This window comes from Nostoc sp., assembly GCF_036919815.1.
Taxonomy (GTDB): domain Bacteria; phylum Cyanobacteriota; class Cyanobacteriia; order Cyanobacteriales; family Nostocaceae; genus Nostoc.
The window spans coordinates 57672-105721 of the sequence record NZ_JBALCE010000065.1; the positions used below are offsets into that span (position 1 = coordinate 57672).

General features: G+C 41.8%; 41 protein-coding genes and 1 pseudogene (1 of these 42 only partly in view). 12 read left to right on the plus strand and 30 right to left on the minus strand.

Annotated elements, in window-relative coordinates; all coding sequences use genetic code 11:
- Positions 1-178, plus strand: the 3' portion of a protein-coding gene (locus V7K15_RS15835; RefSeq protein ID WP_334906490.1) for a chlororespiratory reduction protein 7. The gene continues 83 nt to the left of window position 1, outside the view; the window shows 178 of its 261 coding nt (coding positions 84-261); the start codon falls outside the window, past its left edge; it ends in the stop codon at positions 176-178.
- 105 nt (positions 179-283) lie between these two features.
- On the opposite strand, the gene V7K15_RS15840 is transcribed toward V7K15_RS15835, so the two are convergent.
- Positions 284-904, minus strand: coding sequence for a hypothetical protein (locus V7K15_RS15840; RefSeq protein WP_334906491.1), 621 nt, complete (start codon positions 902-904; stop codon positions 284-286).
- A 104-nt stretch (positions 905-1008) separates the two neighbouring features.
- Positions 1009-1578 carry a DUF2854 domain-containing protein gene (locus tag V7K15_RS15845; protein ID WP_334906493.1) on the minus strand — a complete coding sequence of 190 codons (570 nt, stop codon included), beginning with the start codon at positions 1576-1578 and terminating at the stop codon, positions 1009-1011.
- A gap of 261 nt (positions 1579-1839) precedes the next feature.
- Here V7K15_RS15845 and V7K15_RS15850 point away from each other — a divergent pair, with 261 nt between their 5' ends.
- A complete protein-coding gene (locus tag V7K15_RS15850; RefSeq protein ID WP_229463280.1) occupies positions 1840-2013 on the plus strand; it encodes a hypothetical protein in 174 nt (57 codons plus the stop codon).
- 130 nt (positions 2014-2143) lie between these two features.
- On the opposite strand, the gene V7K15_RS15855 is transcribed toward V7K15_RS15850, so the two are convergent.
- Together V7K15_RS15855 and ppk1 are read right to left on the minus strand one after the other, a co-directional pair.
- Complete coding sequence (locus V7K15_RS15855) at positions 2144-2560, minus strand: response regulator (protein WP_334906495.1); 417 nt, start codon at positions 2558-2560, stop codon at positions 2144-2146.
- A gap of 131 nt (positions 2561-2691) precedes the next feature.
- Positions 2692-4872 carry a polyphosphate kinase 1 gene (gene ppk1, locus V7K15_RS15860; RefSeq protein WP_334906497.1) on the minus strand — a complete coding sequence of 727 codons (2181 nt, stop codon included), beginning with the start codon at positions 4870-4872 and terminating at the stop codon, positions 2692-2694.
- Positions 4873-5730: 858 nt separating this feature from the next.
- On the opposite strand from ppk1, the gene V7K15_RS15865 reads away from it, so the two are divergent.
- The 6 genes from V7K15_RS15865 to V7K15_RS15890 all read left to right on the plus strand — a co-directional run bounded on the left by V7K15_RS15865 (position 5731) and on the right by V7K15_RS15890 (position 13845).
- Positions 5731-6246 carry a Csu type fimbrial protein gene (locus V7K15_RS15865; protein WP_334906499.1) on the plus strand — a complete coding sequence of 172 codons (516 nt, stop codon included), beginning with the start codon at positions 5731-5733 and terminating at the stop codon, positions 6244-6246.
- Positions 6247-7211: 965 nt separating this feature from the next.
- Positions 7212-7985 (plus strand): fimbrial biogenesis chaperone, encoded by a 774-nt coding sequence (locus tag V7K15_RS15870; RefSeq protein WP_334906501.1) that lies wholly within the window; start codon positions 7212-7214, stop codon positions 7983-7985.
- A 387-nt stretch (positions 7986-8372) separates the two neighbouring features.
- Positions 8373-10703, plus strand: a complete 2331-nt coding sequence (locus V7K15_RS15875; RefSeq protein WP_334906503.1) for a fimbria/pilus outer membrane usher protein — start codon at positions 8373-8375, stop codon at positions 10701-10703.
- A gap of 34 nt (positions 10704-10737) precedes the next feature.
- Positions 10738-11157 (plus strand): Csu type fimbrial protein, encoded by a 420-nt coding sequence (locus tag V7K15_RS15880; protein WP_334906505.1) that lies wholly within the window; start codon positions 10738-10740, stop codon positions 11155-11157.
- Positions 11158-11341: 184 nt separating this feature from the next.
- Positions 11342-12769: a sensor histidine kinase gene (locus V7K15_RS15885; protein ID WP_334906507.1), complete on the plus strand. Its 1428-nt coding sequence runs from the start codon at positions 11342-11344 to the stop codon at positions 12767-12769.
- 365 nt (positions 12770-13134) lie between these two features.
- Complete coding sequence (locus V7K15_RS15890; RefSeq protein WP_334906509.1) at positions 13135-13845, plus strand: hypothetical protein; 711 nt, start codon at positions 13135-13137, stop codon at positions 13843-13845.
- A gap of 269 nt (positions 13846-14114) precedes the next feature.
- Here V7K15_RS15890 and V7K15_RS15895 read toward each other — a convergent pair whose 3' ends face one another.
- Positions 14115-15197 (minus strand): tetratricopeptide repeat protein, encoded by a 1083-nt coding sequence (locus V7K15_RS15895; protein WP_334906511.1) that lies wholly within the window; start codon positions 15195-15197, stop codon positions 14115-14117.
- A gap of 98 nt (positions 15198-15295) precedes the next feature.
- Positions 15296-15925 (minus strand): sigma-70 family RNA polymerase sigma factor, encoded by a 630-nt coding sequence (locus V7K15_RS15900; protein ID WP_334906513.1) that lies wholly within the window; start codon positions 15923-15925, stop codon positions 15296-15298.
- 196 nt (positions 15926-16121) lie between these two features.
- Between V7K15_RS15900 and V7K15_RS15905 the strand changes: the two genes are divergently transcribed.
- Both V7K15_RS15905 and V7K15_RS15910 read left to right on the plus strand, forming a co-directional pair.
- Positions 16122-16718, plus strand: coding sequence for a glyoxalase-like domain protein (locus tag V7K15_RS15905; RefSeq protein ID WP_334906515.1), 597 nt, complete (start codon positions 16122-16124; stop codon positions 16716-16718).
- Between the two features lie 213 nt (positions 16719-16931).
- Complete coding sequence (locus V7K15_RS15910) at positions 16932-17387, plus strand: DUF29 domain-containing protein (RefSeq protein ID WP_334906569.1); 456 nt, start codon at positions 16932-16934, stop codon at positions 17385-17387.
- 27 nt (positions 17388-17414) lie between these two features.
- On the opposite strand, the gene V7K15_RS15915 is transcribed toward V7K15_RS15910, so the two are convergent.
- The 14 genes from V7K15_RS15915 to V7K15_RS15980 form a co-directional block, all read right to left on the minus strand.
- Positions 17415-18101, minus strand: a complete 687-nt coding sequence (locus V7K15_RS15915; protein WP_334906517.1) for a CHAT domain-containing protein — start codon at positions 18099-18101, stop codon at positions 17415-17417.
- An 18-nt stretch (positions 18102-18119) separates the two neighbouring features.
- Positions 18120-20534: a tetratricopeptide repeat protein gene (locus V7K15_RS15920; protein ID WP_334906519.1), complete on the minus strand. Its 2415-nt coding sequence runs from the start codon at positions 20532-20534 to the stop codon at positions 18120-18122.
- Positions 20535-20565: 31 nt separating this feature from the next.
- On the minus strand, positions 20566-20835 hold the full coding sequence (locus V7K15_RS15925; RefSeq protein WP_334906521.1) for a hypothetical protein: 270 nt from the start codon (positions 20833-20835) through the stop codon (positions 20566-20568).
- Between the two features lie 18 nt (positions 20836-20853).
- Positions 20854-21033: a hypothetical protein gene (locus V7K15_RS15930; RefSeq protein WP_334906523.1), complete on the minus strand. Its 180-nt coding sequence runs from the start codon at positions 21031-21033 to the stop codon at positions 20854-20856.
- 55 nt (positions 21034-21088) lie between these two features.
- Positions 21089-21796, minus strand: coding sequence for a helix-turn-helix domain-containing protein (locus V7K15_RS15935; RefSeq protein WP_334906525.1), 708 nt, complete (start codon positions 21794-21796; stop codon positions 21089-21091).
- Positions 21793-22197: a type II toxin-antitoxin system RelE/ParE family toxin gene (locus tag V7K15_RS15940; RefSeq protein ID WP_334906527.1), complete on the minus strand. Its 405-nt coding sequence runs from the start codon at positions 22195-22197 to the stop codon at positions 21793-21795. Before V7K15_RS15940 ends, V7K15_RS15935 begins: the two co-directional genes overlap by 4 nt.
- A gap of 158 nt (positions 22198-22355) precedes the next feature.
- A complete protein-coding gene (gene lysS / locus V7K15_RS15945; RefSeq protein WP_334906529.1) occupies positions 22356-24041 on the minus strand; it encodes a lysine--tRNA ligase in 1686 nt (561 codons plus the stop codon).
- Positions 24042-24426: 385 nt separating this feature from the next.
- The gene (locus tag V7K15_RS15950) at positions 24427-24624 is read right to left on the minus strand and encodes a hypothetical protein (RefSeq protein ID WP_334906531.1); all 198 of its coding nucleotides are present in this window, start codon (positions 24622-24624) and stop codon (positions 24427-24429) included.
- Between the two features lie 151 nt (positions 24625-24775).
- A complete protein-coding gene (locus tag V7K15_RS15955; RefSeq protein WP_334906534.1) occupies positions 24776-25396 on the minus strand; it encodes a low-complexity tail membrane protein in 621 nt (206 codons plus the stop codon).
- 105 nt (positions 25397-25501) lie between these two features.
- Entirely contained in the window at positions 25502-28678 is a 3177-nt protein-coding gene (gene infB, locus V7K15_RS15960; RefSeq protein WP_334906536.1) for a translation initiation factor IF-2, read from the minus strand.
- A 478-nt stretch (positions 28679-29156) separates the two neighbouring features.
- Positions 29157-29426 carry a YlxR family protein gene (locus V7K15_RS15965; RefSeq protein WP_334906538.1) on the minus strand — a complete coding sequence of 90 codons (270 nt, stop codon included), beginning with the start codon at positions 29424-29426 and terminating at the stop codon, positions 29157-29159.
- 148 nt (positions 29427-29574) lie between these two features.
- Entirely contained in the window at positions 29575-30852 is a 1278-nt protein-coding gene (gene nusA / locus V7K15_RS15970; RefSeq protein ID WP_334906540.1) for a transcription termination factor NusA, read from the minus strand.
- A gap of 188 nt (positions 30853-31040) precedes the next feature.
- Positions 31041-31502, minus strand: coding sequence for a ribosome maturation factor RimP (gene rimP, locus V7K15_RS15975; protein ID WP_334906542.1), 462 nt, complete (start codon positions 31500-31502; stop codon positions 31041-31043).
- A gap of 158 nt (positions 31503-31660) precedes the next feature.
- Positions 31661-33109 carry a hypothetical protein gene (locus tag V7K15_RS15980; RefSeq protein WP_334906544.1) on the minus strand — a complete coding sequence of 483 codons (1449 nt, stop codon included), beginning with the start codon at positions 33107-33109 and terminating at the stop codon, positions 31661-31663.
- A gap of 522 nt (positions 33110-33631) precedes the next feature.
- Between V7K15_RS15980 and V7K15_RS15985 the strand changes: the two genes are divergently transcribed.
- A complete protein-coding gene (locus tag V7K15_RS15985) occupies positions 33632-34357 on the plus strand; it encodes a peptidoglycan-binding protein (protein ID WP_334906546.1) in 726 nt (241 codons plus the stop codon).
- A gap of 31 nt (positions 34358-34388) precedes the next feature.
- Here the strand turns inward: V7K15_RS15985 and V7K15_RS15990 are convergent, their stop codons facing one another.
- Entirely contained in the window at positions 34389-35282 is an 894-nt protein-coding gene (locus tag V7K15_RS15990) for an SDH family Clp fold serine proteinase (protein WP_334906548.1), read from the minus strand.
- A 123-nt stretch (positions 35283-35405) separates the two neighbouring features.
- Positions 35406-37295, minus strand: a complete 1890-nt coding sequence (locus V7K15_RS15995) for a serine/threonine-protein kinase (protein ID WP_334906551.1) — start codon at positions 37293-37295, stop codon at positions 35406-35408.
- A gap of 291 nt (positions 37296-37586) precedes the next feature.
- On the opposite strand from V7K15_RS15995, the gene V7K15_RS16000 reads away from it, so the two are divergent.
- Positions 37587-38495, plus strand: a complete 909-nt coding sequence (locus V7K15_RS16000; RefSeq protein ID WP_334906553.1) for a c-type heme family protein — start codon at positions 37587-37589, stop codon at positions 38493-38495.
- Positions 38496-38667: 172 nt separating this feature from the next.
- On the opposite strand, the gene V7K15_RS16005 is transcribed toward V7K15_RS16000, so the two are convergent.
- From V7K15_RS16005 to V7K15_RS16040, 8 genes and pseudogenes are all read right to left on the minus strand, one after another.
- On the minus strand, positions 38668-39918 hold the full coding sequence (locus V7K15_RS16005; RefSeq protein WP_334906555.1) for a serine/threonine-protein kinase: 1251 nt from the start codon (positions 39916-39918) through the stop codon (positions 38668-38670).
- Positions 39919-40650: 732 nt separating this feature from the next.
- A complete protein-coding gene (locus V7K15_RS16010) occupies positions 40651-41505 on the minus strand; it encodes a Uma2 family endonuclease (protein WP_334906571.1) in 855 nt (284 codons plus the stop codon).
- A 377-nt stretch (positions 41506-41882) separates the two neighbouring features.
- Positions 41883-42584: a J domain-containing protein gene (locus V7K15_RS16015; RefSeq protein ID WP_334906557.1), complete on the minus strand. Its 702-nt coding sequence runs from the start codon at positions 42582-42584 to the stop codon at positions 41883-41885.
- A gap of 15 nt (positions 42585-42599) precedes the next feature.
- Positions 42600-43562, minus strand: coding sequence for a cysteine synthase A (cysK, locus tag V7K15_RS16020; protein WP_334906559.1), 963 nt, complete (start codon positions 43560-43562; stop codon positions 42600-42602).
- A 71-nt stretch (positions 43563-43633) separates the two neighbouring features.
- The gene (locus V7K15_RS16025; RefSeq protein ID WP_334906561.1) at positions 43634-44071 is read right to left on the minus strand and encodes an RrF2 family transcriptional regulator; all 438 of its coding nucleotides are present in this window, start codon (positions 44069-44071) and stop codon (positions 43634-43636) included.
- A gap of 432 nt (positions 44072-44503) precedes the next feature.
- Positions 44504-46237 carry an iron uptake porin gene (locus tag V7K15_RS16030; protein WP_334906563.1) on the minus strand — a complete coding sequence of 578 codons (1734 nt, stop codon included), beginning with the start codon at positions 46235-46237 and terminating at the stop codon, positions 44504-44506.
- A 626-nt stretch (positions 46238-46863) separates the two neighbouring features.
- Entirely contained in the window at positions 46864-47145 is a 282-nt protein-coding gene (locus V7K15_RS16035) for a 4a-hydroxytetrahydrobiopterin dehydratase (protein ID WP_334906565.1), read from the minus strand.
- A 782-nt stretch (positions 47146-47927) separates the two neighbouring features.
- A pseudogene (locus V7K15_RS16040) lies at positions 47928-48050 on the minus strand (photosystem II D2 protein (photosystem q(a) protein)); the annotation flags it as partial.

The window sequence follows — 48050 nt, forward strand, 5'->3', positions numbered from 1 at the left end:
GTTATTAGAAAAGCTTAAAACAACTCTCCAAAAACTCATAATTCAAGATTTACCGCCGGACTTGCAAAAGTTTGATACAGTGGAAGCGCAAGCACAATATTTAATCGACACCAGTTGCGAATTAGATATTGCTCCTGGGCAATATTTGCAGTGGTATGCAGTTCGTTTGGAAAAGTAAGTTTTTGGGAAGTGATTAATAAGAAAATGTGTTAATTCGACGATTCCTTAAAAGTCTGTTACACAACTTATAGCAATGCGTAGTTTACCACCGTAGGCGTCGTCTCTAACTCTCAGATGAAAGGATGCCTACAAGCACTCGTACCAAATCTTCTAAACCTTCTGGAACACGGTAAAGTTTAATATCTTCTGCAACCCGCTTATCTTCTCTATGAAGAGTACCAAATTTCCAGTCATCTCCATTGGTAACTGCTCCATATAAAATAGATTTTTCATGATCTAGCGACTGATCAAGAGCGATTAATTCTACTGCTAGCTGTGTAAACCCTCTTCTGATATCTGATTGTTTTGCTTCAATCACCAATAGGGAGTTAGATTTATGTAAGTAATAATCCAAAGTGCCTTTGAGTTTTTCATTGACATTAATCGGATACTCACTATATAGTTGAGCCTTTGTCTGAGCGCATATTTCAGCAAGAATAGGTGCAATTAAAAATTCCCGTATTGATATCTCAGCGATTGGGTTAAAAAGCTTTATATTGCGTTGCAAATAATTTTGTAAAAATTCTAAATAGCTCAGTTCAGCAAAGTATCTTGGTAATTCTAGCTCTGTGCGATCGTAGCTGTAGTCAAACTCAGCCACTATGTCTATTGTTGGGTTGGGCAACAAAAAGTATTGACTAAAAGTATAACTTTGCTCAGGTTTTAAAATTCTATATTTGCTCATAATTTTTTATCGCCTACGAACCACATCGGAGATATTATGACCTCTATAGGACAAGGGGGAAAAAGAAAAAACCCCTTTTCCACACAGTTTCAGAGCTAATGATGTTATTGACTATTGACTATTAACTCTTTTTGAGTATTAATCAGTGCTAGTTCAATTGTATTTTCAGATGGCTGCGTTATTTCAATCTCCAATCCAGGCCCAAAATAGTTGGTCATTTTTTCCTGCTTTTTTTGCCATACATCAATTGGGATTAGCGGTGAATCAAATTCTAAAATTAGGGTATAGCTTCCATTAACTTCTGTTTCTCGCAACGCTGTGACTGTTGGCCGTTCCTGGTCTGTGGGACTCAAACCCAGAAAAGAAAGTGTTGTATCTAAATGAGCATCTTGACCGTAGCGATATCGGGTGATGTCTTTGCGAATTTTATTTTGAGTATCAGTTGCTTGCTGCTGGCGCAGTATCAATGCTGACGGTGACGTAGTTTCGCTAAATGGTACTGGCTTAAGTTCATTGGCTTTCAGCGCCAGCCCTCCCAACAATAGAGGAATCCCGTAAAAAAATCCGACGAGATTGAGTGTAGCATTATTAGCAGCATAGGCGACGAAACCAATGATGGTTAATATGCCGCCGATAGTTAAACCGAGTGTTCCCAAAGAGATTTGGCGTAGCATGAGCTTAAATTAGTATAAATTATTAATACCTCAGTTTTATTATCATCGGCTATGAATAACAAATTAGGGAAGAGTATTAACTTAAGTCAGTAAGTATATGGTATAAATATACAAAGTACTTAGACCTCCGACTTCTTTAAGAAGTCGGGATTTATCTCCTGAGCGTTTGATGTTTAATTAGGTTGAGCTACTTAGTGCCCCAGAATGTGGGATTTTGAGTTAACTTTAAATTTAAAGGTAGTTAAAGATGGGAAAAAAATAATGGATATACAGACTATAAAAGAACGAATTGTCGCAGTTCAAAGTAAACGTGAGTACTTGTTAAGCCTACTGGAGCAACCAAATCTGGGAACTTTGAGAGTTGACGTAAATCAGGCTTTGGAAGAACTGGATGAATTAATTGATGAATTTAGACGCACCATTCCGGTAGAGTAGAAATTATCAAAAACTGCGTCGGTCTAACCGTCAACTTCAGGCTATACCGACGCTCCTCATTACTATCATCTCCTCTGATGCCCAGAATTTAACTAAGCCGGAGTTGGCGATCGCAACATAGCTATATTAATTATCCTGCAACTGAAGCATTTCCTGCACGCTGACCTAACTGCCTAACTAAGGCAATAAGTTCGCTTGTAGGTATATCTTTCTTGCAAACGTCATCAAAGCTAGACATTGCCTTTGTCCCCGGAAAATTTACGTCTTCCACTGAGGAGTAAGCAAGGATTTGGGTGTTCGGAGATATAGCTTTAATGTGATTAGACGCACTCCAGCCATCCATGACTGGCATTTGTAAATCTAGAACAATTACGTCAGGATGGCAACGTTTAACCATTTCTATAGCTTCTTCACCATTACTCGCTAAACCTACTACTTGCATATTTTCCTGGCAAGAAAAAATCAATTGTAAGGTTAAACGAGTCAGTTCGTGGTCATCAACTACTAGAACACGCAGGGTAGAAAGCTCACAGGATAACATTAACATTGAGCGCAAAGACGAAATTATTCAGAATAACCTCTCTAGTTTATGGGAACAAGTGCCAGCACTGACTCTATCCTCTGGTTGAATAAGTTGTGTAAACCCATGACAAATAACTTAGATAACTTCTGAAAAAATTAATCAATCAGGTTTGAGGCTACACCAGTTGAACGTAATGCCATATTCATGAGAATTTTTTGTGAATTAGCTTCGGGAGAATCATCATAGGGATGCCGTTGAATGTAAGTGCCATCGGCTTGTAATTCCCAAGCTTGGCGATTATCTGCGAGCATAATTCCCATAATTTCTTGCAAGTCTTTTGCAATATCAGGGTCTTTCACTGGGGTAATTACTTCCACTCGGCGATCTAGGTTGCGGCGCATCCAGTCGGCACTGCCAATATAGATTTCCTCCTGTGTGTTGTTATGAAAATAAAAAATGCGAGAGTGTTCTAAAAAGCGACCGATAATGCTGATGATGTGAATGTTTTCACTAATGTCTTTGAGTCCTGGACGCAAACAACAAACGCCCCTGATAATTAAGTCGATTTGTACTCCGGCGCGGGAAGCTTCATATAAAGTGGCGATAATTTCTGGATCGACTAGGGCATTCATTTTGGCAACAATGCGTCCAGAAAACCCATTTTGAACATTTTCGATTTCGCGGTGAATTAGTGCCAAAAAGCGATCGCGCATATTCACCGGTGCAACTAGCAATTCTCGATAAGACTTTTGCAGGGAGTATCCGGTTAAAAAATTAAATAAATCTGTGATGTCAGCACCTAATTCTTCACGGCAACTGAACAATCCCAAATCTGTATACAGCCGTGCCGTTTTAGGGTTATAATTCCCAGTGCCAATATGCACGTAACGACGTATCCGGTCTTTTTCCCGCCGTACTACCATGACGGTTTTACTGTGGGTTTTCAGTCCCACTAAACCATAGACAACATGAACTCCAACTCTTTCTAGTCGTTTTGCCCAGTAAATATTATTTTCCTCGTCAAATCGCGCTTTTAATTCCACCAGTACAGATACTTGCTTGCCATTTTCGGCGGCAGCAATTAAGGCGTTGACGATGGGTGAGTCGCCAGAAGTCCGGTAAAGGGTCATCTTGATGGCTAACACATTCGGATCATAGGCAGCATGGGTAATAAAGCGCACCACTGTAGCCGAAAAGGATTGATAGGGATGGTGTACTAGCAAATCCTTTTCCCGAATCACAGCAAAAAAGTCTTTTCCTTCGTCCGTCTCCAGGATATCTGGATCTAAACTCGGTTCCCTGAGTCTTTGCAGACGTAATGGTACAACAGATTGGCGTGGTGGATCTTTGAGTTCTGGCAATGGCAAGGACATAAAATACATCAAATCCCGCAAGCCCAAAAGACCGTCTACTTCGTAAAGATCACCTTCTGTTAATTCCAAATCTTGCAATAATCGCGATCGCACTATTTCAGGAGTCTGGGACTGAATTTCTAGCCGGACTGGACTCCCACCCAGCCGCCGTTTTCGCAGTTCTTGTTCGATCGCTAATAACAAATCATCTGCTTCATCTTCTTCTAAGACCAAATCAGCGTCACGGGTAATGCGGAATGGATGATATTCTTGAATGTTCATCCCTGGAAATAGAGATTCTAAGTTATGAGCGATCGCTTGTTCTAAAGGTACTCCAGTCCAGTGGGCAGGTTTGTCGTTGTCCACAGTTCGCAACTCAGGCGGTATTGGTAAAAATCGTGGTAGAACACTGGGTACTTTAACTCTGGCAAAGAATTCTTCTTCGGTGTCTGGGTTCTTGACGACAACTGCCAGATTCAGACTGAGATTGGAAATGAAAGGGAAGGGATGACTGGGATCAACAGCCAGGGGAGTCAAAACTGGAAAGACTTGTTCTTCAAAATAACTATTGAGATGAGTCCGCTGTTTTTGATTCAAATCTATGTAATCAAGGATATGGATGCCGTGATTTGTTAATAACGGTCGAAGTATTTGCTCAAAATGTTGGTGCTGTTTCTTTACATGAGGACTGAGGGTAGACCTAATATCGTCTAACTGTTGTTGTGGCGTGCGACCATCGGGAGTTAACAGGGTGACTTTCGCCTCTACTTGTTGCTTTAAACCAGCAACGCGCACCATGAAAAACTCATCCAAATTAGAGTTGAAGATTGCCAAAAACTTGAGACGTTCCAGAAGGGGCGTGCGATCGTCACAGGCTTCATGTAACACCCTGCCATTAAATTCTAACCAGCTTAACTCTCGGTTAAGATAATATTGTGGATCGCTGAGATTGATGGGAGTAGCGCTTTTCTTAGATTTTGCCATAATGACCTAAGGGCAGGGAGATGTAGCCCATTGAGCTGGGGGACAATAAACATATTAAGTTAAATGGTGCATAGAGGCGGAGCAGCTTTTCGGGGAGTAGGAAAAGGCAACTTCATTCGTCTTTAGTTTCCTTATTAATTTCTTTAATTTCAGTGCGTTTCAAGGCACTTGAGCTATTAGCCCGCAATTTATTGTAGGGCGGGAAATAAACGTAAAACCGAGGTTTATAGGGGTGGGAGGTTTAACCCATCGTGAATTGACCCCAAGAGTTGCAATCCCAAAGCGAAGCGAAAGCTTCATTCCGCCTCTCTACGAGACGCTACCGCGTAGCTTGCTTTTACAAAGGAGTACGCTTCATTCGTAATGACGTTGTGTAATTAATTCTGCCCGATTACTTATTTGTGATCCCATATTGAGGTGGAATTCGCAAAATCTACTTACCAACCGGAACTGCATATAGACGATAAAGACCAAATTCGTTACTTGCAGATGCAGAAATCTTTTACCCTCAGTATTGATGAGTTCTACTTCTATTTCTGGTATTGACTTACCTACGACATCCGTAATTCGTCCTGCTAAATTATATTATAAGTTTCAGAACTATTACTGAAGTCACACCCCAGTTAAAAAGGTATATTTGATACATAAGTGCAGAGAAATGATAAGTACGATTCTTACTTAATGCCGTGTCAGATAGGTTTAGTTTCTTGCCACTCTACCTGGTAAAAGACACTCTTTGTCTTACTTAAAATAAGTTCTAAAGAGTTAGGGTTGGATGTTATCAATTTCACGGACACGGTATTAAGGATAGATGCCAATTTTTCAGCAACCACATCAACAATTTGGAGAATTAAGTATATGATGTTACGTCGTTTTGCTTTAGCTTCTGTTTTACTAATTGCTAGTTCAGCTGCTCCCGCAATGGCAGGTACAGCAACTGATAACCTTGGGGTTTCAGGTTCAGTTGATGCGAATTGCACTATCGTTGCCACTCCCGTCGCTTTTGCTCCCTATGACCCAGTAACTGCTAATGCAACAGGTATTCCTTTAAATGCAACTGGAAAAGTAGCAACAGTTTGTACAACGGGTGCTAGTGCTGTAATTACTTTAGGTCAGGGTATCAATCATGGCACTGGCTCTGATGCGGTTCCTGCACGTCAGATGATCGGTGGAACAGGAACAGACAACTTAAGCTACTCACTATTCAGTGATGCAGGACTTACAACTGTTTGGGGAAACACAGTAGCAACAGGAGTTCCAATTACAGGAACAGGTACGAGTGTAGATACCGCTATTTATGGTTCAATCCCTGGTGGTCAAAACGTACCTGCGGGTACTTACAATGATACCGTTGTAGCTACCGTCACCTTCTAACACCAAATTCTTTGAGATGTTCTAGTACCACCACTCTAGAAAGAAAACGTGATTTTTTCTCTCATAGTGGTGTTTACCCAGAACAGGTTCTGTAACTTTAATCCAGGTAAAAATCAAAAACCCTGATTAGATAAGTCTTGATAAATTTAAGCCTAAATTGGGGAGCCATCACAGTGAATGGCTTCCTGAAATCAAGACAAGTTACATTTACAGATGTTGTTTTTCAACTAAACCACATTTTGTCTTTCCTGTCAATGCGTAAGTCCTAATATTAGCCCTTTCAAGGTGACTCGTAAAATCTCTTGTTTTTTCTCAGCGCTCTTTGCGCCTCTGCGGTTTAAAAGTAATTTATTTAACCACAGAGGCGCAGAAGACACAGAGTAAAGAGCTTAAAGAGGAATTTATTAACCAAAATTTTTACCCACCTTGAAATAGCTAGTCCTAATATTTACCTGAAAATAGGAGCGTTCGCGTAGCATCTTGTAGAGTTGCAATCGCTTGCACAAACAAAAACCTTACCCTGTCCTATCAGACATCCCTCTCCTTAATAAGGAGAGGGACAGGTTTTGCATAGCAAAACCAGGGTGAGGTATCTCATGGCCTGCGCGATAAATCTTAAATAGCCCCACCAAAAACTTGTGTGTACACCCTAACCCTATAAGGGAAGGGGGGTTAGGTTTTGTGTGGGCTTTTCCATAGAACCTGAATTGTCAAAGATCCTGGCCGCCTGAGTTTCGCTAAAAATATTTCAACGATTGATTAATTCTTTACAAAAACTTGAATTCATAAAGTGTTTTTATTGATTTTTCAGTATTACTACTAATGTCAATTCAGCATATAGTTGGTTAAATTGCAGACTTGGATGAGGTAAAATCTCAGGGTTTTATCCCTGGCGAGGAAGCAAATGGGAGTATCCCAAATTGCTACAGATCCGTAGTCTTAAATAAAATTGGGAATCAATTATTATGTTTTTATTTAACAAAAAAAAATCAATAATTTTGAGTTTGATGCTGAGTCTGGGGCTAGTTGTAATAGAGAAAGCTGACGCGAGTACCTTCAGAGTCACTCCGATTAAAGTCTCGTTTTCTTCCAAGGTATCGAGTCAAGTTCTCACTGTAAGCAATGACAGTACTGAAACTTTACGCTTTCAACTTCACACCTATATTTGGAAGCAAAATCCTAAAGGTGAGATGCAGCTTGATACTACAGAAGACATAGTAGCTTTTCCTGGCTTATTTTCGTTAAAACCTGGACAAAAGCGCCTCGTGCGGGTTGGGACATTAATCCCTGTCAGTTCCATCGAAAAAACCTACCGCATTTTTATTGAAGAACTTCCTCCAGAAGCAAAAGCTAATCAACAGACGAATGCAATCCGTGTCTTAACAAAAGTAGGAATTCCTATATTTATTCAACCTAGTAGCCAAGTTGTAGAAGGAGGTGTGGAAAATATTGTTTTTAGCAAAAATCAGATAAATTTTCAGGTCAAAAATAGAGGTAACGTTCACTTTATTGCTCAGAAAATCCGGGTTAAAGCTCTAGGTGAAGCAGACAAAAGTATTTTTGACCGCCAACAAAATGGTTGGTATATTCTTGCTGGTTCATCTCAAACCTATGACATGAAAATCTCTCAACAGGAGTGTAGCAAAACTCGAACTTTAGTAATTGAGGTCAAAACAGATAATAAAGTTTTTACAGAAAAGCGTGAAATGCCCAAGGATGCTTGTAGTGCCGGAAATTAAGTGTGAAGTTAAACACTTTTAAAATCCAGAGATTAACACAGTAGATATAGGAGTGAAAATCACGTAGGCACAATTCATGAATTGTGCCTATTAATTAGACCTCTTGCAAAAGTCCCAAACACCCCAGCCTTAATCCCCTCTCGAAGAGCGGGGAGGAAAGACAAAGCACAGTTTTGGCGGGGTGGGGTTCTTATTTCTGATTTATGCAAGAAGTCTATTGTTTCAAGCAACGCATTATTAATTTCTAGAGATGTCTAGTACAGCCTGCCCTAATAGGCTTGGGTTAGCGCCAAAACCTTAAACTGCTGTGTGCAAGATGAACCGGGATTTCTAATCGCTCGGTATATTTGCTTTTAAAACATCCTGTTAAGGAAAGTTATTTAGTTAATGAGAAATTGGCATTCTCTACAATTTCTTGGTAGCCTCACTTTTTGTTTAGGTTCTAGCCTTGTAATATGCCATAAAGTTGCAGCACAAGACCAAAAAGCTATCTTAGAACTGACCGTTAACCAGGTTTCCCAAGGAGAAGTTTTTGTTATATTACGGCAGAGCGATATTCTCGTTCACCCATCAGACTTACAAAAAGCCCGATTGCAAGGTTTCTCTGGTATTCAGGAAACCATAAACAATGAAACTTATGTTTCTCTTGCTTCACTAGCTCCCAATGTTAGCTATAAATATGATGAGAATAGCCTAACTTTGAGCATAACAGCCCAACCTGAATTACTAGGTTCAACCTCAGTAAACTTAGAAAATGAGCCACCAAAAAATCTTGTCTATAGCAAAGACACAAGTGCTTTTTTAAACTATGCCTTCAACGTGCCGTTTAATCGGCAAGCATTTAATAACTATACCTTCTCTGGAGAGTTTGGGCTAACTTTGAAAGGCAACCTGCTCTTTAGCAGCTTTTCTCGCCAAGGAGACGGCTCTTTTCTGCGAGGATTAACAAATTTTACTATAGATGATCCCAAAAAATTGAATCGCTGGGTAGTTGGGGATAGCTTTGCTAATACTGGGAATTTAGGGGGCGGAGTGTTTTTTGGAGGTATTAGCTTATCACGAGAATTTGGACTTAATCCTTATTTCATTCGCCAACCAACCTTTGCAGTATCTGGTGCTGTTCTCAACCCTTCTACAGTAGAGGTTTTTGTGAATGGCCAACGAGTTAGTCAGCAACAATTGCCCCCCGGTCAGTTTCAACTAAATAATCTATTACTACCTGTGGGTAATGGTTATACAAAACTTGTTATCCGCGATTCTTTTGGTCGAGAACAGGTAATTACCTCACCATTCTATTTGTCTACAGGGCTTCTCAAGCCAGGGCTATCTAGCTACAGTTTTAACCTCGGCTTGCGTCGGCAGAATTTGAACTCTGATAGTTTGAATTATGGATCTCCCGTTTTCCTGGGTCAATATACCCAAGGTATAAGTAAATCCCTAACATTAGGAGGGCGTTTAGAAGTATCGAGTAATTTAATCAGTGCGGGTTCTACTATCACAACTGCACTGCCTTTTGGTGCGCTAGAACTATCTTTAGCCGGCAGTAGTGAATCAGGAGTTCCAGGTGCGGCTGCATCAATAGCTTATAATTACCCTGGTCGAACTATAGGTTTCGGTAGTTCCCTGCGCCTATTCAGTGATAAATATGCCAACTTAAGCTTAAGTGCGTTAGACGATAGACCAAGGTTAGAAACTAATGCCTTTATATCTGCAACGCTAAATCGTAGTTATAGCTTAAGTTTACAGTATGCCTTATCTGATTTTCGCGATCGCGGACAGAGCAATCGAATTTCTCTATCTAATGCTATTCGACTGAGCGATAAATCAAACTTATCTATAAATCTTAGCCATTCTTCTCAAGCTACAGAGTCTCCAAGAAATGAGATATTTATTGGGTTTAATTATTCTCTGGGTAACGGCACTAATGCCAACCTAAATGAGAGCATTAGTGATAAAAAAGCTGTAACTACCTTATCTTTGCAACAATCTCCTCCTGTTGGGCAAGGCTTTGGCTACCGCTTGCAGTTGAGTCCCAGCGAAGAACAACTGCCAGGTAACGGTACTTTAAGGTATCAAGCTCCCTTTGGTATTTATGAGTTAAATTATGATCACAACCCCAACGGCGAAAATGTAACTACTCTCGCCTCCGGTAGCATTGTAGCAATAGGAAACAATATCTTTTTTACCCGTCCCGTCACAGGAAGCTATGCACTCATTCAAGTGCCAACAGTTAGTGGAGTACGGGGTTATATGAGTAATCAGGAAATTGGGCGAACTGATTCTAGGGGCAACCTTTTAATACCAAACCTACTACCATACTATGGCAATAATATCAGAATTCAAGATGAAGATATTCCACTAAACTACAGAGTTGATGCTAACGAAAAAACAATTGCGCCTAGTTTTCGAGGTGGAGCAATTGTTCGCTTTCCTGTACAACGTATTCAGAGTATAATCGGCAATATTTCTGTAGATGCATCAGGAAAAACTATAATTCCTGTTTATGGACTGTTAACTGTAAATGTAAATGGCAATCAAGTAGATTCACCTATTGGTAATCAGGGAGAGTTCTATTTAGAAAATATTACTCTTGGTCGCTATGTAGCTAATGTGGAATATGCACAAGGTGTGTGTACTTTTGATTTAAATATTCCCCAGTCTGACCAAAAAATAGTTAATTTAGGAAGCTTAAAGTGCATACAGAATTCTGGAAAATAAGTAGGAAAAGATGATACGTAAAAAATTTATATTAATGTTAGGAATTATTTTAAACTGCACTACTGCCTTACCTGCGTTATCCCAATGCACTATAAGCGCTAGTCCTGTGAGTTTTGGTAACTACGATGTTTTTGCCAATACTACCACAACGTCTACTGGCAGTATAACTTATGATTGTTCTTCGGCAACTCTACCTTTTATTATTCACCTCAGCAAAGGTAATAGTCTATCTTACACTCCCCGAACATTGAAATCTGGAAGTGATTCTCTTAATTATAATCTTTATCTAGACGCAGCAGGATCGCAGATTTGGGGCGATGGAACAAATAGCAGCACTCAATATAGCAGTTCTAACCTAACGGGTACTGTAACTATTTATGGCATCATTCCATCTCGGCAAAATGTCAAAGTTGGAAGTTATACAGATTCCATTACAGCTACAATCAATTTTTAACATCACCACTGAAGTAGTAATTGGTAAAACTTGCGCCGTCCCTCTCCCACTCGAAGCTAAGTCTAAGTCCCTGGCTGTCCATCAGTGACAGGTTAAGCTAATTGCAGAAAATAATTTACAATACCATATCTCTTTTCTTATTTGCTAACTCGCTTACCCAAAGTATTTTTCGCGGCATTGCAATATGTTTCAAGCGACTCGCCGCCGTCTGGCAATTTGGTATACTGCCGTCACTGCCGTATTACTACTACTGTTTGCCAGTGGCGTTTATTTATATGTCCGTAGCACCCTAATTGAGCGGATTGATGATACCCTTAACCATGTAGTGGAAATAGTCGAGCGATCTTTGGTGATTGAGCCAATCAACAACCATGCTGATCGATTCCGCATTAATGTAGAAGCTAGTTTTCGTGACAATACTGGCACTGTAGAAGATGACCACATTGACCTAGAGTGGTTTAGTCCGACTGGTAAGTTACTTTGGTCAACTTTATCCGAACCTTTAAATATTCCCATTCATGGCGATCGCACTGGTGAAACTGTGCGCGTAATCAAGGCAGAGAGTGAAAATTCAAAATTCAAAATTCAAAATTCCCCACTGTTATTACGCCAAGTCACACAACGGGTAGAAGTGGGTCGGCAAGTATTAGGATATCTGCGTGTTAGTCATCCCTGGTTTGAAGTCACTAAACCCAGTCGCCAGTTAATTTTTGATTTGGCGCTAGGTATTGGGTTAATGGTGCTTTCTGTCGGCGCAAGTGGCTGGTTTCTTTCGGGTAAAGCGATGAAACCTGTAGATGAATCTTATCAACGCCTCAAACAATTTACTGCTGATGCTTCTCACGAACTTAGAAGTCCCATTACTTTGATTCAAACAAATGTGCAGGTTGCCCTTGCTGACTTGGATTTAACAGAGGCAGAGGCGATTACTTCTTTGCAATATCGGCAACAATTAAAGGTGGTGGAACGATTAACGCAGCGTTTGGGTAAGTTAGTCAATGACTTACTGTTTTTAGCACGGCAGGATAGTGGTATTAGCAAAGATACTTTTTCACCATGTCCGTTGGATGCTTTGCTGATGGAGGTGGTTGGAGAACAACAATTGTTAGTCCCTGAAAAAAAAATCGCCCTTTCTCTAGATTTAGTTGATCCTCCTGCCTCGGAAACTAGCCCGGAATTACTGGAAAATTGGTTTACCCTTGTGGGCAATTGGGATCAACTGGTGCGGCTGTTCACAAATTTAATTGCTAACGCTTTGCATTACAGTCCAGCAGGTGGACGGGTAAAAGTGGAATTGGCACGGATAGAGGGAGTAAGTCGCGTTTCTGGACTACGTTACACCAGCGCCCAATTGCAAATTAAAGTGAGTGATACCGGGGTTGGAATTCCAGAGTCAGCACTACCACGCTTGTTTGACCGCTTTTATCGGGTAGATCCGGCGCGTACTCATACAACTGGGAATACAGCTACAGCGATCGCTACTGGTTCAGGATTGGGATTAGCGATCGCTCAAGCTATTGTTGAATATCATCAGGGTCATATTCAAGTTGAAAGTATCCAAGGCTTTGGCACCACATTTACTGTCATTTTACCAATAACTCTTGAGTCTTAATTCGGCAAGAAATATTTGTTTCCTTTGATAGATGTAAGATTTCAGTCCACTCAAGCAAACTTTAACTATTAGGCAGGAAATTTATTTTATAGCGATATCTTATTCAACAAGACAATTTGACTGTTACAAAAATGTAGTTAATGACAATGATTAAAGTCTGTGGTCTTATTTGATGATTGAGCTTTTCAGTCTTGAGAATGAAATATATTTATTTTTTTAGATCATTTTCGCGTCCTTAGCTAGAGACTAAAAATCGAATTGTTTGTTAAAATTTATATTTAATCACAGATTGAACACCATAATTTAATTTAGTGCTTTAAAAAATCTTTAAGAAATAAAAATTGAAATTTTTATAGGAGTCAACAATGAATATGAAATTTCCAAAAATTCGCAAGTACACTGAATTATTTGGCGCTATTTGTGGGGGATTACTGATTAGTCTGCCAGCCATTTCTCAAGCAGTAGCACAAGAATCTACTCCCAAAATTAACCCTTGTCCGAAGATTTTCTACGAAGAACCACATAATAATCAGGTTGTAGTACCACAGGGATGTCCTCCCAATGCACTAACACAAAGACGATCTGCTCAAGGGGTTCTTCCCGTCCCTGCTACCCCATCACAAGACCAAAGAAAATTTGGTGTCGGCGGTGAAACTCCAGAACCAGGTGTCAGACTACCACGCCCAGCCTCTGGAGATCAAACTCAAACTCAACAGCCGATACCACAAGGGGGTTCCACTAACGAACCACCACAAACCCCGATCGCGACGATCGCACTGGCTAATGGTAAAGTTACTATCAGGTTTGTGAATGACACTGCGGCGAATATAACTTATCAAGTTATCGGCGATACGGCACCGCGATCGCTAGAAGGTAAGTCAGATGTAATATTGCAAGATTTAAACGTACCGGTAACGGTGACATTTCAACGGCCAGATGGCGGACAGTTGATAGTGACTCCACAACCCTCTTCAGAGCCAGGAAGCTTGGAAGTTAAATTTAACGAAGCCACCGATGCAGCACAGGGTAGAAGTGCTTTGAGAATTGAACGAAACGGTTCGGTGTTTTTGAATTAATTAAATAGTTAGGAATTAGGAGTTAGGAGTTACGAGTTAATATTAAGCAACTCTTCAGTCCTAACTTAACTCCTGTTCAGATTAATTTTTAGGTTATGGGGGCGCGAAAAAAGTAGGGGCAATTCATGTAGCTTTAGCTGACCGCAGGGTATTGCCCCTACTTTTTCTTTTTGCGTAAGTCCTGATAGGGAAAAAGAGCATAACGCTGAGTGCGTTATTGATATACCCTAACTCTTAACTCCTAACTCCTAACTTTTAACTCCTAACTCTTACTTTCGCCGAAGCATTTTACTTAGCTGATCGAGCAATTGGGTTTCTTGTTTGCTGTCTTTTAATGTCCGCGCCAGTATAATTGCCCTTTCGTAAAAATTGCGGGCAGTTAGGTAATTACCTTGCTGCTGGTATAATTGAGCATAGGACTGAAAAGATTTTAATTCTTCTGGTAAACTTTGCAATTCTTCAGCAAGTGTTAAACGTTGTTCTAGTAAATCAGAAGCCCGTTCGTAACGTTTTACAGCACTGTGAGCTGTAACTAAACCGTCAATTGCTCGTAATTCATTAGTGCGATCGCGGTTAGTTTTAGCTGTCTGCATGGCTAAACTATAAGTGCCAATGGTATCTTGATAATTTCTAGATGCTAAATAAGCATCACCTAAATTATTCAGGGTATTTGCTTCACCGATGGCATTACCAGTCTGACGGCGGAATCTTAAAGCATTTTCATACAATTTAATCGCCTTGTTATAATCTCCCAACCTAGCTGCTACCAAACCCAAATTACTCAAAGATAGTCCTTCACCTTCAATATTTTTGACATTGTGAGCAATTGTGAGTGCATCATCAACTGTTTTACCAGCAGCAGCAAATTCGCCTTGTTGCAGCAGAAATGTACCGAGATTATTCAGCACAAAAATCTGAGATTGTAAGTCTTGAGTATCACGAGCGATCGCTAATCCTCGTCGTAAAGAATCTTCTACCTCTTTGATACTACCTAGCTGGACATAAGCTTTTGCAAGCAAATTGTAAGTCATACCTTGTGCTTTCAGATCGCCAATTGAATGATATAGTTCTAGTGCCCGTAAGCAAGACGTAATTGTTTTATCGGCATATCCTGAGGCGTATTGTTGTTCACCGATACCCAGCAAACTGTCTGCTTGATCTCTTGATTGTCGCCCAACGAAACTATTTAAAGGGCGGTGGAGTTGTTGGGTAATATCAACCGCACCCGCCGCAATCGGACTCAGCAAAAAAGTAAACAGTAAAATGCTGTGTAAAAGTATCTGGGGAGGAGAAATCGCACCTACACAAATTAAGCCTACCTTTTGCCTGGGAAATACAAGCCGTTGTTTCATAAAAATTACCCGTAAAGTTGCGGGTTTAACTAGAAAGTCTAAGAAGAAGTTTTAATTTTTTAAATTGAAGACAACGAATATACGCGTTTATACTTAAATCATGCTTGAGCAAAATCTTCCCCGAAGTATATAGCGCGAATATCTGTGGGTAATTTGTCCTCTAGCATACGATAGCCTTCCTGGAGAGAATTGGCTACTTCACTTGGAGCGATCGCTTCTCCTTCAGCTTGCAAATAGGCAGCGATTCTAGTTTCGCTCCAGTGGAAAGTTTGAGCCATTAACACCATCAATCGCAAAACTGGTGGTAGTTGGTCTAATGCCTGTTCTACATAGCACCATAGCGGCGGCGAAGTCGCTTGGAGAGAATAATGAATTGCTTCTGTAGGTGGTAGTTTAATCTCGTTAATACAGAAAGCTGTCATATTAATTAACCAATTTTGCATGGTTAAGGCTTCCTCACCTGATTGAGAGTCTGTTAAATTTAGTCCACCGAGTTCATAGTAGATATGCCGCCAGGTGAGGGCAAACAGATAATCTGCCTGCACAGGCGATCGCGCCGAATGCCGAATTAAGGTATAGACTATGGGACTATAGCGGCAAAAAATCACCGTAAAATACTTCCCTGCATCAGGATAGCGCTGAAACAGAGTTAGTAGTTCATCGTCACTGTGATGAAACAGCGACTTCACCAGGGGGTGATTAGATTCGGGAAAATGAGGAATTTGCACAAGCCTTTGAGTTAATAGTTGTTAAAATAGTTTTGGGAATTGAACTCCGGTAGTTAATCGCATAATATCTTGGTGTTGCCCAGTTTGTTGATGAGACTCAGACTAATTGAGTATTGATAAACTAGAAACAAAGACTTAATTTTAGTCTTAATCGACAATCATAAAATCGGCTCCCTTATAGAATCCTTATTTGTTCATGGTTATAGCAGTTAGTGTGATGTCGTTCCTGCTCAGTCCCCTTACCTTAGGCTCCTTTCTGCCTTCCCTGCCCTTAGATAGCCTGTTCTCCACCCAAGGCATTATGGTAATGCTGCTAGCAGCTTACGCTGGTGCCATGTGGATGTTCCTCACCAGCGCCCCAAAAGTACACACTGTAATGGTGTCAGATATGGAGATAGCCCGACAGTTGTATGAAGGGCTGCTAGATTTGCCAGCCGCTGAGGTGCCATTGCACTATTACTACAACTACGAACAAACTATCGGCGCAACTGGCATTGATCCACTATATATGTCTACTGGGCCGAGCTTGTCTAGCAAAATGCTGAATAATGCCAATGATGGGCTGTGGTATCAATTGAAGAAAAACACCCAGCTACACGTCATTACTGGCGCGAGTTTAGGTAGCAAAAATCAGCAACGCCACGTTTGTTTTGACCATGACTGCCTGGAAATGATTTTAATGCGAGTCGAAACGCGCGGTTTGAAATTCAAGATTCGTAACCAAAAGCCCCTGAATTTTTTGGTTAAGGACTATGAAGGGCGCGTTATTGAGGTGGCTGAGGTAGCGAATTAATTATTAGATTCTAGATGATTTTATATTGTGTGGTGCGTAGCTTGCCGTCGTAGGCATCGCCACACAATATTTTTTTAAGTAGTTAGGCGTAAATAAATTAAAGTTTGTAGTAAGGACTAAAGTCCTGATAAACCTTGCTATGAGCGATGAATCGCTCACTACGAACAGTCATTATAGGGTTTTGCTAGGTAGAAACTTATGACTGTTGAAAAGATGTACACATCTCATCTGTATGAAACAGATTTCTATACTTGGACTCAACAACAGGTTAGCTTGCTCAAAACTCAACAGTGGGATCAATTAGATACGGTTAACCTGATTGAAGAAATTGAAACTTTGGGTAGAAGAGAACGGCAAGAATTGCGAAATCGGCTAGGAGTCTTGTTAGGACATCTACTGAAATGGCAATTTCAACCAGAAAAACGTAGCAATAGCTGGTTGGGTACAATTCGAGAGCAACGTGTTCAAATTAAGCTGCTTCTGCAAGATAGCCCTAGTTTGAAACCCTATCTCGATGAAGTTTTCTTGACTATTTATGAACTAGGCGTGGCTTTAGCGATTCGAGAAACTGAGTTGGGTGAGCAGGTTTTTCCAGAAATATGCCCTTACACTTTAGACCAAACTCTGGATCCTGAATTCTTACCAAATCTAAATCAGGTTGATGAGTAAGCGAGTAATCGTCCCAATATTGTTTTCTCACCGTAAACCGTGGCAAATAAAAGCAGCCCAGTAACGAGGATCTGAAAAGGGAAATTGTTGAGTAGATTTTTCAATTTCTATAATTCGTTTGTTCAATTTGGCATACATATTATATTCATGCTTCCATTGTTCATATTCGATAGAATCTGAAGGATATTGTTTTCTATTTCGTATCAGTTCTTTCTCCCTTACTTCTACTTCATGAAATATTTTATTTAAGTCTAATTTTGTAAATTCTCGTAGCTGAATTTGGGCTTGCTGTAATGCTTCAGGACGGTTTTTACCTTGTTGTCGCTGCTGGTAGTAGAAGATAGAAAATAGTGCTGTCGCTAAATCATTGACTGACCATAGAGTACTAACTACACTTTTAGCACCAGCACACAAAAAGCCTGTAGAGAGAGTAAGAATATCATCAGTTAGAGAAGGAATACCCAAATTAGTTTCGCAGCAAGAGAGAAACACCTCTATAAGTTGAGGTAAACGCCAGCTTGGTGTCATCAATTGCCCTAAGGTGATGCTGCTACCATGCGCTAATTTTAACTGTGATTCTAAAGGATTATCGAGACGAGATTGGGCATGGTGGCAGGAATGAAGTACTTGAACTTGTTGTGCTAGCTGTCGATAGTTTTTAGAGGTGGCTTGACTGCTACCAATTAATCTATTTTCTGGTGGAATGTTATACATTTGGGCGAGTTTTTCGCCTTAAAATCTGGCACAGGGAAGGTTATCTTCGGCATCTTCTACAGTTCCATATTGTAGAGATGTTCCATTAAATGTCCCTACACTATCGCGTTGTTTACAAAATTCTAAAATTTGGCAGCTTGGGGTGTAACGAATTAGAAATTTATCTCCTAAATATTCCTGATATTCTCCTGTAGGCAAAGCAGCGAAAGGAATCTGATGCAGTAACAGGTGAGGTACTAAAATTAATTCTTCTATTCCTTGAAGATATTGAGATATGAGTTCGGATATTTGCAGCCGTTCAGCTAATTCACGGAGAATACTGTTAATTTGAGTTTCCCATTTTTTGTAATCATTCATATAAGGCAATAACCAATTCTGGTTAATCCAGCCTTGCAACTTCTCTAGTCCTTGTCCTGTGCAGGTGTGGAGAGTAATTTGGTTTTTCTGCGCGACAAAAATATGGGTGTCGCTGTTGGTTGTGTAGAAACTGAGGATAGCTGTATTAGGTTGGTCAATTAGCTTTTGAATTTCTGACAAGCTGAGGGGGTTAACTTGAATTTCGCTAGCTAATACGGGATCTTCGCGTCTGAGATTTTCCCAAACTTGTTGTTTTTGGGTTTCTAAAGATGCGATCGCTTCATTGTAAGCTTGGAATGCAGCGCGTGTTTCACTGCGATTATTGTCAGATTTATGGCTTTGACGTTCTTGATCAATTTGCCGTTGCAGTTCTTCATACTGCTGCAATAATTCTTGAGCTTGTAGGGGGATTTCTTCGCCTTGAGAGAGGTTGTAGCTTGCCATTAAGTCTACCAGACGCTTGGAGCGCGATCGCTCTGAATATTCAAAGGCTTTTTCTATTTCTCCAGCGTTGATGCAAGCTTGCACCATACTTTCGTAAATGCCAATAAAATCTTCAAGTGTCTTTTGGCGATTAAATTCTGACTTTTCCCAATTACGTTTTTGCTCAAGGGCATCAATTGCTATACAATAGCCATCCATAGCTACTGGCCAAAGTCCAGCACTAGAAGCAGCATTACCTAAATGTCGCCCAGCAGCTAAACAATAAAAGGGGAAAGAAGTGGGTGTATATATCTCTAGCAGTAAAAGCGAAGATTTGATTACTTCTTGTATTAGACCTTTTTCGTAGTATATATTACATAAATTAATTTGGGTCATTGCCCATTTTTCAGGAAAGCTTTGACGAGTAAAAATCTGTAAAGCTTTTTCGTAGCAAATTATAGCATTTTCACAATTATTGTTTTCATTTCCATCAATATATTCTGCATAGACTATCCCCAAATTATTATTAACTAAAGCCCAATATTCAGGAGAAGTTTCTGGGGTTAAAATTCGTAAAGCATTTTTATAGCACTTTATAGCAATTTCCTGACTCTTGCTACGATTATCATCTTCTTTTTTGAGATAGGCATTTCCTAAATTCATTTGAGTTCTAGCCCAATATTCAGGAAAAGCCTGACGAGTAAAAACTTGCATAGCTTTTTTTGAGCAAGTTATAGAATATTGAATATTATCATCCTGATTACCATAAACACGTTGAGAGTAAACTGTTGCTAAATTATGCTGCGCCCAAGCCCATTGTTCAGGATTTTCTGTAATATTAAAAACCTCTAAAGCGTTTTTAAGGTGAATAATAGAAACTTCTAGATTTTCGGCTTTATCGTCACGTATGCGATCTCGATAGGCAAGTCCTAGAATATTTTGTACTTCTGCCCAGTTTTGTGGATCAGTTTCATAACTACGAATTTTTAAAGCTTCCTGACATAAATTAATAGAATTTTCTAGATTTTGCGCTCTATCTTCTTCTATACGTTCCCAGTAAAGATATGCCAGTATAGTTTGTGCTAATCCCCATATTTCGGAGTAAGTGGTTGAAGTAAATACAGCTTGTCCTACCTGACAACACACAAGGGCGATTTCTACATTGTCAGATTTATTACCTAATGGAAACTCTCTAAGACACTTACTAAAGTCAATAATTGCTGCTGCTGTCCCTGCTGCTTCATCAAATGCTAATTTAGGTAAAATAGATATTTTCCAATTTTCCAATAAAATAATAAGTTTTTTATCTAGCTTATCCAAATTTGCTTCTAAAAGTGGATAAATTGCTTTAAGGTTGCCCGTGCTATTCAAAGTTGCTTGTAATGCTGTATTTAAGAATTTCCTGGAAATCTCAATAGATACTTTTTCAGCCACTTCAGATAAATAAGCAGCCTTTTCGTTATCTCCTTCTTCTAAAAGAAGATTAGCACATTTGTTAAGTACATTTAGAAATTGATCATTGATGATCAATTCCTGATTAGCCATCAAAATAGATCCTTCTTCTCCAGTTGGACAATTTAAAATTTCTTTAATGATACTTAAATATAGTTTTACAAGGTGTTCATATTCTTCATTCCTAAATTTTTGTTGCATATTAATTAACTTAAACAATACCTAGTAATGCTTAACCAAAAATTTCTGTTAACTTATCTAGCAATTCCTCAGCTAGAATCAACAACTCAATTTCATCAATTTCATTACTTATTTCACTATTACTTTCTCCAACCGCCACACTACCCACTAATACATTTTTAAGAGCATAAATTCGGTCTTCTTGTTCAGATAAACTCAAACTTATTTCCAACTCAATAGCAATTTCTTTTAGCGATTTCTCTTTTAGCAGCTTTCTTACCTTCACAGCCACCAAGTCATCACTTTGCAGAAAATTAGTCACTAATTCTACAAAACTTTGCTACCCATCTTCGTCTTCTCCCCATGTTTCTAACCAATCTCCATCAACATCATCACAATATAAATGAGCGGCTTCAAGCCCATACTTTATGATGTCATCCTGCACTTTTTGAGCAGCTTCTACAGCTTGTAAAAAGTTGTGTAATCTCTGTTGACGGTTAGATTGTTTTTCCTGAACCATAAGGACTCACTTGATTAGAGATGTAGCACGAAGGTAGACTGTAGTCTGTGTCATCCTAAATATCTGCCAACTTTTCTAGCAATTCTTCAGCTAAATCCAACAACTCAATTTCATCAACTTCATCACTACTTCCGCGATTACTTTCTCCACACGCTACATTAGCAGCCAAAACATTTTTTACAGCAAAAATCCTTTCTTCTTCAGATAGATTCAGACATTTTTTCAACTCTACAGCGATTTCTTGGGTTGTCCTTGAACCTAAACGCTCTCTCACTTTCACCGCTACCGAATCGTCGCTTTCCAGCAAATTTACCAAAGCTATTCTCAGTCCATCATCCTCGCTGGAAAACTTTTCAATCGCAACACGCACATATTCCCGCAAGCTCATGTTTGCCGCCAATGCCTTTTGTACAACTACATCTGGCACATCTACCAGCAATGAACCTTCGTTATCGCTGGCTTGATATAATTCATCCCCCTGTTTGACGGCTACCAACAAATCTGCACCCAATACGTGTAAATAGTGCAACACTGATTCCAACTCATGTTCTTTTAACGCCGACTCCAATTTAGACACCGCAGCTTGTTGCACTCCCAGTTTCTTCGCTAGCTGCGTCTGAGTTAATCCTGCCTTATTACGTATTTCCCGCATGGCATCGGTAAGATATAGGCGCAAATACTCTAACTTTCCCGCCAGAATCACCTCTGGATCATCGCTTACCTTTTGCTGCAACCAAGCTTGAAAATTAGGCTTTTTCATCATTTTTCCCTTTGCTGCAATTCACGCAATCTCAGTCTTGCAGGCTCTTTGTCTCTATCTTTGATAGCGTTGTCGTATTTCTTCATAAAGGCGTGCAGCACCACAAACCTCTGAGGAGTAGCAGCCGTTAAGATAAACCGGGGATTATGTTCGCTCTTAGTCATCCGTAACTCATACAAATCATCTTCCAGCTTGTCAAAGATGCCACTGGTAAGTGATGCGAGTCCTTTGTTGCACAGGTAGCTAAGATTAACTTGCAGACGCCTAGTTTCGGAAGCACTCAGTAATGGCTTTGGTGGATTTTCTGGTTTCTCCTCTTCAGGAATCATTCTGATGAAAAAAGCAAGCAAATCTTTAGGGATTTCCCCATTTGCATCTTGATAAAGTTCCCAAGTCCAAGTCACTTCCTACCTCAGAGTATAGTATTTCTTATAAGGAATGTCAATCAGATTATTCTTTATAAGGAATATCATATAGATTACGGGAGTGCAACTTAGGCAATAAAAATGGTGCGTTATGGCAAAGCCATAACGCACCATACTGTTGAATAGCACTTACTATCTCAACTCAATTGTTCAAACTTAAATTTCCCTTTAATAAATTTGTTAAAATATTGACCTTTAGACGGTGCATTGTTTAAGTCCTCCTTGACACTAGGAGGTACTTTGAAATACTCGTAAACACTTCCACTATCAAATTCAATAGTCAGTGTTTGAGTTTTTGGATCATAGCTAAATTGCTTAATAACGTTGCCTTCAGGCTTGAGTAACGGGAAGGCGATCGCATCCCGAATACTGGCACAATCTGTTAATAACATTACCAACCGATCAATCCCAATCCCTAAACCACCCGTAGGCGGCATACCGTATTCTAAAGCTGTCAAAAAGTCTTCATCTATACCTTGGGCTTCCAAGTCGCCAGCAGCTTTTCTTTCAGCTTGGACTTCTAGGCGTTCTCTTTGGTCGATGGGATCGGTAAGTTCTGAGAAGCTGTTCCCAGTTTCTCGCCCGACGATAAATAACTCAAATCTTTCCACCAAACCAGGTTGAGAACGATGGGGTTTTGCTAAGGGCGAAATTTCTACAGGGTAATCAATTACAAAGGTAGGTTGAATTAAATTGGCTTCTACCTTCTCTTCAAAAGCTAAATTCAGTAACTTACCAATTGATTTTGCCTCATCTCCACCAGGAATCCCAGCATTTTTACTTGCTGTTTTTGCATCTTCCAAACTTGAGAAAGAATTAAAATCTAACCCCGTAACTTCTTTAACTAAATCGTGCATTGTCACCCGCCGCCAAGGTGGTGTCAAATCTATAGGTTCCCCTTGGTAGGTGATTTGCAATGTGCCGAGTACCTCTTGAGCGACAGTGGTAATAATCCCTTCTGTCAGCGCCATCATATCGTTATAGTCGGCGTAGGCTTGGTAAAGTTCAATTGTCGTAAATTCGGGATTGTGGCGAGTCGAAATTCCCTCATTGCGGAAAACTCGTCCCAATTCAAACACTTTTTCAAAACCACCGACAATCAACCGCTTGAGATGGAGTTCTGTGGCAATTCGCAAATACAACTCCATTTCTAAAGTGTTGTGGTAAGTGATAAATGGACGTGCATCTGCACCCCCAACTTCACTTTGCAAAACAGGCGTTTCAATTTCCAGAAAATCCCGTTCTTCCAAATAACGGCGAATCCCAGCAGTAATTTGGGCGCGACGGCGGAAAGTTTGTCGCACTTCCGGGTTAACAATCAAATCAACGTATCGCTGACGGTAGCGCTTGGCAACATCCGTTAATCCATGCCACTTGTCGGGTAGGGGCAACAGGGATTTAGTCAGGATACTGTATTGTTTAACGTAGACAGATAACTCCCCCTTTTCAGTTCGTTTAATAGTACCTTTGGCTCCCAGAATATCGCCTGCATCTGTGAGTTGTTTCAAGTGATTGAAGGCATCAGCATCAATATCTGCCATACCTTCTTGGATGCGATTTTTATCTAGATAAAGCTGAATTGTACCGCTTTCATCTTGCAAAGTGAAGAAAGCCAATTTACCGAAAACGCGACGCGCCATAATGCGTCCAGCGATCGCAACTTCTAAATCAACTTCTTCACCACTGGGTAAATCGACAAACTGTTCTTGCAACTGCGCTGCATGATGGGTAGATTCCCAACGATAGGCATAGGGATTAGTCCCTAGCTGCTTGAGTTGTTCTACTTTTTCCAGCCTAGCGGCGCGGATATCTTCTTCCGACATGGTAACGAACTTTCAGGGGGCAAGATTAATTATAGATGCTGCAAAAGTTGAGAGCAGTACTAAATTGTAAAAAACTTGCATTTTAGCCATCTAACAGTAAATCAAAATAAGCAAGATTTCCTTGTAAGTATTCGTTCCACAGTTACAGACTATAGTCAATCATGTCAAAAGTTTATCAGTAGACAAAGGAAAAGAAAAAGAATGTAGAGACGTAGCACTGCTACGTCTCTACAAGGGTTCTAGGTAACGCATATTTAATTTTTGGAGAAATTATTAAGAATTATCCCACAAATGAAGTGGAAGTTGATGGCGTAGTTTACCGCCGTAGGCATCGCTAGGAGAGTCCATACCGTCAACTCCCTCGCTGGCAAAATTTACTTGGGATTTAATAAGCTAAAGTTTCTAAAGTTTCCCTTAAATACCGTTGTACCTGCTGTTCCAAGCGAATTCCCTGTAATTGAGTATCACATTCTAGTTGCCAGCGTTGGAAACCGGAACTAGTGGAGATGGCGCATTTGAGGCTATACCAAATTTTAGTATCAGCAGAAAATTCGCGATCGCTAGAAGCTGGAATTTGAGCCATAGTTTCTCATTCCTTTGTTTTAAGTTCAACGGTAACTGGGGATTGGGCATTGGTTATTAATAAATATATTTTCCTCTGCTCCTTTGCCCCCTACTCTCCTCTGCTGCTTATTTCTAGCCTCTTAAAGTAAATAATATTACTTTCAGGGCTGCTACGAATCTGTATTAATCCTAAACAAGGATTGCAACAATCGGGGCACGATTTGATTAACCCGCACCCCTAAAATTGTGAAATCCTGCTTAATCTTTTCTAAAGATAATGGCTCTATACCAGCAAATTCTGTCTCATTAATCACCAAAACTCGCATTACACTCACAGGAATTTGTAAAAATAGATTGCTGGCCAAAAAGGCTAACCCCGCAAGCAATAGTGCGACACTGCGCCATTGTGGGAGAAATTTAGCTGAATTTGCGACTAATGGGGCAATTTGGTAAAGATACCACAGTACCCAAACTGACAATACTGCTGCCACTAATGCCAGGATACGATTTAACTTTGTATTAATTAAACAGAGAATTTTTCGCTGCCGCTCAGTCAGATTTTCTGGCTTTAGGGCTATTCCTAAAAGAGCAAATATATAAAAAGGGCGACGCAACTGCATCCATAGCAGGGGGAGAATACCAATAGCCGCAACTAACAATAGCTCCATCCAGACTGGTAAAAACGGCTCGCCTACAGACAGGAACAATAAGCAGAGTACTAAAAAAACAGGCAACGTCGCCAATCCAGCGACGTGAATCCACAAAATCGGTTCAGAGCGAAATGAATGCATATTATAAAAAGTTGTGAGTTAAGAGTTAGGAGTTAGGAATTAGCAGCCTTTAACTCCTAACTCCTAATTTATCACTCCTAACTTCTAACCATTTTACCCTCAACACTATCTCGTTAAGGTGAGAGTGCGGCGCTTCGTAACCATTTGATAGGATTCGATGATGTCACCTTCAACCCAATCATTGAATTTATCCATGCCGACACCGCATTCATAACCGGCGTTGACCTCACGGGCATCTTCTTTCATCCGTTTTAGGGAGTCAAGGACGCCTTCAAAGATCACCTTACCGTTGCGTCGCACCCTGACTTTACAGTTGCGAACTAACTTGCCAGATTGAACGTAGCAACCGGCAACAGCACCACGACCGACTGGGAAGACGGCACGTACTTCGGTTTGACCCAAGGGTTCTTCCACCAACTCTGGTTCCAAAAGACCTTCCAAGGCATCTTGGATATCTTCCAGGAGTTTGTAGATCACGTTATATTCCCGAACATCTACACCCGCTTCATCGGCGGCTTGTCTGGCGCCACTAGCAAAGGTGGTGTTGAAGCCAATAATTACAGCGTTACTGGCAGCTGCTAAGTCGATATCTGTCTCGGTGATTTCCCCAGCAGTAGCCAACAGCATCCGAATTTGGACTTCGTTTTGCGGGATTTGCTTGAGCGCTCCCACAATGGCTTCTACCGAACCTTGTACGTCTCCCTTCAAGATCAAGTTGAGTTCTTTCAACTCGCCTTCTTGTGCTTGAGCCGAGAGGGTTGTCAGGGTAACACGTCCTTGTAACAGGCGGGATAGGCGTTGTCTGTCGGCGCGATCGCTAGCGATGGCTCTGGCTTCTTTCTCGTTGTAGAAGACCTCAAACTCGTCGCCTGCGGCTGGCACATCACTTAAACCTAGCACCTCGACAGCAAAGGAAGGAGAAGCAATGTCTACTCTCTTGCTTCTGTCATCCACCATCGCCCGGACTTTACCGAAAGCCGAACCAGCTACCAAGATATCTCCCACATGCAGTGTGCCATTCTGAATTAGCAGGGTAGCAACTGCTCCTTTGGCTTTATCCAGATGTGCTTCAATGACAGTTCCTTTGGCGGAACGATCTGGGTTGGCAGATAGTTCTCCAACTTCTGCTACTAAGAGAATCATCTCTAAGAGCGTATCCAGATTTTCACCTCTGATGGCGCTCACCGGAACCATGATTGTTTCACCACCCCAGTCTTCTGCGGTCAGACCATACTGAGTCAGCTCTTGTTTCACCCGCTCTGGCTGTGCCCCTTCTTTGTCAATTTTGTTGATGGCAACAACAATTGGCACTCCGGCTGCTTGAGCGTGGCTAATCGCTTCAATGGTTTGTGGACGCACACCATCATCAGCAGCCACTACCAACACGGCAATGTCTGTTACCCGCGCTCCTCGGGCCCGCATAGCTGTAAAGGCTTCGTGGCCGGGGGTATCCAGGAAGACTATCTGCTGCGGTTTGCCCTCATGTACCACATCCACATGGTATGCACCGATGTGTTGAGTGATACCACCAGCTTCGCCAGCAGCCACTTTTGTTTTGCGGATTGAGTCGAGCAGGGTTGTTTTACCGTGGTCTACGTGACCCATAATTGTCACGACTGGCGGACGGCGGTGGAGATATTCTAAGTCTTCTGCGCCGACCATTTCCGTAATTTTCCGAGCTTCTGCTTCTGGCTCGGCGGTTTCGACTTCTATTTCTAGTTCTTTTCCTACCAGAGTAATTGTGGGAATATCTAGATTTTGGGTGATACTCACCGCCATGCCTTTAAGGAAGAGGATTTTTACAATCTCTGTATCGGCAACGGCTAAAACGTCAGCCAGTTCTTGCACAGTCAACGGGCCTGTGATCACCACTTTTGCGGGACGGTCACGTTTGGTCTCGGCTTCTTGGCGACGGTTTTGGTGATGGTCTCGGCTGGAAGACCTGGAACCAGACTTGGAACCAGACTTTCTCGCTCTTGTAGTTGGGGCGCTAGCAAGGCTTGCACCTGGCATCTGTACAGGACGAGTCGCTTTGGGTTTGGGAGGACGGGCGATGGAAAGGCTGACTTGGACGGTGGCTGGTGAGTCGAGATCGTCATCATCCAGCAAGTCTTCTTCAAACTCATCCTCAAGTATTGGCTTGATCCGCTTGCCTTTGACGCCAGCTTTCGCCTTCTCTTTAACTTCGTCAATTATTTCCTCTTCTACCCACTTTTTGCCGCCTTTGGTCGGGCGAGGCGGACTTGGGCGTTTCAAATCGAGGAGATCGGGTGTGACTCGATCATCACCCATTCCTTCAGATTTGCCCGCTATTCCTGACATCTGTCTGGGTGGAGTAGCGATCGGCATTGCGGCTGCTACAGCTTCACCTGGACGCGCCGGCCTGGGTCGTTGCCCCTCTCCTAGTTGTGATGGTGCAGATGGTCTATTAGCCCTCTGCTCTGGTCTGCTGGGTGAAGGGGTAGGACGACTTGTTCTTTGTGGTGCAGATGGTGGCGACTGGTCAGTTGGCAGTTTCGCAACTTTTGGCTTAATTTGCTCGCGATCGCCTTCGACCGGCCGTAGTCGTTGGTCACGTTTGAGGATCGGTTTGTCTGCCTGAGATACTTGTTCATCTGCCTCCTGGTCTACCGGGGCAACTTCTGCCGTCGGTCTGGCTGGAGGAGCAACTAGTTGTGGCTTTGGAGCTTTTTCGGCTTTCGGTCTGGGTGGAACTATTTTTTCCGGTTTTTGAGATGCGATCTTTTCCGGTGCCTGATTTGGATCAGGCGTTTGTTCCAAATCTGTAACAGGAGGAACAGGAGGTTGCTCTTGAGTCTCAGATTGATTCCGGGGTACGGGTCGAGTTGGTGCCGCCGGCTTCATGGGTGAGACTGGTGTAGCAAAAGGCCGTGGAGGAGAGGGAGGATTAGCTTCAGACAAGGCAGCTTGGGTATTGTTAGCAAGTGACGCCTCTGGGGCGTTGGAGGTAGTATTTCTCAATATTTTGGGTTTGCGTATTTCCAAAATTTGCTGTTTGTGGGGTGCAGCAGGTCGGTTATGTCCGCCGTTCGGTGATGAATTTGGCTTATGGCTGGTTGTACCTAGTTCCTTTTTGGCCGACACATTCGTAGCTGGCAGTTTTTCTGCTGCCGCGCGGATGTTTTCTGCCTCGGATTCGGAAATCGTGCTGCTATGGCTTTTGACCGAGATGCTGAGCTGCTCGCAAATTGCTAATAGCTCTTTGTTATCCAAATTCAATTCCTTTGATAATTCATAGATTCTAACTTTGCCGTTGTTCATCCACTCTTCCCCTTTAATTTACAGTTTTAGCGAATGGTTGCCTGGTTTGCGACATCTCCATCCTTGGATTACTGTTTTTAGATTGCCGTTAAGTTGTTGCCGGTGCCTCCAATCAGGAAAGAGAGATGTTTCGGTTTAACAATGGCATCCCCACCAGGAATGATGGTTGAGAGGCATCCATAAAAACTTCTTAAATATAAGATTTTTATGGGAACCCTTGACGCCGAACTGCGCTTGAGCGCTACCAGGTTGCCATTTTGTAGTTTCTTGTTTTGTTGATTTTGAGTCTTCCACAACACAATCGATTACATCTTGTTCTGGGAATGTTGCCTCGCCCCTCATTAATTGGAGAGCCGAATGCCTTTTACACCCATTTACTATTTTGGCACTAACTTTAACGATCAACAGAGGGTGTGATGAAAGCGCGACTTCGGCTTCCCTTCACAATTCCTCTGATTACGCTAGAAAGATGTTCCAACTAAATTTGGTTTTGGGTATTACTGCGGGCTAGACGTTGCGACAAGCTTTGGTACAGTGTTTCTGGCACTGATGCATGTAGCGATCGCCCTAGTCGATTTTTTTTTTGAGCCGCTTGTAAGCAACTCGTTTCAGGACAAATATAGGCAGAACGCCCCATGCCCTGATCTAATTGTACCTTTCCCGATGGAAAGACGCGGACAATCCGCCAAAACTCATCTTTTAAGCCTACTTTCCGGCAACTAATACAGCGCCGATAATTTGGTTTCATCGATTCTGTGTGATTTCACTCCAGCATTCTGGGTGTAAAAAGAAGTTTATTATTACTATTTTTTACTTATACCAAGTAGCTTTTGAGAAAATAATCCTTGAGACTGAGACTAGAATCAACAGTATCAAAACTTTACAAAATTAATCAATTATTCATCATCGTTATTGTCAAAACTATCCTCCTCTTCTAATTCCTCCTGATTTTCATCCTCTAATTCTTCCTCAAAGTCAAGATCATCTTCCTCTGGTTGATATTTTGCTCTGACAGCTGCAAATTTGGCATCCTCTCCGGCAAAGTCATACTTAGCTTGATCTTTGATGTCAATTTTCCAACCAGTCAGGCGGGCTGCCAAACGAACGTTTTGTCCTTCTTTGCCTATAGCCAAACTCAATTGATCTTCAGCCACGAGTACGTGAGTTTGCCGGGTTTCTGGGTCCATCAGGCGGACTTCATCTACCCGTGCTGGACTTAAAGCATTGGCAATGTATGTTGCTGGATCTGGCGACCAGCGAATTACATCTATTTTTTCACCGCGTAATTCGTTGACTACAACTTGAATTCGCGATCCCCTGGCTCCGATACAAGCGCCTACTGGATCGACATCGCGATCAAGAGTATCTACTGCTATTTTAGTCCGGGGTCCGACATAACGCGAGGGGGGGTTTGCCTCCCTCGCTACGGCAACAATCCGTACCACTTCATCTTCGATTTCTGGGACTTCGTTGGCAAACAGATAAACCACCAAACCAGCATCAGCACGAGACACAAGCAACTGTGGCCCTCGTTGCTGACCTTGAGAGACTTTTTTGAGATATATCTTGAAGGTGGCATTTGCCCGATAATTATCGTTGGGCAGCTGTTCCCGTTTCGGTAATTCCGCTTCTACTTCTGACTGACCAAAGCTACTGCTAACAGCTAGAACCACCGATTGCCGCTCAAATCGCAGGACTCTTGCTTGCAGGACAGTTCCTTCTAAATCTTGGAACTCTTCTTGCACCATCTGGCGCTGTTGATCGCGTAATTTTTGCGCCAGTACCTGCTTGGTTTGCATCGCCGCCATCCGACCAAATTCGCCTTGATCGGGGGTAACATCCAGCACCACAGAGTCTCCTAACTGCGCTTCGGGAGCTACTTGTTGAACTTCGTTTAGGGAAATTTCATGGTCTGTGTTATTGATTTCTTCGACAATGGTTTTGGTGGAAAGAACGCGAAATCCTTCTCCTTCAATATCGAGTTCTACTTCAAAATTCTCAAAATAGTCTTCGTCAAACTGTTTGCGTTCTAAATTTTGGGCGCGACGATAACGTTCATAGCCTTTGAGTAGTGCTTCTCTAATCGCTGATTGAACTGCAAGCCGGGGTAAATTGCGATCGCGACTTATACTTTCAATTAATTCTTTTAATCCAGGTAAAGTAACCATTGACATAAGCAATCTCCTTTAAAAATTAGGGAGTCGGGAGTCGGGAGTCGGGACTGAAAACTACGCATTAGATAGAGCCAGGGATTAGAGAATAGCTTTACACTAGTCCCTAATCTCTAGCTCTTAGTTCATAACCTCAAGCCTTGAGCGCGAATCGCACTCTAGTCTCTAACTCCTAAGCCCTAGCCCTTTGTTTATCGGCGCTCCTCTAGCTGCACCTTAGTAATTAGGGAGCGGGGAATTTCGACTACATGACCTTTTTGGTTTAAGTAAAGTGCTGTCTCATCCCGGCGAATCAACTGACCAATCCACTCTTGTTGTCCGTCGTAGGGGGGCGTTGTGGAGATAATGACAGGAAATCCTTTAAAGGAAATAAATTCCCTATCTGTTATCAGCTGCCGCGAAATACCAGGACTAGACACTTCCAAGACATAGGCATCTGGAACGATTTGGGCACCATCTAAGCAGGTTTCTAAAGCACGGCTCATCCTCTCACAATCATTCAACCCGGTGTCTTGCTGAGGATTACGAATGTCTACCCGCAACACTGGTGGACTTTGGTTAGTGTGAAAAACCACGCCAACCACTTCCAATCCCAGTTCTTCTGCCACTGGTGTCGCCAAATCAATAATTTGTGGAACTAAAGGATGAGCCATGAGAGAATTCAATAAAAAAAGTGGGTATCGACCCACTTCCTGTGATAGGTATATCTTCCAAGAAGTCTTGTGACGAACTAATCATGATTCGCCTAGTTCGAGTTTAGCGCATTTCTTCGATAGTCAATACATTGGGCATTATTCTCGCCCTGCGGCCTCTACCCTTGCCGTATTTTTGGGAGAGTGGTGCTTTTATCCACTACTACTGAAACTGATCTTTGTGTTCTTAGCTGTCTGGTTTGCTCGATAATTTGGTCTATGTCTTCTTGGGACAAACGCTGGACATAGTTGAGTTTGATTTCCTCTAAGAAGTCAAAAAGTAAACTCTGAATTTCTGAAAGTACGTGTTTTTCTTTGATTTGAGATCCTAAAGCGTCGCTGAAGCTTTGTACCAGATGACTGGTGAGTTTTGCGCCCACAGGATCTTCAACCGCGCTAACTAAAGTTTTGTAAAGATTCGTTGTGATTTGGGTCGCCAATTGTTCACTTAACTGGGTTTGGGCGTGTCCTACGCCAGGGAGGTTCTGGAGGTTGCGGTAGACGGGGACTTGATGGAAGACGGTTTCGATATTGTGGCGCAAAATCGCCACGATCGCAGGTTGGATTTCCGGTAGCACTTGATAGACAATTGTTTTTACCAAAAGACCTGCGATCGCTTCCACTTCATTCACATTATTAATATCTATGTAGGGACGTAAATTTTCCTGTTGTGAGAGCCAGCGCGTTAACTCACCCTGCTGAATTGAACCCTGAACCTGATTAATTACTCTCACCACGACGATTTCTGTAAGTTCTTCGGCAAAATTGGCGACAATCCCCTGATTAACTTGCTTTCGCACTGAATGGAGGTTCAATAACTGCGCTTGATCGAGGCGAACTAATACAGGTATGATTCGCAACCCTCGCCAAAATGGTAGGAGTAAAAATAGGTCGTACCAACGCCACAAGACTGCTTCCAACCAGCTAAAACCAGGATGTTGGCGTCTGATTAAGAAGGTATGCCCCAACAATTCTATGCCAAATAAAATCACAAAGGGTAAGTCAATCATCCAGAAATCATCAACAAATTCGCCACTTTCCCCAATTTGGCGGTAGTAGTTGGAGGCAATCAAAGGGCGGATGCTCTGGTTGAAAAAATTATTTTCTTGATCCCAGCCTTTTTGTGATAAATAGGGCTGACTCCAAAAAGTGGCAAAGGACTGTTTTGCAGATTCGTTACCGATGCGATCGCGCATTCGATTTTTGATTTTTTCCAGAGTCCCACTCTTATTCACTCCCGCAAACGGGTTGCTGTCAATCATCTCGCTACTAAGATGCCTTATTTCCTCTAGCCTGTTATTTACCTGAGGCGACTGTAACCCAGTTTGCTTGACTTGTTCTTCTAATGCGTCTACTTTTTCTAGATAACTTTTTGTATCTCGATGAGCTTCAATACCTTTTATGGGGTCATAAATCTTAATAATTTCGGGAAGTTTTCGCAAGTAAAAATCTCGCCAAGGTACGTAACTTAAATCAAACAAAACTAAACCTAAATTTACTGTGGCGGTAATTGCCATAAATCCTTCAAACCAAAGATTGCGCCGCTTAGAAGATTTTATGTCTTTCATGTTTTGTCAGATATTAGACATTTTTTGAATATTTGCAATATCAGGGCGTGTTGGCGAATTGATCGGGGGTCTAACCCATCAGCCTCAATCCATCTTAATTCCTTTAATTTCAGTGCGTTTCAAGGCACTTTAGCTATTAGCCCATAATTTATCGTAGGGCGGGAAACCAACGCAAAACCAATGTTTGAGGGATGGGGGTTTAACAAGAGAGTGAATTGAGCAACAGCCTGATAAAATTCGCCCTGGCTCTCAGTTGACACAGGCGCATATCTGTGCAGTCATACTGTAATTTAGTGTTCAAAGGTGTATTTGATTTAAATCATAACTATCTCTGCTAATAAAAGATACTTCTTTAGGTGGATGATATAAAGTAGAATTTATGTTTTGAGTTAAATTTGACAAAAATAAATCACAAATTATTCAAAAATCATTAAAGAATCACGAAAAAAGTTATTAAAAAAACTTAAAATGCAGCTGTTAACCTTTATAATCCTGCTGATTTAATCCAAAGGAGTTTTAAGTATGTGGTGTGGGTTTGGAAAATCAAGCGCGACCTTTGCTGTTACTTGCCTAGTAACTGCTAGTGTAGTAATTGCAGACACAGGTTTCGCAGCCTCTCAACGTAGCTATACGCCCCAGCAATTCCGTACTGTGTTGCGGGGGTTAGGCTATAAAGTCAAGGTAACAAAGAATGCTTTGACTGATGAGGAAACTAAAAAGGCAATTCGTGAATTTCAGACAGGTTATAAGCTAAAACCAGTTGATGGGATAGCAGGGCCAAAAACCCAAGATTTTGCTGCTAACATCGTTCAAATTCTGCACAGAAATTTGAATGCAGTGGTGAAACCAAATCCTCCCCTCCCACGCGATCATTTTTATGGTTCACAGACGGAAGCAGTGGTGAAGGAGTATCAGAAGAAATATCAGTTGCAAGAAACTGGAATTGCTAATTTAGCACTCCGCCAAAAGCTGAATGAGGAAGCAAAGACAGTCTTCAGTCAGCCGACAGCTACACCGACATCTAAACCAACAGCTACACCTACGGCTAAACCAACAGCTAAACCAACAGCTAAACCGATGTCTAAACCGATGTCTACGCCGATGTCTACACCGATGTCTACACCGATGTCTACGCCGATGTCTACGCCGATGTCTACACCGATGTCTACACCGATGTCTACACCGATGTCTACGCCGATGTCTACACCGATGTCTACACCGATGTCTACACCGATGTCTACACCCTAGTCCGCACAAAAAACTCTTAGGACAAAGCTCCTCAAGTCATCTGATTTGGTTCTTCCAAGGGTCTGCCCTTGGGTGTAGGTAGAATTGGACGGCGGTCATTGTAAGGCATAGGAATGTACTGTACGCTGGGGCGCCCTCCTTGTGGCTGTGGGTACAGATCCATGAGATCATAAATAGAATGGGGCAGTCCGACGGTTACGGGCAGCCCCATTTCTGTTGCTTCTTCAATAGTGATGGGATAGTCATGGGTGACGCGCCCGGTTGTTAAGGCTTCGATAATCGATTCGATATTTTCTGGCAGAACTTTTTGTTTAGGTATACTGTCTTTTAGCAGAGTTCGTACAAACCTCTGTACTTGCTGAATTGCTTTGCGTGAGAGGTCTGCCATAATTAGAGTTTGGTCATCAATCTCACTTATGGGTTTATCTTCAACTACTTTCAGGATACTGGCTGCGGGATAATTACCCAGTTGGGGATCAACTGGCCCCAAGACAGCGTTAGCATCCATAATAATTTCATCAGAGGCGATCGCCAGCATTGTACCGCCACTCATGGCGTAGTGCGGTACAAAGACTGTGACTTTTGCTTGGTGGCGAATTAACGCTCTGGCGATTTGTTCCGTAGCCAAAACCAAACCACCAGGAGTGTGCAAAATTAAATCAATCGGCACATCTGGAGGTGTAAGGCGAATTGCTCGCAATATTTGTTCTGAGTCTTCGATAGTAATGTAGCGAGATATGGGAATTCCCAGGAAGCTAAGGGACTCTTGGCGGTGAATCAGCAAAATCACCCGACTTTTGCGTTCCTGCTGAAATTCTTGTAAAGCATGCAAGCGCCGATATTCTATTTGACGTTTTTGCCAAAGGGGTTGCAAAGAAGTCAGAAGCAGGAAAATCCAGAATAAATCACCAATACCAAAGCCCATAAAAATTATTGTTCAAAAATCACGGTTGCCGTCATTATTGTCACAAATTTGGGGCGATCGCAGTTCTATCTATAGGTTTAAAAGTATCGAACCACACTCAGCAAAAATATTATCAATTATGAATTATCCCCGTCGCCAAATCTTGATAGTGTCGTCATCACTACCGCTAACGAGGGTTGGGCCATTGTGACTAAAGGCGGCGCATCTAACATAGTTGGAATGCCCTGTAAGTGTGCTGATTTCTCTGCCACTCTCTACGTGCCACAGTTTGATAGTCTTGTCCCAACTGCCACTAGCGAGAAATTGCCCATCCTGGCTAAAGGCGACTGACCAAACTGAATCAGAATGACCAATCAGAGTACGAATTTCTTTGCGTGTATTTACATCCCACAGTTTAATAGTATTGTCAGCACTGCCACTAGCGAGAATTTCCCCATCCTGGCTGAAGGCGATACAGTTGACGAAGAAGGAATGACCTGTAAGTGTGCAAATGTTTCTGCCTGTGTATACTTGCCACAGTTTGATGGTGTAGTCATTACTACCACTAGCCACAAGCTGTCTATCCTTACTATTCGTTGTCGGTGTTCTTGGAGAGTAGGCGACTGACGAAACTGAGTCGGAATGACCTGTGAGAGTTTGGATTTCTATACCTGTGTGTACCTGCCACAGTTTAATTGTGCAGTCAGCACTGCCACTAGCCAGAAACTTGCCATCTGGACTAAAGGCAACGGAATTCACCCAATTAGCATGACCAATGAGAGTACGAATTTCTTTGCCTGTGTTTACATCCCACAATTTGATCGTGTTATCCCAACTACCGCTAGCCAAAATCCTCCGGTTCCGGTCTGCGATTCCTACCGATTTCCCTGACTTTTCTTGATAATAAAGGTTTGGAGAGATTGGGCTAAAGGCGACGGAATGAACCATATTGGAATGACCAGAAGACCAACGACCCAGTTGACGCACTAGCTTGCCAGTACCAACTTGCCAAAGTTTGATCGTCTTGTCATTACTGCCACTAGCAATTAATTGCCCATCTGAGCTAATGGCGATCGCATGAACCATACTAGAATGACCTTTGAGGGTCTGTACACATTGCCAGTTCTGTTGATCTAATACAACAGGTCGAGATGGTTGAAATCTAGGCCTTATCACTAAAGTAGATGATATTGCTGTTACATCCTCACCACGATCATACCCCAGTAAATCCAACCACTCCTGCACAGACTGGGGACGATAGGTTGACTCCAAATCCATCCCGCACATAATAGCCTGATTGACCCTGTTGCTAATGTTAGGATTAAAATATTGTGGTGGTTCTAAATTAATATTGTGACAGCGATCGTCTGCACTTGTCGGGATAACGGCGGTGAGCAAATTATACAAGGTAGCAGCTAGGGCGTAGATATCAATGTATTCTCCTCGTGGCGCTTCTGATTCATACTGCTCAGGTGGGGCAAAACCAGGAGTGCGATACACTGTATGCCTTTGGATGATATTGGGAATAAATTCTCTAGCGATGCCAAAGTCTATCAGCACTGCTTCTGATTTATCGATGCGGAGCATGATATTACGTGGTTTGAGATCCCGATGCAGCAGTCCTTTAGAGTGAATTAGCTTCAAAGCGTCACCAATTTGCCGGATGTACAGTAACGCTTCTGCTTCTGATAGCACCCCCATCCGTCTCAGGTGCTGTGCTAAGTCTTCCCCTTCGATATACTCCATCACCATGCAGGGCAAATTTCCCTCATCAAAGATGGTTTCTATCTGTACTATATGAGGATGGTGACACACAGCCAGTCGAACTGCTTCATCACGGAAGTCTTGCCGTAACTTGTTTCGGTGGAGTATCCAAGCGGGGTGATTCAAGATTTCTTCTTTGAGAGTTTTAATCACTCGCAGTTGATTCCGTTGATTTCTGGCAAGATAAGTAATGCCAATTCCACCTTCGCCTAGTTGGCTTTGAATAATGTAGCGTCCACCGAATAAAGACTTTCCTGCATTCCACACCATTAGTAATATTTGACAATTCCTGGTATTTATTTTGGCACGGTATCAGAACAGCCAACACGAATTTTGGGAAATTTCATTTGAATTGCTGTTGTAGCTTCTGGGAACTTAGTTACTTAAAGAACATTTTCATTAACCTCAATATTTACTAATATAAAGTTGGGTATACCCTGATAGTTTTAGCTAAACTATCACCTTTACACTAAAATCTTTAATTGATTGCTCATGCTAGAGTAAACAATGACTTTAGCCATATTTAGTCATAATAATTTGACTTGTAGGTAATCTGAAATTATGCTAAAGAATCTGAATCTGAAACAAAAATTTACAATTCTGCTAGTGGTAATTCTGACATTCGGTTTGAGCTTGAGTGGATTTGCTCTTTCTTCTTTGCTCAGAGAAAATGCTAAACAAGATATCAGCTCAACTGCTCTCATGCTCATGGAAACAATGAGTTCTATTCGTAAATATACTAGTACTCAAGTTAATCCACAGCTAGCTGATAAATTGGCTACTGAGTTTTTGCCGCAAAGTGTGCCTGCATACTCAGCACGGGAAGTCTTTGAAATTTTACGGAAAACAACAGACTACCGTGATTTCTTTTATAAAGAAGCAACTCTCAATCCTACAAATCTTCGGGATAAGGCTGACGGTTTTGAGACAGAAATTGTAGAAAGGTTCAGAAATAAATCAGACCTCAAAGAAGTGAGTGGATTTCGCTCAATTCCTGGTGGGGATATCTTTTATATTGCTCGTCCACTACCAATTTCTGAAGAAAGCTGTCTGAAGTGTCATAGCACACCTGAAGTTGCCCCTCAAAGTATGATTACTCTTTATGGTGCAGCTAATGGATTTGGGTGGAAGCTGAATGACATTATCGGCGCTCAAATTATATCAGTACCTGCGAAGAATGTCATTAATAAAGCTCATCAGTCTTCCTTACTAATTATTCTAATTGTATCAACTATATTTATAGCGACTATCCTGTTAGTCAACTTTTTCTTGAATCGCCAAGTTGTTATGCCTCTCAAACGCATGACTCGCATAGCCGAAGAAGTCAGTACCGGACATATGGAAGTTGAATTTGAGCAGATGTCTAATGATGAAATCGGTAATTTAGCTAGAGCTTTTAAAAGGATGCAGTTAAGTTTAGAAATGGCAATGAAAAGAATCAAACGCACTCAGGGAGGTACAGGGGATTAAAATAATTCGTAATGACGCTCGAATACTCGCTAACGCTACGCTAACGTAATTCGTAATGGATATTTAGACCCTGCCAAAAAGCCTTACCACTTTTATTAAGTCTCTTGACTTAAACCCACAGAATTAGTTAAAAGATTAAAATTTATCCGTAAATTCGGGCTGGTGTAAATATCTATGAGAATAAGCTTTTTTTGAATTCAAAAGCTGCTTGAAAGTCAGGAATTTCCCTGGTGATCAGTTCAACAAATTGGTCAGGTGAAATGTCAGGATTTTGAGCTAATATTTCTTCTATAATCAGATTTGCCATTGGTCCGATGTGGTAAGCTAACTGTTGCTGACAACGTTTGATAAATGCTGGTTTGAGTGAAGGTTGTTGTTGTTCAATTTGCCCAATTTGCGGACTAGCAGGTGAACTAGATAAACTAAAAATTGTTTCTCCGGGTTGGTTGTATGATGCCGATATTGCCGACATAGCCTGAAATTCAGGGTTAAATACCGTAGTAGGCAAATCATCAGGCATGATTGCAGGAGACATTGCCACTTCTATTTCTCCAATTCGCTCTAAATCTATAAGAACTTCCCTGGCTGTTTGGTATCGCTTGTTAGGTCTATCTGCCAACATGCAATCGAGTATTTGAGCAAAACTATCAGTAATAGAAGTATAATAATGCCAGTTCCATTCTAAGGAATTCTGATCCATTAGTAAGGATGGATCTTTACCTGTGAGTAGTACAATAACAGTTACCCCCAAAGCATAAAGGTCACTAGAGGGGGAACATAAACCCAAGCTAATCTGTTCGCGGGGAGCATATCCCACTTTGCCTACAAGGGACATTTTGCCAACAAACGTTACCTGGTGGTTGGAATTTCTCCCCTCATTCATGTCAACAATTTGCTTGCCTACACCGAAATCAATCAGCACTGGCAGATCCTTGCCATCAGGTAACATGATGTTGTCAGGAGAAATATCTCGATGGATGATGTTGTGCTGGTGGACATATTCCAAAACAGGCAGCAGATTCTTTAGCCACTGGATAACTTCCTTTTGAGAAAAATTTCTTCCTTGACGTTGAAGTTCTCCCAGCAGCCTAGAATATGTTTTACCGTCAACATACTCTTGTACTAGGAATAACCGACCATCTCCTTCAAAGCAAGCCAAAAACTTGGGAATTTGAGGATGTTGCAATTGATGAAGAATTTTTGCCTCTCTTTTAAATAAGTTGCGATATTGTTCTAGTCCACTCTCCCCTGTGCCAATGGGTGCAAATTCTTTAAGAACACAAGCTTCATTAAACCGACGAGTGTCAAACGCCAAGTAAGTTCGCCCCAATCCTCCCTGTCCTAGAAGTTTTTGGATAATATAGCGGTTATCGATTAGAGTTCCAGCAGCTATTTCTGGCCTTGTGATATGGGACTGTGACATCTCATCGCACTCCTAGCGATTTTATTGTTGATAAATTATCTAGTTTGCTGAAAGTCAGAAACTCTAGCAGATAAAGGCTGATAACATCCTTCAAATTGAGGTTAGCACCACTATGGAGACAAGGAAATACACTTTTCTACAATTTTTTAATGGTCTGGTGTTACCAAATAGACGATTTTTACTGGGGTAGTTTGATCATAATACTCGTACTTAGATATTTTAGCAGCCGCAACATAACCAGTGTCTGCGGTAATATCTGCGAATATCGCCTTTTGGATTTGCTGCTGAAGCTTATTTTACCCTTAGTAATCCAATTTACAATGACTTTGGGAACAGTAACGATATAGCATGACATCACAGTTTTTCAGAAAAACTGAGGTTGCTATAGACTTCCTGAAGGAAATATTATATAGCAGTTTGCTTTGATTTTTGAAATTATTTGCGTAGACAGGGAGTAGGCTTGCCGTAAGCGTAGCCGAATGGGAGTGGGGAAGAAGCTTTTTCGGGGTGTATTGATTTTTGAAAAAAATCAAATACGAGTGCTATATGTATTTGAAGTGGTAAATATGCGTTAGCGCAGCTCGTCGTAGACATCGCACTCAAAAGTTAATCTTTGTGGGAGCAAATATTGTTATTAAATAACTGCCTTAATATCGGCTATCAAAGTTTTCAGTACAGGTGATTCCTCAAAAGCAGAAAATAATGCTGCGTATCAGACAAAAATTTCTCAAGCTACAATAATTCATCTAGTTCATCAGGATTCACACCTAACTGACGCAAACGTTGTGCTAATTGTTCTACTTTTCGTTTAGCTTCTGTAGCTTCTAGTTTAGCTTCTGTAGCTTCTAGTTTAGCTTCTGTAGCTTCTAGTTCAGCAATGATAGCTCGTTCAGTTGCAGCAACAGCTTCCTCTGTAGGTGCGGGAATTAATTCTCCTTCTAAAGTGAACCATCTTAACCACAACCTTTCAATATCTCGAAATGAACCCTGCCATAAGCCTAAACTTAAATTTATTTCTGGCATTAGTAGGTATCCATCAGTCAAATTCATCGGTTCATAGTGACCGCCGACTAACTGAAAAGCCCGAAGCTCATTAGTGTAGCGACTAAAAACAATATAGTAGGGAATCCGCAAAATTCGTTCATAAACTTCCCATTTGCTAGGAGGTTTATCTGCTGCACTTTCTCTTCTTGTGCCTAAATCTTCGTCTTCCGTACCTGGAGATAATAACTCAACAACCACGAAGGGATTTGCTGGCTCTTGCCAAGTTACATAACTTAACCGTAAATCTTGCCCTTTGTATAATTTTCCTACCCCTACGACACCAAACCAATCTGGGCGCTTATACCACAAAGGATGCTGAAGATCATAGTAGAGATTAAGGTCAGCAGCACTGTAAACTAGTTCTGGATTCCAGTTAATTGGCTGAAAAGTTAAGTATAAAAGTAAGGGTTGTAAAAAGTGAAAATCGTCTGGCAAGCCTGGTTCCTCTGGGTTATCACTTGGTAAATCATACATCGTTGGTAGCGTTTCCCAAGGAGGAAGCGGCGGGTCAGATTGAGGGATGTAATGGAGAGAAGAAGTCATTTCTTTATATTCTTCAAGAGAAGACCATATTTGCTGGATGTGTTGACGCATTTTTCCCAATCATTTGGTTGTAAAACTCCTAATCGATGTAAGAGGATGTTCTACATTTAACTTGCATATCTTGGGTGGGCGTCTCGCCCACCCCACAATAAATGTACAATTTCAGATTATGCCAAATAGATGTGGTTTAGCTTAACTCTGGACGGAGTTTGAATGTTACTGCATCAGAAAAGCATATTTTCTCACCTTACCACAGGCAAAGAATGCAGCGCGTTAAACCAAACTATTGAATCTAGCTTCTATCTTAGTGTCTCCTTTGAAAGTTCAAATTTAGAAAAGGTGGGATAACAAATTATTAGAGTGTATTCTGAGCTTTATTAATTTACAGACGCTTGTGCCTCACAGTGTAATCTCGTAGCTATGCGGAATAGTTCTTGACCTGTGTGTAAATAACGCTCATCGTAGCTCAAAGGAAAATAAGCCAACTCTTCGAGTCCATCTGCTACTTGATTAAGGCTGTAGTAAAGGTGAGCCGCCGTTCTTGCTAGACTAGGGGGATTCGGTAGGGAGCGAAAAGTAATTTGTGCCTGCTTGAGGTCATCTCGACAGATTTTTAAATATTCCTGAAATTCATCTAACAATTGATCATCAAAGGGATCAGCGGCTAATTGATCCATTTGTTCTTCTAGGGAATAGAGAATACCACAAAGCAGGCGATTGACTGGTTGATAAACTCGGCGCAGCCATTCGTCTACTTGCTCGTCAGCTTGCCGTCCTGTTTTTCGTCTTGTCTGGTAATGCTTTTGAGCTGATGCTGTACGCTGTAGGCGATCGCTATTTAATTTTTGAGACTGATCTTGCAGTTGTTGGTCATAATTGCGGCGATTTTGATTATCGCCTAAAACCTCATAAGCTGCATTGATGCGGATAATCTGCTCGTGATCGGCTGTTTCCTGATGACTGTCAGGATGAAACAATTTAACCAAGCGGCGATAAGCTTGCTTAATCTCCGTTTGGCTGGCACTTGGACTAACTTTGAGAGTTTCGTAGTGGTTAGAAACGTGCTTATAATTCACCATTAATTCAATGTATCGTTAACTGACGCTAGCGGCTAACCTTGCCTCCAGGTCTTGGAACAACGGCGTACTCAAATACCTCTCCCCAAAACTGGGCTGAATCATCACAATTAAACGTCCCTTATTTTCTTGACGTTGGGCAACCCGAATTGCTGCACATAAAGCGGCTCCACTGGAAATGCCAGATAGTAGCCCTTCTTCTTTTGCCAAACGCCGACTATAAGCGATCGCTTCTTCATCGGTGACGCTAATCACTTCATCAATCAATTTTATCTTTAATACTTGGGGAATAAACCCAGCACCAATTCCCTGGATTTTGTGTGGTCCTGGTCGTCCCCCAGATAAAACTGGGCTATTGGCTGGTTCAACAGCGATCGCCTTAGAACTAGGCTTGCGTGCTTTAATCACTTCTGCTATCCCAGTGATCGTACCACCTGTGCCCACCCCTGCCACGATCATATCTACTTGTCCATCGGTATCTTCCCAGATTTCTTCTGCTGTAGTTTCCCGATGCACTTTTGCATTGGCTGGATTGCGGAACTGCTGCAACATATAGCTATTTGGTGTAGTATTAACTATTTGCTGCGCTCGCCTAATTGCCCCACTCATGCCTTCCATACCTGGTGTTAGTTCCAGTTCTGCTCCATAAGCCCGCAACATTGCCCGTCGTTCCCCACTCATTGTCTCTGGCATTGTCAAAATTAATCGATAACCCTTGGCTGCTGCTGCCATTGCTAGGGCAATTCCTGTATTTCCAGAGGTGGGTTCTACCAATACTGTCTTCAGAGGAGTAATCAGCCCCTCTTCTTCGGCGGCGTTAATCATACTCACCCCAATTCGGTCTTTAACTGATGCCGATGGGTTCATACTTTCCAGTTTCACCACAATTTGAGCAACACATCCTTCTGTTTGGGGAATGCGGTTCAACTGCACTAGGGGTGTACGACCAATCAGTTCTGTAATGTTACGAGCAATTCGCATAATTTAGTCCTTAGTTATTAGTTATTTAGTTATTAGTCATTGGTCATCAACAAATGACCAATGACTAATAACTAAATGTAGTACATGATATCGAACTGCCGCCGCGAATCCCGTTTTTCACAAAGATCCTGGAGCGTATATTTTTGCAACACTGAATTTGCTGCTCGACTTGCTTCTTGCCAAATTTCTTCTATAACCGAACTGTCTACCGTTTTGGGATTAACGTTTTCTTGACAAGTCAGCGCCTCTAACCCTTCTAAACATTCCAAAATCTCAAAAAGGATGATTTTGCGGGGTTCTCGCGTTAACAGATAGCCACCCTTTGATCCACGCTGACTCTTGACTATACCCCCACGCCTCAAGGTTGCTAGCAGCTGTTCCAGATAGCGATCGGGTATGTTTTGTTCAGCTGCAATTTGTCGAATTTGCAGAGGTTCGCCGCTTTCGTAATGGGCGGCCATCTCTAATAAGGCCAGAATTGCGTATTCCGATTTACACGATAGTTCCACAAGCAGCAATAAGTTAGGAGTTAGGAGAGACGCGATTAATCGCGTCTGTACTTTGGAGAGACGCGATTAATCGCGTCTGTACAGGAGTTAGAAGTTAGGAGTGATTCAATTTGGATTTTAGATTTTTCCTTCAATCTAAAATTGGCAGAGTTAGGATATTACGTAATATGTAACTTTATACGCCAACCTCTATTAGAAAAGTTCGCTCAGACAAAGTTGCTTACAACGTAAGTCACTTGTAGAGTGGACATTACAATGCCTACCCAACTCTGGTCTCTTCATCTAAAAACCCTCATAACTCATAACTTCTAACTTTTATAGTATACTCCGGTTACATACTGGGGTTTATTCATTGTTGCTACTGACAACAAAAAGCCCCGCCTGATGGCGGGGAGCAATATAGTTCAAAATTGTCAATGGATAGTCAACACTCTAGAAGGTGAAAGTTGTTCTCAGCGTACCGATAATCGCACTATCGTTATTGCTGTTTTGACCAGGAGAGGTTAACCAGATTACACCAGGGGTAATTGAGATGTTATCCGATACACGATACTTGTAGAAGCCTTCAAAGTGATAAGGTACATTATTACCAACAAAACCTGGTCGGTTAAAGGAATAGGGTTCTGCACCAGCAAAAAGACCTAAAACGTTGCCCTTTTTACCTAAATCAGGTAAGGCTACCCCAAGACCATAGCTCCAGGCGTCATAATTATCACCTGCACCAAAGCCGACGACCTGGTGGTAAGAGGCAAAGCCACTAATTGACAGCTTGTCGCTGGGTCTAAACGCAGCTTCCACGCCGTAGGAATTACTTGAAGATCCATTTGTTGTAGTTAGAGCGTTAGCTTGATTAGTACCTACTTCAAGGAAACCTGCGTTTGTCGTGGCATCTGAGTTGAATAAGGTACGACCTACGCCACCGCCAGCGCCAGTATATCCGTGGACATAGGTAGCAGCTAAAGCCACGCGATCGCCAACACTAAAGTTCAACTGCCCTAGAGCAGCATAGTCGCCGTTGACCAGACCTTGATTCAGTCCAGGATTATTAGCTTGCGATGCCAAGTAACCCGCAGTGATTGAGCTATTTCCCAAAATACCACCACCTTTACCAAGGGGTAGATTCAGCGCTATACCTGCACCGCTACCAATACGATAGATCGGACTTTCAGAAGCAAAGGTAGATAAAGCGCCGTTACCGCCATCAGTGTTGTCAAAAAAGTAAGGGTTGTTGACAGCAGCATAATGGCTATGCCGTCCACCACTAGCTGCTAGGTAAACGTGGGCTGGTCCTATGGGAACTTCATAGGTCAAGCGGTCTATACTGATACTGTTGTTGCTACCATTGCTACCAGCAACTTGAAACGTTTGTGTGCCTTCCCCAGTGTTGATAGGGAAACCAGCCTTATCCACTTGTGAAAAGGCTGTTGCATTACCTGCTGCAAGACGAGTATGTAAAACGTCTCTACCCGTGAAGCTGGTTTGCAAGTCTAAACGTACCCGATCTTGGAAGACGGCATTGTTATTGTTGCCTGTGTTCCCTCCAAACGCATCAGTAACGCCAAAAATCGCTTCACCGACTAGTTTGGTAGTGGTGGAGAACTGATTAGCTTCCAATTCAGCAGTCCGCGCTTCTAAGGAATCTACACGACCGCGTAGGGTTGCCAATTCTGCGGAAAATTCTTCTTGCAACCGTTGTAAGGTAGCTAAATCTTGTTTAGTCACCATGTCAGCTGTTGCTGTGGCAATCAATTCGTTAACCCGATTCAAACAGGCATTCAAACCAGCCGCAAATTCATACCGGGTTAAAGCACGATTACCGCGATAAGTCGCATCTGGATAACCTGCAATACAACCATAGCGCTCAACCAAGGACTGCAATGCTTGGAATGCCCAGTCAGTGGGTTGGACGTCGGAAAATTGCGAAACCGATGTTACTTGAGACTGAGAGTTATTTTGCTTGCCTTCGTTGCTGTAGCGATTAACTTGATCTATTGTTGTTTGAGCCAATGTATCTGGCTGTTGGGCAACTCCGGTTACACCCGCTTGTTTGGCTGCTGAACCTTCTGTGGTTGTGCTTGGAACCGCCATTGCTGTTGTCGAAACTAACAATGTTGCTCCCAAAACTGCTGGGCTAACCACTAAGGATTTCCATAAGAGATTAGACATTTTCCTTTACTCCTCACACCTTGTTTAGATAATTGGCTTCGATTGCACCTAATTCTCAAAAATCCGGCATCTCATTGAAACCTGTCGATGAGGCATTGTTGCCACTACTACAATTTTAGTTTTTGCAAAGCTAATAAACGATTAACTTAGGGTTAAAAACTTATCTGATTAACTTATGCAAAAACATATGTTCATATCATAACATTATAAAACATCTGATCTAGATGGCAAGATTGTAGCGATCGCCTTAATAACTGTCACACATACTTATCTAAATATCTAACCAGGGAGTAGGGTTTAGGTCATTCGCTGCCTATTTACTCAAAGTTTTAGACACTTAGCAGCTTCTCAGCAAAAATCACTTCTTGCACTTAGCCCTAGTAGAAATGGCACACCAGTTACAATACACTGGCTCGGTTATACAAACGTAGGCCAAGGCTTCTGGCAGGGTAGTCCGCCTGCTACTGTTTAAATAAACACAAAATTAGGAATCAAGGTTTTTGAAATCCCTACCTCCACTCTTAAGCAAGCTATCGGCTACGTCTCCATCAGGAGAAGGATAGGCGGCTTTTGTCTGTGTCGCGGTGACTTTTACTTGCCTAGTGCCAGATATCACAAAAAATCACTTAGTTGATTTTGGCAATCACCTGTGCTAAATCAAAGTCTGCTTGTGTCAACCCACCTGCATCATGAGTTGTGAGTGTAATCTTTACTTTATTATAGGAAATCTCTATATCTGGATGATGTCCTGCCGACTCAGCCGGCTCCACCAGTTTATTGACAAACTCAATTGCTTGGATAAAATCCTTGAATTTGCGGGTAATTTGCAACTTGGAATCTTCAACAGTCCAACCTGACACAACTTTTGCCTGTTCTTGAATTTCCGCTTTAGTCAGTAGTTGTGCCATCTCAAAAAATTCCTATATAATATTTGATTTGTTACATCTTGTATCTGACAAAGAGAAACCCTTTTTATTTTCCACAGAGAAGGGATGGGAGGATAAACTAGGAGATAATGGGTGTGTGTATAATTTAAATCCGACTTGGTAGATAGACGCTATTGCTCACATCTGATCAGTTCCCAAGGTTTGAGCCAAAATATTTTTATTTTTAACAAAACTTAAAGGCATTGGCTTTGCCCGTCGCAGGCACCGCCATCTAAGTTTTCAAAAGCAACCGTTGATAAAACAAAAATCACCTACAAAAAACTATCCGCTCTGATTTAGATCAGTTGATCTAATATCAGAGCGGTCTAGCGGGTCTTCAGGTTGCAACCAGACTGCCGGAAGGAACTCCCAGCTTGCCTAGCTACTTGAGCTAACTTAGTCTCTCAAGATGACTAAGGCTAACTTTTAGAGAACAGCTCCGACGCACAGCCGGCTAACTGCAACCTGATGACCCATGCATTTACTACTTTCTATCATGGGCATCACCTCCTTATTGCCTAAGCGGTCTTACTTTTAAAAGGGCAGAGTATTTACTCCGGGCTTATCACCTTCATCTAATATAACACATAAATTTAGAGATATTAACCATATACAGAAAAAATCCCCCACCAAAAGATGGGAGATCACTGGAGAATGGGGAATATTGACACTTTATTGGCTTATTACAAGGAGATTATTTAATTTGGGTGGTGTCAATTTTTGGCAACCACAACCCTAATTCAGGTCATGGTCGGCTTTTCATATTAAAGAGCGTTACCGCGAGGTAGAACTTCCTCAGGGAATACAAATTGTTCGTGGGGTTGATCTTGAGGAGCCATCCAAGCGCGGATACCCTCATTCAGCAAAATGTTTTTGGTATAGAAGGT

Excerpts from the sequence above, each read along its gene's own strand:
- V7K15_RS15840 (WP_334906491.1), bottom strand. The coding sequence starts at position 904 with ATGAGCAAATATAGAATTTTAAAACCTGAGCAAAGTTATACTTTTAGT.
- V7K15_RS15845 (WP_334906493.1), bottom strand. The coding sequence starts at position 1,578 with ATGCTACGCCAAATCTCTTTGGGAACACTCGGTTTAACTATCGGCGGC.
- V7K15_RS15850 (WP_229463280.1), top strand. The coding sequence starts at position 1,840 with ATGGATATACAGACTATAAAAGAACGAATTGTCGCAGTTCAAAGTAAA.
- V7K15_RS15855 (WP_334906495.1), bottom strand. The coding sequence starts at position 2,560 with ATGTTAATGTTATCCTGTGAGCTTTCTACCCTGCGTGTTCTAGTAGTT.
- ppk1 (WP_334906497.1), bottom strand. The coding sequence starts at position 4,872 with ATGGCAAAATCTAAGAAAAGCGCTACTCCCATCAATCTCAGCGATCCA.
- V7K15_RS15865 (WP_334906499.1), top strand. The coding sequence starts at position 5,731 with ATGATGTTACGTCGTTTTGCTTTAGCTTCTGTTTTACTAATTGCTAGT.
- V7K15_RS15870 (WP_334906501.1), top strand. The coding sequence starts at position 7,212 with ATGTTTTTATTTAACAAAAAAAAATCAATAATTTTGAGTTTGATGCTG.
- V7K15_RS15875 (WP_334906503.1), top strand. The coding sequence starts at position 8,373 with ATGAGAAATTGGCATTCTCTACAATTTCTTGGTAGCCTCACTTTTTGT.
- V7K15_RS15880 (WP_334906505.1), top strand. The coding sequence starts at position 10,738 with ATGTTAGGAATTATTTTAAACTGCACTACTGCCTTACCTGCGTTATCC.
- V7K15_RS15885 (WP_334906507.1), top strand. The coding sequence starts at position 11,342 with ATGTTTCAAGCGACTCGCCGCCGTCTGGCAATTTGGTATACTGCCGTC.
- V7K15_RS15890 (WP_334906509.1), top strand. The coding sequence starts at position 13,135 with ATGAATATGAAATTTCCAAAAATTCGCAAGTACACTGAATTATTTGGC.
- V7K15_RS15895 (WP_334906511.1), bottom strand. The coding sequence starts at position 15,197 with ATGAAACAACGGCTTGTATTTCCCAGGCAAAAGGTAGGCTTAATTTGT.
- V7K15_RS15905 (WP_334906515.1), top strand. The coding sequence starts at position 16,122 with ATGGTTATAGCAGTTAGTGTGATGTCGTTCCTGCTCAGTCCCCTTACC.
- V7K15_RS15910 (WP_334906569.1), top strand. The coding sequence starts at position 16,932 with ATGTACACATCTCATCTGTATGAAACAGATTTCTATACTTGGACTCAA.
- V7K15_RS15915 (WP_334906517.1), bottom strand. The coding sequence starts at position 18,101 with ATGTATAACATTCCACCAGAAAATAGATTAATTGGTAGCAGTCAAGCC.
- V7K15_RS15920 (WP_334906519.1), bottom strand. The coding sequence starts at position 20,534 with ATGCAACAAAAATTTAGGAATGAAGAATATGAACACCTTGTAAAACTA.
- V7K15_RS15930 (WP_334906523.1), bottom strand. The coding sequence starts at position 21,033 with ATGGTTCAGGAAAAACAATCTAACCGTCAACAGAGATTACACAACTTT.
- V7K15_RS15935 (WP_334906525.1), bottom strand. The coding sequence starts at position 21,796 with ATGATGAAAAAGCCTAATTTTCAAGCTTGGTTGCAGCAAAAGGTAAGC.
- lysS (WP_334906529.1), bottom strand. The coding sequence starts at position 24,041 with ATGTCGGAAGAAGATATCCGCGCCGCTAGGCTGGAAAAAGTAGAACAA.
- V7K15_RS15950 (WP_334906531.1), bottom strand. The coding sequence starts at position 24,624 with ATGGCTCAAATTCCAGCTTCTAGCGATCGCGAATTTTCTGCTGATACT.
- V7K15_RS15955 (WP_334906534.1), bottom strand. The coding sequence starts at position 25,396 with ATGCATTCATTTCGCTCTGAACCGATTTTGTGGATTCACGTCGCTGGA.
- infB (WP_334906536.1), bottom strand. The coding sequence starts at position 28,678 with ATGAACAACGGCAAAGTTAGAATCTATGAATTATCAAAGGAATTGAAT.
- V7K15_RS15965 (WP_334906538.1), bottom strand. The coding sequence starts at position 29,426 with ATGAAACCAAATTATCGGCGCTGTATTAGTTGCCGGAAAGTAGGCTTA.
- nusA (WP_334906540.1), bottom strand. The coding sequence starts at position 30,852 with ATGTCAATGGTTACTTTACCTGGATTAAAAGAATTAATTGAAAGTATA.
- rimP (WP_334906542.1), bottom strand. The coding sequence starts at position 31,502 with ATGGCTCATCCTTTAGTTCCACAAATTATTGATTTGGCGACACCAGTG.
- V7K15_RS15980 (WP_334906544.1), bottom strand. The coding sequence starts at position 33,109 with ATGAAAGACATAAAATCTTCTAAGCGGCGCAATCTTTGGTTTGAAGGA.
- V7K15_RS15985 (WP_334906546.1), top strand. The coding sequence starts at position 33,632 with ATGTGGTGTGGGTTTGGAAAATCAAGCGCGACCTTTGCTGTTACTTGC.
- V7K15_RS15990 (WP_334906548.1), bottom strand. The coding sequence starts at position 35,282 with ATGGGCTTTGGTATTGGTGATTTATTCTGGATTTTCCTGCTTCTGACT.
- V7K15_RS15995 (WP_334906551.1), bottom strand. The coding sequence starts at position 37,295 with ATGGTGTGGAATGCAGGAAAGTCTTTATTCGGTGGACGCTACATTATT.
- V7K15_RS16000 (WP_334906553.1), top strand. The coding sequence starts at position 37,587 with ATGCTAAAGAATCTGAATCTGAAACAAAAATTTACAATTCTGCTAGTG.
- V7K15_RS16005 (WP_334906555.1), bottom strand. The coding sequence starts at position 39,918 with ATGTCACAGTCCCATATCACAAGGCCAGAAATAGCTGCTGGAACTCTA.
- V7K15_RS16010 (WP_334906571.1), bottom strand. The coding sequence starts at position 41,505 with ATGACTTCTTCTCTCCATTACATCCCTCAATCTGACCCGCCGCTTCCT.
- V7K15_RS16015 (WP_334906557.1), bottom strand. The coding sequence starts at position 42,584 with ATGGTGAATTATAAGCACGTTTCTAACCACTACGAAACTCTCAAAGTT.
- cysK (WP_334906559.1), bottom strand. The coding sequence starts at position 43,562 with ATGCGAATTGCTCGTAACATTACAGAACTGATTGGTCGTACACCCCTA.
- V7K15_RS16030 (WP_334906563.1), bottom strand. The coding sequence starts at position 46,237 with ATGTCTAATCTCTTATGGAAATCCTTAGTGGTTAGCCCAGCAGTTTTG.
- V7K15_RS16035 (WP_334906565.1), bottom strand. The coding sequence starts at position 47,145 with ATGGCACAACTACTGACTAAAGCGGAAATTCAAGAACAGGCAAAAGTT.